Raw genomic sequence first — 56,660 nt, 5'->3', positions numbered from 1 at the left:
ATCACAAAGAGCCAGGCGAAGAATAAGTGCCAACGACGACCCGTCGCCAGATCCTGGTAGCTTGGGATCGTTGCCCAGGCGGGGAATGCGCGATCCGTCAACTGCCCATCGACCACGGACGCGCCGAGGACACCAGTGGTGGGGATTGTCAGACTGCCGATGCGCAGGGCGCCACGGATGTTGTCCCCCTCTTCGTGCGAGCCGATCTGCAGCCACGAGGGATCCGCATCGGCGCCGTACTGACCCCAGTAGAGAGACGGGTGCGCATTGAATATCTGCATGCCACTCATCAGCAAAAGGGTTAGACAGAGGACGTTCAGCCAATGGGTCAAACGCGTGACGATCGAATGGCGACGGATATAAATTTTCCCCAGCGGCGCAGGCGGCAATGCGCCGCTCTCCTCGATGGTCGTCATAGGCCGCTCCTCCTTCGATTGCCAATGGAGACTAGGCAACATCCTACCACGTGTACGGTGAAACTGCTGAGAGGTCGCAGCATCGCTCTCTTCGGAAATTTAAGACATGCAGCCGCCGGCAGGCGACTGCATGTCGATCGCTGGCAGATTACATTGGCGGGACGACGCCATTGGTGCCGACCACGACGCGGTCGGACGAAACCACCCCATCGCCGGTGCTCTCGCCATTGATGAACACGGTTGCGCCGGCCTTGATGTCAGCCTTGGTGGCAGCACCGAGTGTGACGACGGGGGTGCCGTCCGGAATAGAGATCTTCTTTTGACCGCCCTTGTAGGTCAGCGTCAAAGTCGGGCCGTTGACCGAGGTAACCGCATTGGCAACCGTCGCATTGGTCATCGAGCTGTTCGGCTTCAGATCCCATGGGCGATCGCCTTCGCCGGTTCCTTTCATCGCCGCCGGGAAGACCACGACTTCAAGGGCGCCGTTGACGCCGCTATCGGTTGGCTGCGAGGCGATGCCGACGAAATCACCTGGCTTGATGTCTGCGGCGGAGGCCTTGACCACGCCCGTAACGGCCCAGCCGGTCTTCAACACGACGGTTACATCTTTTCCATCGCGGGCTTTGACCTTCAGCGTGTCCCCGTCGATGCTTTCGACTGTCCCACGGACGCGGACCCGCTCGGCGGCATGTGCGCCCTGGCTGATGGCGAGCGTCATCATAGCACCAGTGGCAAGCGCAAACGCGCCCTTCGTGAAACGATTGCGATTCATTTGGTAGCTCCTTGATTGTTCGAACGATCAGTCGGTCCCTGGACGGACGGTAAATACCCGGAAAAGAGAGCCCGGGACCTCGCCCGGCGGGAACGCTCCGGCTCGATACAACGACCCTATCGACCGCCCGGTAGCCTAGCCAATCAAACAATGGTGAATTTAGAAAGAGCAAGGCGACTTGCTGCTCGGCTGCAAACGACTGCACACATGGTGCCAAGCTTATAAAGTCTTCATCTAATTCGGATAGGCCCTGAGCTTATTGACGTTCTAAACATGATTTTTAAAGTCGCATTCGCGTTGGGAATTGGTGTAGTGAGGAAGAGCATATTGGAATTGCTACTCCGGCATAGAAACCCGAAAGCAGAGGGCGGTCGCCGCGGCAAACATTCCCTGCAGCGCAAGTTCGTGCTTGGTATAGGTGTCGTCACGATCTGCATCGTGTTCCTGTCGATTACCGTCCTTCAACGCGTCTATAATGACTACGCCGAAGCCCGCGATAACTTCGCTGGCATTTCGAGCTACTGGCTTGTACTCGATGCGGCAAATCGGATTTCCGCTGAGCGAGGACCTGCCAACGTAGCGATGGCGAGCACGAACATCGACAATGCCGCGTCGCTTCAACGTCTTGCGGCGTCTAGGACACTAACCGACCAGTCCCAGGACCGCCTGGATATTCAGCCGCCCTCCCCGTTCGGGCCGGTTCCCGCAAGTCTGTTACGGCAGGTGCGCCAGCAACTCCTCCGCGCGAGAAATAACGTGGACCATGTGGCCGCCCTGCCACCGGCTGGCCGGCGCCCTGACGATATGAAAAGCGCGATCGCAAATATGTTCGAGGTCGTTGATCTGCTTCGGGTCTTGACCGTGTGGCGTGGAAATACGGTCATTGCTCGAGACCCAAGTTTGGCGGGCAATGTCGTCATTGCATCGTTGCTCACGGACCTGCGGGAATATGGCGGCCGCATGGGATCGCAAATCATCGTCCCGGTGACCTTCCATCAAAAGTTGTCACAGGAAGAGGGTGACGCCAAGGACCAGACACGGGCGCATCTCCTCGAGATCTGGCGGACGATAGAGAGTTTCCGCGTGCTCTTTGAAGACGACGCAAGAGTGCTCCAGGCCCATGACGAAGCGGAGCGGCTTTTCTTCGGTGAGGGCGTTGGCTACATCGACAGTGTCGTCTCGCAAGGCAAGCAGTCAGGCGACTATCTGACGACGGCCAGCGAATTGACGGAACGCTACGTGCCGACATTGAGGACGCTTGAACGCTTTCGCGTCGTCTTTCTCGATGTGCTTCTGGAGACGATGGGAGGCATCCGCGACCATGCATGGTTCAAGCTGGTCGAAATAAGCCTGGCAACGGCAGCCATCCTCCTGACGCTTGTCGGCCTCATGTTGTCGGCGCATTTCTTTCTTTTCAAACCGCTGCTTCTGGCCGGAGAAGCTGTTGTCGACCTTGCGGAAGAGCGGGAGGTCAACGTGACGGATCCAGCCGGCATTTACGGCGGAGAGATGCTTCGTCTTTTTGACGCCATAGGCGTCCTTCGAGGAAAACTCAGCGAGCGCTCTGAGCTAACCCGCCAACTGAAGAACGAAGCGGAGACGGATGGACTGACGGGCATATCCAATCGCCGCGTCCTGGATTTCGTGGGAGAGAACGGAATAGGCGAAGCGGCGGCACCCAGCGCACGTTGCCTCATTCTCTTGGATGTCGATCACTTCAAAGCCATCAATGATACGCACGGGCATGGTGTCGGCGACCTCGTCCTCAAGGAAGTTGCCAGTCTGGTGCGCTCCATCGTTCCACCGAGGGCGATCGTCGCTCGCTTCGGCGGCGAAGAGTTTGCCGTACTCATCGATGGCGCCGACCTCGGGAGGGCTGTGACGCTGGGGCGCGAAATCCGCCTTGCGCTTCAACAGCATCGAATGGTCACCGCCAAAGGCACGCAAATCAACGTCACAGCGAGCTTCGGTGTCGCCACAGGCCTTGGCGGCCTCGATGGCTGGAATCGACTGATAGAGGAAGCCGATCTTGCCCTTTATCGCGCTAAATCAGACGGCAGGAACCGAGTTCGCTTTTTCATGAACGGCGCAATGGCACAAAAAGATTGTCCAAAAACGCTCAACACCGAGCCGCGACCGTCTTAGCTCGACCTGATTCCATGAATACTTGCGCCGAACATTTCGACCATCTTGAGACTATTTTTGCCCGAAGACGCGATCGTCGACCAAATCGTTGAATCAATGGCTACAATGGGAGCCGCCCGTTTGCTGACATTGCGCAGGCCGTCAAAGAGCGCGTGCCGGGCGCATCGAAGGTCTCCCACATAGCTTGGATAGCGGAACGGGGAAGAGGTCGATACCGGCAACTCGGCGACCTCCGAAACACTGCGCTTGGCGCGACCTCACGTTGAAGGCGCCGAGATCGCGGCCTGTCTCTTGCCGGTGGAAATGATCCACCGTCTGAATTCCGGGCCAAATGGCTTCTGCAGGGATGCTCTATTCCACGCCAACAGATAAGGATCCGATAGCTTGAGGCGATGGTCAAAAGGGATAGCCAATCGGCCCGACTTCAGTTCGTCGGCAATCATCGCCAGTTGCGCCAATACGAAGCCGCGACCTGCTACCGCTGCATCGATGGCACTGCTGGACAGCGTATATGACAAACCCTTATCCGCGGGAGGTCGAGGACAGCCAATGCTGCGGGCCCAATCGGACCAACTCGGCGCCGGTGAAAAAGCGGCATCCCAGACGATGTGCAGAAGCGGAAAACTGAGAATATCGGTGATTGCCTGCGGAGGATTTGTCTCGATCAAGCGCGGGGCGCAGGCCGGCACAACCCAGTCGGTGAACAGTTCCACGAAATATTGGTGATGCGAATTCTGTCCGTAGTAGATTCGAAAATCCACATCGTCTTGCCCCATAGTCGGCTCGCGCTCTGTTCCGACAAGGTGAATCATCGCGTTTGGATACAGCGCCTGCCAGTCGAAAATCTCACGCCCGATCCATTTGTTCACGACCGAAGTCAGGGAACTAAGGGTAATTCCGCTCTCGTTGCGGGCGCGACTGAGAACGTGCTGTGCATTGGCAAGGTGATCGAAACCCTTCTTGATCTCGGCGTGATAGATGCGCCCCCATGTCGTAAGCTCCATCTTTCCGGCGCCTCTTTCCAAAAGCGTAATGCCGAGATGTGCTTCCAGTTTGTGAACTTGCTGGCTGATTGCACCGGGCGAAACACCGAGAGCATGCGCCGCAGCGGTGACGCTACCGCGCGTTCCCACTGCCTCAAACGCCTGCAACGCCTTCAAAAAAGGGATCAATACATGTCCTTGCCACCGATTGTTTCGGCGTCAACTTTAGAAAATCTAAAAATAAAAGCAACCAGATCCGATCTGCTATCAGCCGACCGTCGGACTATCCGCAAGAACCCGGAAAGCGCCTTTCCAGTAAAGCAGAGGCTCCACATCAGTACGCAACGTGACTGCCCTCACCCGGCCTATCAAGATAGCATGGGAGTGCATTTGGACCACCTCGTCGAGCTCGCAATCAACGGCGGTCAACGCCCCCTGCAGCGCGAGAGCACCGGTTTCGAGTACCGACCACTCGGCACCCTCATAGCGGTGGACGCCATTCCTGCCGCCGTAGCCGGCAAAGGCGTGGGCCACATGCTGCTGGTCATGGGCGAGGACATTGACGCAGAAGCTGCCGTGCCGCTGCAGCACGGGCCAGGAAGAGGAACCGCGGTTGAGGCTGACAATGACCGATGGCACCTCGGCCGACAGCGAAGACACCGACGTTGCCGTGAAGCCGGTCCGGTCGTCACCAACGCCGACGGTGACAACGCTGACTGCGCCGGCAAGATGACGCATCGAGGCCTTGAACGAGGCGGCGTCCACGAGATCGCTCGCCTGGTCAGCGGTTTCCAGAACTTGAACTGAAGCTTTCATCCGATAACCCTTTATTGGAGACGGCGATCCGTTTGCCGATTGGCGCGTCAATCAGTAGCCGTCGCACGCGCCGCGGTGTATCTGTTGACGGGCATGGACAGACCGAGATTTTCGCGTAGCGTCTTGCCTTCGTACTCATCCCGGAAGAGGCCGCGACGACGCAACTCCGGCAAGACCAGTTCGACGAAATCGTTCAGGCTCGCGGGCAAGGTCGGCAGCATCAGGATGAAGCCATCGGCTGCACGGGTTTCAAACCATTCCTCCATGAAGTCAGCGATTTGAACCGGCGAGCCGGTGATGCCGTTGCCGGTATGCTTCTCGGCGTAGTGACGGATGAGTTCGCCGACCGAGCGGCCGCTTTTGACGAAATCGACGAGCTCGTCGAATAGCGCGCGGGAGCCTCTAGGTGCCTCGGGAAGCCGATCCATTGGGAATGGCGCGTCGAGCGGCACGCCGGCGAGATCGACCTCGATAAATTCCTGCAGCATCAGGCGGCCAACGTCGGGATGTAGATTGTCGATCAGGAAGTCGACCTTGGCGCGGGCCTCGGCCTCGGTCGCCCCGACATTGATGACGACACCCGGCATGATCTTCAAATCGTCGGGATCGCGGCCGTATACCGGCATGCGACTTTTAACGTTCTGGTAGAATGCGCGGTTGCGCTCGATGTTCGAGGCCAGGCTGAAAACAATTTCTGCGGTCCGTGCCGCCAGATCCATGCCCGCTTCCGACCCGCCGGCCTGGGCGATTACCGGGCGCCCCTGCGGAGATCGCGCAATGTTCAGCGGGCCCCGCACCTGGAAATGCTTTCCCTTGTGATCGAGCGTGTGCAGCTTCGTCTTGTCGTGGTAAATTCCCGTTTCGCGATCGAGCAGCAGCGCATCGGCCTCGAAACTGTCCCAAAGGCCGAAAACGACGTCGACGAACTCGGTGCCGCGCTCATAGCGCAGCGCATGCGGATCGAGACCCTCCCGGTTGAAATTGTAACCCGTCTCGTTGTGATCTGACGTCACGACGTTCCAGCAGACGCGTCCGCCGCTCAGATGGTCGATGGAGGCGAATATTCGAGCGACGTTATAGGGCTCGTAGTAGCTGGTCGAGACAGTTGCCACCAGTCCGAGGTTCTCGGTGGAGACGGCGAGAGCCGACAGGAGCGACAGCGGCTCGAAGCGGTTCATCTTCGTCGGCTGGCGTGCAAGCGCGTCGGCATCGCCAATGGCAGCGGCGGGAGAATCCGGCATGAACATGAAGTCGAGCTTTGCCGCTTCCGACACTTTAGCAAGGTTCAGCAAATGACTGAAATTATTGGCGCCGTTGACGTCGCTGTCAGGATGCAGCCACGATGCGGGATGAAAGCCGAACGTGTAGACGAAAGTGCCGAGTTTTAGCTTGTCCTGCCGAGCCATGGTCCCGTCCTCTTCAGCATCCATCGCAGAAGTATCCACCAGATCGGCGACGCGGCAACCCTGTCTCACCTGCTTTGAAATTTAGTTTTTCTAAATACCGGGATTTGAGCCCTGGGGAGCAAGGCCCTTTATGGTCTACCTTGCGCCGATGAGAGGGCTGAACACCATCAGGCTCAGGATTTCGAAGAGCACCTGGGCACCAGCCTGCGCCGTGTTTGTCGTCGTATCATATTGCGGCGCCACTTCGACGACGTCGCCGCCAACGAGACTGATGCCCTTCAGGCCCCGGATCAATTCCAGCACCTCGCGGGTCGTCAGCCCGCCGATCTCGGGTGTGCCTGTGCCGGGTGCAAAGCTCGGATCGAGGCTATCGATGTCGAAGGAGAGGTAAGTCGGCCCGTCGCCGACGATCTCCCTTGCCTTGGCGATGATTGCCGGAATGCCGAGGCCGGTGACGTCTTCGGCATGGATCACCGTCATTCCCGATTCAAATGAGAATTCCCAAAGATATTCCGCCGATCCGCGAATTCCGATCTGCACGGTCCGGGTCGGATCGAGCACGCCGTCGAGCACGGCATTGCGGAAGGGGCCAGCATGATGAAATTTCGTCTGATCGAAAGCGCCGCTCGTATCGCAATGAGCATCAATATGAATCATGCCGACTGGCTGTCTCTTGCCGATCGCCTTGAGGATCGGGTGGCTGATCGAATGATCTCCGCCGACCGATAGAGGCGCGACGCCGGCATCGACGATCTGGTTGATGCGCTTTTCGATATCGGCATGGGAAAGCTCGAGCCGGTAGCGGCTCTGAAACGGTACATCGCCGATGTCAGCAACACGAAGATCGAAAACCGGGGCCGTACCGAGCACGTGATTATAGGGACCGATCCGTTCGATGGCGCGCAGAGCCCTCGGTCCGAAGCGGGAGCCAGGGCGGTTCGTGACGCCGAGATCCATCGGAATGCCGATGATCGCCACCTGCAGATTGCCGAAGTCGGGATCTTCGGCGGTGACAGGGAGGTACGGAGCGCTCAGAAAGGTCGGAACTCCGGCATAGGGGGCCAAGCGCGTTCCGTTTTTCGCGAAGATCTTGTCCCCGACCTTTCGGAATGTCTCATTGGATATCTCGCCACCCTTGGCATCGCTGAATTTCGCACGCAGTCCTTCGAGTTTCGTCCTATCCCAGCTCATTGCAGCCCCGCTTTTTGTTTGCTTCGCGCTATTACTCGACAAAGCAATTGAGAATGCAATTGCGATTGTTGTAGCAATGGGCGAAAGAGGGACCAATATGTCAGCTGCAAAACCGAATTCGCTTGTCGCCAACCTTTCGCCGCCACCCATCCCGTCGGTGCATGCCTGGGGCCGAGACTACAAAGGCGGCCACGGTCCGCTCATCGACCTTTCGCAAGCCGTCCCCGGCTATCCCGCCCACCCGGCCATGTTGCGGCTTTTGGGAGAGGCGGCCGCCTCGCCGGCGATGACAGGCTACGGGCCGATCGAGGGAGAGGCCGTTTTGCGCGATGCCTACGCGCAGCACATGTCAGAGGTTTACGGCGCCGTCGTCCATTCCGGCAATATCCACATCACAGCCGGCTGCAATCAAGCTTTCATGTGCGCAGCAATCGCCTTGGCCGGATCCGGCGATACCATTGCACTGACCAATCCGTTCTACTTCAATCACGAGACGACGCTTTCGATGCTCGGGATCAAACGGGCGCTCGTACAATGCGACGCGGCCAATGGTTTCCTGCCTGATCTCCAATCGGCAGAACAGGCACTCGCAGGCGGCGCAAGAGCGATCGCTGTCGTTACGCCGAACAACCCCACCGGCGCCGTCTATCCCCCCGCGCTGCTGCTCGAGCTCTTCAGGCTATGCCGGAATTATTCCGCTTGGCTGATCCTCGACGAGACCTATCGCGACTTTCTGCCGGAGGATCATGGACGGCCGCATGCGCTGCTGTCCGAGCCGGGTTGGGAGGAGACGCTCGTTCTGCTCTACAGCTTCTCGAAGTCGTTCTGCATTCCAGGCCACAGGCTGGGTGCGATCACCGCAGAAGCGAAGCTGGTCGACCAAATCGCCAAGATCATGGACAATATGCAGATATGCGCGCCACGCTCGCCACAAGTGGCCGTTGCAGCAGCCTTGCCTCTGCTTGCCGACTGGCGGGCCGCCAACCGTCACGAGATCGCGCTTCGTGCGCGAGCGCTGAGGAAGGTAATGTCCGATCTGCCCGGCTGGGAGATCGGAGCAATCGGCGCCTATTTCGCATTCATCCGCCATCCCTTTCCCGACAGGTCATCCTCTGCGGTGGCAGAAAGACTTGCAAGGGAGGCGGGTGTCGTCTGCATCCCCGGAAGCTATTTCGGCGAGGGTCAGGAGCGATATCTGCGACTTGCCTTTGCAAACGCCGACACGGCATCCATCGCCTTGATCGGTGACCGGGTCAATTGACCGCCGATGACTGACTTATTGCGCCGATCGATGTCTGCTCACCGCGCCACCGGCTGAAAATCGCCCGCGAACTGAAAGCGATCGCCGGGATGGGTGATCTCCACGTAGGTCACGGTGCGCCCGTTTTGCCAGGTCTGGCGGATCAGATTAAGGCACGCCTCGCCGCGGGCGGTCTGCAGCAGGCGGGCAGTGGTGGCGTCGGCCGAGACCGCGCGAATGACGTGCCTTGCCTTCGACCAGGGAACCTGCGCCAGCAGCCATTTTCCAGGCGGCGTCAGGCTGAAATGCTCATCTCTTGCCAGCGGCACGATATCGAGCATGATGATGCGACGCTCGATGGCATTCGGCGTGCCGTCAACGACATGAAGGCATTGAAGCCTTAGAATTTCAGCGCCCGCCGGCTCGGCCAACTGCTTGGCTTCGGCCAGCTCCAATCTTTCGATTCTCCGCGACAATATCTTGTAGTCATGCTTGTGCCCGGCAAGTTCCGCCTCGGTGCTGATGTCCTGAATATCCATCACCGTCCGATCGATTTGTGGCGACGCGACGAATGAGCCCGTCTTGCGCCGTCGCACGATCATGCCCCGCTCCACCAGTGCTGAAAGCGCCTTGCTGACGGTCATGCGAGAGCATCGATATGCCGCCGCCAATTCCTGCTCCGTGGGGATGCGATGACCGGGTTGCCAGTCGCCCCCGACGATCCTGGTCTCGATGTCCCTGAAAATATTCTGATGAATTGTCACCACGGCCGACCCTCGATCCAGCGCAACAACATGATGCCCTCGCTGCCGTCCGATCCAAGATCGAAGTCGTCCGGCACAAATTTTGCTTATTTAGCCTTTTCACATTGACAGTGTAGGTCAGCCTAGTTCTATTTGTATAGTCAAAAGCGGATCGCAGAATTCCGCTCGGTGGGAATAAATTTGAGAACCCAAGCTCCTCTGCCAAGGGGAGTGAAAAACTGGAGAGATGATCATGAAAACCAATTCCCTGCTCAGGGGTCTTGTCGGCGCTGCGTTCCTGTTCGGAGCAACGCTTTCCGCCCATGCAGCCGACACGCTCGCGGCTGTCAAGGCAGCCGGCACCTTGAAGGTCGGTACGGAAACGGCGTTCGCGCCTTTCGATTTTATCGATGCCGGCGAACATGCCGGGCTGAACGTCGACCTGTTCGCCGAGATCGGCAAGGAGCTCGGCGTCAAGATCGAGTGGGTGGCACTTCCCTGGGATGGCGTCTTTCCGGCCCTCGAAGCGGGCAAGTTCGACGTCGTCGCAGGCCCGGCAACGATCACCAAGAAACGCATGGAGCGCTATCGCTTCACCCCTCCGATTGCCGAAGCAACCATCGCCATCCTGAAAAAGGCCGGCGATACCACGATCAGCAAGCCGGAAGACATTGCTGGCAAGAAGATCGGTGTCGGCAAGGCGACGTCGCAACTCGACCAGCTGAAGGAATTCTCCGATACACTACCGACCAAGGTTGATATCCGCGAATATCCTGCTTTCACCGAGACCTATGCCGACCTCGCAGCCGGCCGCATCGCCGGCGTTGCAAACTCGTTGCCGAACATTGCCTTCGTTGCCAGCCAGCGCAAGGGCACCTTCGAAGTGGTGCTGCCGCCCTTTGGCAAGAAGTCCTATTTCGGCTTTATCGGTCTCAAGGATGCCGATCACGCGCCGCTGATGGATGCGATCGACGGCGCTCTGCTTAAGATCAAGGCCGACGGCCGCATGGCAGACCTGCAGAAGAAGTGGTTCGGTGCCACCTTTGACACACCGGATTCAGTCAAAGATCCTGCATTCTGATTGACCGCGACTGCCTGACCGAAGGCGCCTCCGATCGTTCCGGAGGCGCCGACCGCGACGCAGTAAGGTCCTCGACCAACAGGCGGGCGAAATCCTGATATGTCTGTCAAACTCTTCGAACTGCTTCTGCAAGCCTCGATCTACACCGTGGCGATCAGCGTCGTTTCTATTCTGATCGGCTTTATGATTGCGATGCTGCTCTCGGCCATGATGCTGTCGCGCCAAAGAATATTCGTCTGGCCCGCCCAATTATTCATCAGTTTTTTCCGCGGCGTGCCTTTGCTGGTGCAGTTGCTGCTGATCTACAATCTTCTGCCGGTCATCGGCATCAATGTGCCGAGCATTGTTGCAGCCGTCATCGGGCTTTCCCTTTCAACAGCCGCCTATCAGGCGGAAAACCTGCGCGGGGGTTTTGCCAGCGTGCCTGGCGGGCTGATCGAATGTGCCGAGATGGTCGGCCTGACGCCTGGTCAGATCTTCCGGCGGATCAAAGCCCCAATTGCGTTGCGCCTCACCTTCCCGGCCCTCGTTAATGAAGCCATACTGATCCTGAAGGCATCCTCGCTCGTTTCGGTCGTCGGCATCGTCGAGCTCACCCGCATGGCGCAGGATCTCGCCGGCAGCACCTTTCTGCCACTGCAGATTTTCGCGTCCGCCGGCCTGATCTATCTCGTGATCAATTGGGTCGTGGCACTTGCCGGCGACGTAATCGAGCGTTCGCTTCCAGGAGTGCCGCGATGACCTTCGACTACCGCGTCATCCTCGATCAATGGCCGGCGATCGTCAGCGGCGCCGGCGTCACGATCATGATTTGGATTCTGGGAACGATCGCAGCCGCAGCCTTCGGCTTCCTGGTCGCCGTGGCCAGACGTTATGGCGGCATGGTGGTCGACAAGGCATTCGGTTTTGCCGTCGCCGTGCTGCGCGGCACGCCCTTCCTCATCCAGATATTCCTGGTCTATTACGGCGGCCCTTTCATCGGGCTTTCCCTTGATCCGCTGCCGGCAGGGCTTCTCGGCATTTCGATCTATGGCGCGGCCTATTTCAGCGAGATTTTCCGCTCCGGCTTTGACGCCGTACCCAGGGGCCATATCGAGGCCGGGGAATGTGTTGGTCTCAGTCAGTGGCAGATTGTCCGCCGCATATTGCTGCCGGAGATGACCATGCTCGTCCTCCCGCCTTCATTGAACATGGCGATCATCCTGATGAAGGAAACGGCGGTGCTGTCGATCATCACCGTGCCGGAACTGACCGCGACACTCAGCGCCATCGGATCGCAGCAATATGCCTTCGTGGAGGCACTCTTCGTGCTCGCGCTGTTTTACTGGGTGCTTGTCGAGGCCACGGGCTGGCTTGGCCATCTCGCCGAAACGAAACTCACCAGATTAAGGTTCTTCAACGCATGAGTATCCCGGCGATCGCAGTCAAGAATTTAGTCAAGAAGTTCGGGGATAGCACGGTCCTACATGGCATCGATCTCGAAATTCCACAGGGCCAGGTGTCCTGCCTGATCGGCCCCTCGGGCTCCGGCAAGAGTACGCTGCTTAGATGCATGGCCTTTCTCGAGGAGGCGACCCTCGGGACGATCACCATCGATGGCGAGGTGCTTGGCTTTAGCGAAAACGCCGAGGGCCTGCGCGAGCGCCTGCCGGCGGCAACCAACCGCGCGATCCGGGGGCGGATCGGCATGGTCTTCCAGCAGTTCAATCTGTGGCCGCACATGACAGCCCTTGGCAATGTCAGCGAGGCGTTGAAGACCGTTCACAAGATGAGCCGCAAGGATGCCGAAGAACGGGCGATGGCCCAACTCGTCAAAGTCGGCCTCGAAAGCCGCGCCGGCCACTATCCGTCGCAGCTGTCCGGCGGCCAGCAACAGCGTGTCGCCATCGCCCGGGCCCTTGCCCTGAAGCCGAAGATCATGCTGTTCGACGAACCCACCTCCTCGCTTGATCCGGAACTGACCGGCGAAGTGCTGAACGTCATGCGCGATCTGGCGACCGAAGGCATGACGATGGTGGTGGTATCCCACGAGATCGGATTTGCCGCGACGGTTGGCCAGCAGATGACCTTTCTCGACCATGGCAAGGTGCTTTTCACCGGAGAGCCAAAGGACGTATTTCGCAAGCCCAGACATCCAAGGCTTGAGCAATTCCTTGACACCTATCTCGACCGCGGCGCCTCGATGCTTCTTTAGGGCAGCCTTCAGCTATTCCACGGTTCGCCCTCTGGAGCACCTCGACGAAGCTTGTCAGGAAGCAGTTCTCCATTGGGCGTGAACTCAAGCGATCCTGAATTTATGCAAAAGCGGTCTCCCGTTGGAGGAGGGCCGTCCGGAAAGACATGTCCTTGGTGGGCGCCGCAACGGGCGCAAACGATCTCCGTTCTGACCATGCCGTAGCGGGTATCGCGAATGCTGCGAAGATGGGCCTCGGCGACTGGCGCGGTGAAGCTCGGCCAGCCCGTACCGCTTTCGAACTTTGCGACGGCTTTGAACAACGGCAGTCCACACAAGCGACAGGTATACACCCCGCCCCGTTCTTCATGCAGGAAAACACCGCAGAACGGGGCCTCTTCACCATGTTCGAGCAGCAATTGCCGCTCGTCCTCGCTGAGGTCGGCCACCAGTTCCCGCATCTGTTCGCGAGTGGGAGCTGTCAAATCGAACCGCATTTCGAATATATCACGCATTGCATATCTCCTTGCCGTTCCAGCCAGCGCGGTGGCCGCGACCCTTCTCAATCATAGCAAAATTCGGTCTGTTCATTTGTAGCGTATCCTCTTTATTGGGGTACGCTTTAGATAAATCGCGGAGAAATCGATATCAATACCATTGCGATTTAATCGGATACGATTTATATAAAGCAGACAACGAAGACCTTGGAAAAGGATATGCCGATGCCCACGTCCCAGACAGCGAAGAGCCCTGTTGTGCCGCCCGCCCCTTCCCCGCAAACCGACAACGAGGGCCGGAAGCTTTCGAATTTTCTGTGCTTTGCGATTTATTCGGCAAATCTTGCTTTCGGACGTGCCTACAAGCCCATCCTGGATGGGCTGGGTCTTACCTACACCCAGTATATCGCCATGGTGGCCCTCACTGAGGAGGATGACCAGACCGTTGGGACGCTGGGCGAAAAGCTATTTCTCGAATCCAACACGCTGACACCCATCCTGAAGAAGCTCGAGTCCGTGGGCTATGTTCGACGTCAACGCGATCCTGCCGACGAACGGCAGGTTCGGGTCAGCCTGACGGCTGCCGGGCGCAGTTTGCTTGAGACGGATCCCGCCGTGTCGCTGGTTGATGCAACCGGGCTCGGAGAGGACTTTCCAGTGGTGCAGAAGTCCGTGGTGAGGCTGCGCGACAACCTCCTGCGTGCTACGCAGGCTGGGAAAGGGAAGTCGTGATCGTGTTGACCTCGCATCCGGCGGGCTGACCTTGGCCGGCACGAAGCCGGTGGGGTGCTGGTGATTTCATCTGGGCGGCCGAGCGGCGTCTCGTCCATCTGGCCGATGGCTTTCCCTGCTGCGAGCTAGTGCGATGACGCCATCGCATGCTCACTGGCCTCCAACATCTCGGCGGCCTTGGCGTAGCCACCGCCCATTCCGTCCAGGAAATGCAAATGCTGATCCGGTCTGCCGGAAGGCACGAAACAGGTCATGAGAGCGTGGGACTGCCGATGCAGTCCGAAGTTGACCTCGCCACGTGCCTTTGCCGCAACAAGGGTCGCTTCGACAGCTTCGATTTGTTCGACTGAGCAGTCCACCGTAAGACGCAATCCATCATCGTATTTGCGGAAGTCCGAATTGGAGACTATTTCCGACCACGTTTTCGGATCGAGGCACGTCTCACAGTCTTTAGGGATGGCGATGTCCTTTGGAACGGGATGCGACTGGCGTGGTCCGGCATCAAAAACCGCAAGTACGCGGCTCGCCAAGCTAGCAAAGGCCTTCGGGCTTGCATCTTCATGAGGCTCGACCAGCAGCGATAGAATCTCGCCCTGCTGGCTGGGAAAGGGGGTCCAATCACAGGTAAGCCCGGTCAAGTCCGGCTTCGTCGTGGATTTGCCCGGCTCTACCAGATAGCGTCCATTCTTGATCTGCTGCTCCGCCCATTTGAGCCCTCCCCCGGCAAACATGGCGTAGGTCGCGTTTTCGGAGGCAGCGTATTGAGCAATTCTCACGTCGCGTCCATTGGCGCGTATTTCGTCCACGGACATCAGCCCAACGCGAAGAACCAGATCAAGGCTGGTGCTTGCAAAGGTCGCGACCTGTCGCAATGCCGAAGTCGCCGTCGCCATGCCATGCGCAGGCAATGCAAATGCGGCCCCATCTCCCCGAAACACAAATGGGAAATCGAACGAACCCCAGGCGTTACCGAGAGCAGCGATTATGGATGCACCTGCGTAGTTGACGTCTTCATAGCGCCCCGATCTGATCGCGGAAGTCGAGCTGACAACGTCAGTTACCCCAATGAGCCAGTCATCGGGCAACGGCTCATAGCTGGCGGGGTCCAGCACCAGCGAAAACTCATGATATGCTTGGTTCGGCTGCGCGTGGGTCGTGGCCATTGAGGTTCTCCAGATCGGTGCACCCGGCAAATCGGGGTTCGTGCCTTGCCGGTGGTGAGCGGGATCCAAGGCGTCTTGTCAAAAGACGGCGAGCCTGGCCGATCAGAGCGCAGGCCCGGCCGCTCGGTTTCAAAGCAGGTTGGTCTGAACGTCAATGTTGCCATGCGTCGCTTTGGAGTAGGGGCAGATGCCGTGTGCCGCGTCCAGCAGCTCACGTGCAACCTCACGGTCGAGGCCCGGTACGGTGACGTTGAGGCGTGCCCGCAGAAAGTAGGAGCCGTCATCTACGTTCAGATCGATCTCGGCATCGACCGCGACGCCCTCTGGAAACTTGATGCCTCTTTGTGAGGCGGCGACCTCGATCGCTCCGATGTAGCAGGCCGACCATGCGGCGCCAAAGAGCTGCTCGACTGCCGGGTGCGGTTGCGGCAGCTTGATATCCAACTTGCCGTCGCTGCTGCGTGCGGCGCCGTCGCGGCCGCCGGTGATGTGGGTCTTTCCGGTGAATACAAGCTTCTCAGTCATAGCGAAATCCTTTTTGCTCGCCTTAACACGTATCCGATTACCTCGGACGCGATGTAAATAAATGGCGATAGGTGCGATGTCAATATCCTTACGATTTAATCGGATACGATTTATACAAATCCGAGACTTCTTTGCCGCCGAAAGCCCTGAACGGCAGCATCCACCGCTTTGACGAGCCGATCATGCCAGGTATCGTTTGAACCAAGCTAGCGTCCTATCCCAGGCCAGCTTGGCGGCGGCCTCGTCATAGCGGGGCGTCGAGTCGTTGTGGAAACCGTGATTGACACCGGGATAGATGTAGGCTTCGAAGATTTTGCCGTTGGCCTTCAGCGCCGCTTCATAGGCTGGCCAGCCCTCGTTGATGCCAGAATCGAGACCGGCGTAGTGCAGCAACAGCGGTGCGTTGATACTGGGCACCTCCTCCGGCCGCGGTTGTCTCCCATAAAACGGCACTGCCGTACCCAGCTCCGGATAGGCGACAGCTGCAGCGTTCGAAACGCCACCGCCGTAGCAAAAGCCGGTAATGCCAACCTTTCCTGTCGTCACCTCATTCTTCATAAGGAAATCGATCGCGGCAAAGAAGTCGTTCATCAATTGCTGCGGGTCGACCTGCTGCTGCAGTAGCCGGCCTTTCTCGTCATTGCCGGGATAGCCTCCGACGGAACTTAGTCCATCGGGTGCCAGCGCCACAAACCCCGCTTTTGCCAGGCGTCTTGCTACGTCCTCGATATAGGGATTGAGCCCTCGGTTCTCGTGCACCACAACGATCCCAGGCGCTTTTCCCGCGGAAGCCGGGCGGACGCAATAGGCGCGAACATTTCCGTGCCCCTTCGGCGATGGATAGGTGATGTACTCCGGCACGATATCGGGATCGGTGAACTCGACCTGCTGTGCAAGCGCGTAGTTCGGGCTCATGAGACCTAAAATTGCAGCCGCCGTCAGGCCGCCGGCAGCGAACTTGCCGGCTCGCTCGAGGAACTCGCGTTTCGAGATCTTTCCATGCGCGTAGTAGTCGTAGAGCTCAAGCAGCTCCGGGTGAAAATCCTTTGCCGTAAGACGCGTCATGGGGAACTCCTCTCTCGTCTGCATAGTTCAGACTACCGATCTCGTTCTGTTCTTGAACTCACTTTTACGCGACTACTTCAGCGCCGGTGCACCACCCGAAAGTCATCAATCTCCCCTGGCCTCAGCCCAGTCACATCGGAAGGCCAGAACCGGCTTTGAAAAGCCCTTCAGTTTGCGGCGCGTTGCGTGGGCGAAAGGATCAGCGGCGCCATATTCCCGAAGAATGTTTTCCGAAACAAGGATCTGGTCGCTGGCTGCGGCGGCGCCCAATCGTGCAGCAAGTTGCATTGTGGAGCCGAACAGGTCGTTGCTGTCCTCGACGGGCTCCCCCCTATCAAGCCCGATACGAAAATGTATAGGCTCAGGATTTGCCCGGTTGTAACGTTCAAATTCCCCCTGGATCATCCTTGCGCAATCAACGGCTGCGCATGTCGAGGCGAACGTGGCCATGATCCCGTCGCCGGTATGCATTACCTCCCGGCCCGAGCATTGGCCTAGGCACCTGCGCACCACGGCATCATGCGCCCTGATCAGGTCGGTCGCCATCCGGTCGCCGAGACGCGATGTCATCTCGGTCGAGCCGACGATATCGGTGAAGAGGATTGGGCGATGGAGCTTCAGCAGGCAAAGACGGTGCGTGATCCGACGGGCAATTGCACGGAATGTCATACATTGACGACCCAGGCCACAGGACAGAGCTTCGCGCCGGATGCCATTGGCCAGGAGCCGTCTGTTTCTGATCCCCTGGGCTCAGCTTCTTCAAGTCCGTGCCGAGCGGCTGAAATTGAACGAAATATACTCGCACCGGACGAATTGGACGCAGCGCTCGGGACCCGGCAAGTCCACCCCTGGATGCTTCCCGTGGATGGCAATGATCTGTCGGCTTTGCCAGCTATCCCGCCATCGCGTGCTGCGCCTTTGCAGAGCGACGACCCAAATCAGGGCGAGGCAACGGACAAGAATTTCACCGTGATCGATGGCAAGGTCGGAGCCTCGGGCACCGCCGTACTCATCCGGAATGTCACGTATTTTGGACATTCAAAGTTCACCGAGCCGGCGCCCTCGACTGATTTGCGTGAGTTCAGCGTCGACCTGCCAGCCACATGCAACAGGCGATACCTAGCCCGCATTCTTCCGGAGGGGTTCTGCTTTGACCATAGCTGCATTGCATATGCGGAAAAAGGCGAGCTCCTTTACGCCGACGTTTTGTGCAATTGACAGCAGGCATCTCGGTGAAACCGTAAGACACGCCCAAATGACTTGGGCAACAACACTCGGAGATGCTATTTTCGTTCGAGGATACCCGCAAAGAAAAGTGCTCGAAATACACACTGTTTCACTGGGGAATTCGATGGATGCCGTTGGCAAATGGCTAGGTCAACTCGGGCTCGATCACCTTGGCGAGGTGTTCGCCCAATGCCAGGTCGACCTCGACAGCCTCCGTCTCCTTTCGGACAAGGATCTGCAGGAGATGCAGATCCCGCTGGGTCCACGCCGAAAAATTCTGGCCGGCATCAGGCGATTGAACGAGGAAGAGACCAGCAAAATGCCCTCGACCTCAGTCGAGCGCCGTCAATTGACAATCCTGTTCTGCGACCTGGTCGGCTCGACCGAATATGCGGTTCGGCTGGATCCGGAAGACTTCAGCAAACTGACGCGAACTTTTCTGGCGCGTTGCGCCAACGCCGTGAGAAGTCACAACGGGATCGCGGCGAACTATATCGGCGATGCTTTCCAAGCCCTGTTTGGCTACCCCATCGCGGAGGAGGATGACGCGGAACGAGCCATCGAGCTCGCGCTGGATATCATCGGAGTCGTGCCGAAGATCGCGGTGCCCGAGGGGCCGCCGCTGCGGGTTCGCATCGGAATTGCCAGCGGATTGGTCGTCGTGGGGGACTTTCTCGGCGCACCCGCGGGCGTCTCCACGGTCGCCCTGGGGTCCATCCCCAATCTTGCGCAAAGGCTCCAGGCCCTCGCCGATCCGCAAACCATACTGACAGATCAAAAGACCCGCGAAAGTGCCGCCGGCACATTTGAATTTACCGACCTCGGAGCACGATCGCTCAAGGGATTCCCGCATGAGGTGCAGGTTTGGCGGGTCGAGAAGGCGCGCGTTCTCGAAAATCGGTTTGCAAAGCGAACGCGCTTGACCGACCTGGTCGGTCGCCGCTCTGAGATGTCGCAGGCGCTCGATCTCTGGAACAAAGTGGTTGCCGTCCATCGTGGTGAGGCCGTGTTGATCTCCGGTGAGCCCGGGATTGGAAAGTCTCGGTTGATTTTCGAAATCCGCCGCCGCATCCCGCAATGTACCTATCTGACGCTCCAGTGCTCAAGCGCATATTCCAACAGCGCCTTGTTCCCATTCCTTGCGCTCCTCAAACGCTACGCCGGCATAAGCGGCAACGAGCCGGCGCAAGCAAGTCTGGAGAAGCTCGCAGCTATACTCGCGCTCAGCGATGTTCCCCTGTCCGACTCCGTGCCGATATTTGCAGGATTGCTATCGATCGATCAGTCACGCTACCCGCCGTCTGAGCTTACGTCCGTGCGCCAGCGCGGCGTTTCACACAGGATCCTGATTGACTGGTTGCACTCTGTTTCTCGGACCAATCCGGTGCTGCTGTCGATCGAGGATGAGCAATGGATTGACCCGTCTTCGAGCGCTGTTCTGGCGACGCTGATCGGAGAAGCGACATCTGTCCCCATGCTGATCCTGATCACCACCCGCGAAAAACAGCTGCGGACTCCGCCCGAAACCGGAACCGTGCACGAGATCAGGCTGGCGCGCCTGAGTGACGAAGAGGCCAACATACTTGTTTCCAGAATTGCTAAAGGCAAGGGCTTGCCAGATGAAACCAGCGTTTCGGTACTGAACAAGGCTGAGGGCGTGCCGCTCTACGTCGAGGAACTAGCGCGTGCCGCGCTGGAGACAGGGCTTTCTCTCGATCGTGTGGAGCCAGCTTCGCCGGAGCTCGCAGTCGGCGTTCCGAGCTCGCTGCAATCTTCTCTTCTCTCGCGACTGGATAAATTGGGCTCTGGTAAGATCATCGCACAAATTGCAGCCGTCATCGGACGCGAATTTGATCAGGAGTTGCTCGCCCATCTTTGCGGTCTTTCGTCTGCCGCGCTGAATTCCTCGCTACGGCGTCTTGTGGCAGCTGGACTGATTGCAACACAACTGGTGACCGGCAGGCAATGCTACACCTTCACGCATGTGCTGCTGCAAGAGGCTGCGCGCGATACCCTCTTGCGGGAACGCTACCGGGAACTCCACGAAAATGTTGCCCAGGCCATCACGCTCATCCATCCAAAGTTGGCCGCAGAACACCCTGAAGTGCTCGCCCAACACTTTGCCGAGGCGGCGCTGTTTGAGCAATCGGCCGACTATTGGCTGGAGGCTGGGCTCAATATCGGCAAGACATGGGCCAAGGTGGAAGCGGCGAACATGTTTGCCAACGGTCTACAATGCCTTGCCAGGGTGCCCGCTTCGCCTGAACGCGATCAAAGAGCACTGCGTCTTGAGCTGGAACGCGGCGATGTGCTCTACGCCACTTTCGGTTATGTCACCGAGGAGGCGAGCGCTGCCTATAGAAACGTGCTGCGGCTCAGCGAAAAGCTGGAGGATTCCGATGCTCCGATCCGCGCTCTCGATGGGCTGTTCGGCACAGCTTTCAATTCAGCCCGCTTTGCCGACGCAGAGTGGGCAAGCGACCAGCTGCTCGACATCGGCAGGAATCGCGACAATCTCAAAGCACTCGTTCTGGGGCTGCAATTCAAGGGGATGAGCCTTTTCGCGCAGGGTCATCTGGAACAAGCGCGCGACTATCTTGAACAATCACTTCGTTATGAAACCCGGGCGGATGAGATCGGCAGCGACTTCCCGAGCATGACGATGCTTTATCTGTCTTGGACGCTACAACTGATCGGCTCTGATCAGAGAGCACTGGATCTGTACCGCGCTGCGGAACGCAACGCTCGTCAGCATTCCGCCTACAGGCTTGCTGCCTGCCTTGGCAACGGCTGTATTCTGCGGGCCCTTCGAAACGAAATCACGCCCCTTCGAGACATGATTGACGAGTTGATCCCGCTGGCGGAGGAGAATGGATTTCGCATGTGGTTGAACATGGCCTCATTCTTTCACGGCCTGGTGATGGTCCGCAGAGATGGCGATGCAAATGGCCTCGAGAAGATGCGGAAGACCTGTGACAATCTTGGCGAACAGGAGATCGACAAGTCCTGTTATCTGGGTCTGCTTGCGGACTGCTATCTGGAAACGGGCGATATCGCGAGTGCCGCGGCCACGATAGACCAGGCGTTGGAGCTGGTTGGCAATACGGGCGAAAATTACTTCACAGCTGAATTGCTGAGGCTCGATGCCGAAGTGCACCTGCGCGCCAATCCGGCCGCGGAAGATATCGAGGAGCATTTTCGCAAAGCGATCGAGTTTGCCCGCCATCAAGGCGCAGGAATGTGGGAGCAAAAGACGATCGACAGGCTCGCAAATCTATCACGGCCTAAAGGTTGAGACCGTAGCCGGGGCCATTCTCAATCCGGGCTCCAACCAGTCCGGATGTCCTTGCAACTCATGCATTGGGGACCCGATCCGGCGTCAAAGGCGTTTGCCGGTGGCCTTGTCGAAGAGATGAACCGAGGACCGGTCAACCGTGATGACGATATTGTCGCCGTGGCGGATATTGAGCCGATCGCGAAACAGGCACGAAACCGGCTGACCCGCGCAGTCGATCCGGGCGTAAATCTCAGATCCCGTTCCCTCGGCGATGTCGACCTTTCCCTGCATGCCATCGCCGCCGGCGCGAATATGCTCCGGACGAATACCATAGACCAGATCGCGACCGCCAATGTCAGAGGTTGACACGCCGTCCGGCAGCGGCAGGGAGAGACCAGCCGACGAGCGGAAAACGCCCTCTTCGACGTGCCCATCGATCAAATTCATGGCGGGCGAGCCGATGAAGCCGGCAACGAAGAGATTGACCGGTCGATCGTAGAGATCAAGCGGCGTGCCGATCTGCTCGACCAGCCCATCATGCATCACGACGATCTTGTCGGCCATCGTCATGGCCTCAATCTGATCATGCGTCACGTAAATCGTCGTCGTGCCGATCCGCTGATGCATGGCCTTGATCTCGCCACGCATCTGTACCCGGAGCTTGGCGTCCAGATTGGAGAGCGGTTCGTCGAACAGGAAGACCTGCGGATCGCGCACCAGCGCCCGGCCCATGGCGACGCGCTGACGCTGACCTCCGGAAAGCTGGCGAGGATAGCGATCGAGCAGCTTCTCAAGGCCGAGAATGGCCGCTGCCTTCCCGACCCGGCCGGCCGTGTCGCTTGGATCGACCTTCTTCAGCTTCAACGCAAAACCCATGTTATCGGCAACCGTCATGTGCGGATAAAGTGCGTAGTTCTGGAACACCATGGCAATGTTGCGATCTCGGGCCGGCAGATTGCTGACCTCGCGGGCACCGATGCGGATTTCCCCGTCACTCACCTCCTCGAGACCGGCGATCATCCGCAACAAGGTGGACTTGCCGCAGCCGGATGGACCGACGAGGACCACGAACTCGCCATCGGCGATTTCCACGCTGATATCGTGGATGACCTTGATCGCGCCGAAGCGTTTCTGGACGTTCTGTATATTGACCGGTGCCATTGTTGTTCCCTGCCCTGAATGAAGATTAGCCGCCCTTGACTGCACCCGCCGTCAATCCGGCGACAATCTGCTTTTGCGCGAACATGGTCAGCACCAGCACGGGCAAGGTCACAATGAGCGCGGCGGCGGCCAACGGTCCCCAGCTGACCTGTTCGAAGGAAAGCATGTTGTAGACCGCGACCGGGAGCGTTCTTGTCTCGCGGCTCGCCAGGACGATACCGAAGACGAAGTTGTTCCACGAGAAAATGACGGAAAGGATGAAGGCGACGACGATACCGGGCCTGGCGATCGGCAGCGCCACGAGACGGAAAACCTGCCATGGCGTCGCCCCGTCAATACTGGCCGCCTCCTCCAGCTCCATCGGCGTCGTTTCGAAATAGCCGATCATGATCCAGACCACGATCGGCACTGTGACGACGAGATGAATGATGATTTGCGGCCAGAGCGTGCCGAGAAGACCCAACCACTGAAACAGAAGAAAGAGTGGAATGAGGAATGAAAGCCCCGGCGTCATCCGGGCAATCATGATGATCGCCGCGGACTTTTCCGCCTTTAGCCGCGCGATGCCGTAGCCGGCCGGGACGCCGATCAAAAGAGCGAGCAAGGTGGCGCCGCCAGTGACCAGCACCGAATTCCAGAGGTAGAGGAAGAAGCTGTTTTCCTGGAAGACCTTGAGGTAGTTCGACCAGGCTATTCTGTCCGGAATGAAGATGGGAGGATAGGCACCGTTGTCGATCTCATATTTGAGCGAAAGGGAAATCATCCAGAGGAAAAATAGGACTGCAGGCGACACCATTACCAGCGCCACGAAGAAAATCCCGATGCGGTCCAGGGTCTTGCGCTTCATGTCAATGTCCCTCCGCATCCGACCATTTCGCCCGCTGCCGCACCATCAGAAGAACGAAGGAGAGCGCCACGATAAAGATGAAGAACACAACGGCCATGGCCGAGCCGTAGCCGATGTCGTAGTAGGAGAAGGCGGTGTTATAGAGATAGATGTTGATCGTTTCCGAGGCCGTCCCCGGCCCGCCCTGCGTCATCGCATAAATGATGTCGAAGCTCTTGACGGCATCGATGCTGCGGATGATCACCGCGATCATTAAAAACGGAGCGATCATCGGCAGTGTCAGGTAGCGGAATTTTTGCCACGCGTTGGCGCCGTCGATCTCCGCACTTTCATAGGGCTCACGCGGCACCGCCGCCAGACCGCCCAACACAATCAACATCACCAGCGGCGTCCACTGCCAGGTCTCGACGAGAACCAGCGAAGGGATGACGCTGAACTGATTGTAAATCCACTCCTGAGGGCCGATTCCGACGATGGAGAGCAAATAGTTCAGGACACCGAGCTGTGGGTGGAACATCATCGTCCAGACCAGCGCGATGGCAACCGGCGTCGCCATCATTGGCATGACGAAGATGGCGCGCAGAAAGCCGCGCAGTGGAAGTTCCGCATCGAATATCAGGGCGGCCAGGGTGCCGAGAAACAGAGGCGCGATGACGGATAGCGACGTGTAAAGCACTGTGTGCCAAAGCGAACCCCAGAAGCGGGCGTCTACCGCAAGACGCAGATAGTTGTCCCACCCGACGAAGCTTTGTGACTGGCCGAGCGTCCACCGATTAACGCTCATCCACAAGGTGAAAATCCATGGAAAGACGATGACGGCAGCAATCACGACCAAGGCTGGAATGACGAAAGGCCAATAATTGGGAGCAAGCCGTCTGGGCTTGCTCCTGTTTGCTCGCGTATCAGCGGCTGAGGCGTCGTCGATGCTCACCGAGGCCATTATCCCTGCTCGCTCCGCGCCAAGACGGGTTCGAATTGCGCGGTCGCGGTCTTCAGTTCCGCTGCCGGGTCGGCGCCGCCGATCATGTTGGTCAGGCTGACACCGTAGATGTCGCGGAACTCCGTTACCGGGATGATCACCGGCAAAGCGAGCTGCGAGACCTTGCCGGATCCGACCACCGCATCCAGCCATGCGCTTGGCATGGTGACACCCTGGCGGACTTTTTGGTCCTCAAGAACCGACTGGCGGAAGGGCACGCCGGCGCCTGCCTGCAACAGGCGCGCGCCCATCTCGTGCGAGATCACCCATTGGCAGAAGAGATAGGCTGCCTCCTTGTTCTGACTTGCAGAAGTGACGCCGATGCCGTCGCCTGTCGTGGCAGCCGCCTGCGCCTTGGGGCCCTTAGGCATGATGCCATAGCCGACCTGGCCGACGACGCGCGACTTGTCCGGGTTCTCGATCGGCGGCGCGAAGCCGACGCCGTCAAGCCACATGCCGACCTTGCCCTGCAGGAAGGCCGACTGCGCTTCGGCCCAGTTGAAGCCGGAAACGCCCGGAGGTGCGGACTTGGTCATCAGACGTCGATAGAGCGCGGCGGCATCCACCGCTTCCGGTGATGTTGTTCGCAGTTTTCCGTCCGGCCCGATCGGCGTCATGCCGTAGCCGAGCATAAGAGTTGTCCAGACAGGCGTATTGGCGTTCTTGATGCCTCGGGCTGCAAAGCCGTATGTCTTGGCCGAGGGGTCGGTCAGGGCTTCTGCTGCCGTGACCATCTCGTCGAATGTCGTCGGGTAGGCCAGCCCCTTTTTCTCGAAGAGTGCCTTGTTCCAGTAGATGATCCAGTAGTCGACCGAGAAGGGGAGCGAACGCAGGACACCTTGCGGATCCTTGGCGAACTGCATGCCGGCGTCGGCAAAGTCGCTTTCGGTCAGCGACGGATCGGTCAGCGACGGGTCCTTGAGAAAGCCGCTGATGTCGGCAAGCCAGCCACCCTTTTCGAACTGGCGTTTCTGCACGTGATAGCTCAGATGAACGACATCGAAACTTGGTTTTCCGGAGCTGAGCTCTATCGTGGTCTTTTGGCGTTGTTGTTGTTCAGGTGTCGCTTCGGCGTTGACCTTGATGCCGGTCATACCCTCAAATTCACTCAGATATTTGAGGATCGTTTCGCTTCGCGGACTTTTGATCAGGTTGACTTCCAGCGTCGTGCCGGAAAATCGCTTCCAGTCAACGGCAGCCGACGCCGGTCGTATGCCGAGCAGGCCTGCGGCGCCCACGGCTGCGGAAGTGGCAAGAAATGTTCGTCGTGTCGGATTGAACAGAGATGTTGACATGATACTCCTCCTCCTTTTGCGGCCGAAATCTCCTCACCTCGGCCTGTTTATGCAGTGTTCACAATGCCAGCGCGCGGTCCCTTGCGTGATTGATATGCTCGACCAGGCGACTGACGGCATCTTCAACCGAACGTCTCTCGATCGCCTCAAGCACTCTCAGGTGCTCACCCATAACAGGGCCGACGTGCCCGCTGATGCGAAAGCGGTCCTGGCTGATCAAACGCATCTTGATCGAATTGACGCGATAGGCATTCGAAATGATGGTGTTGCCGAGCGCATCAATGAACGCGTCATGCATGCCCCAGTCGACGGCCTGCGCGTGAACCTCCAATTCATGCGAGCCATCGCCGGAGCGTATGGCATCGGCAATATCGCGATGCTGCTTCAAAAGTCCTGCGATGGTTTCGTCGGATGCTGAGTGGGTGAAGAGCGCAACGGCCTCCTTCTCCAAAAAGGCGCGCAACTGAAATGCTTCACGGATGAGCTTTAGATCGATATGGGCAATCTGAAGTCCACGCTGTGGTACGGTCTTTATTAAACCCTCGGCTTCCAACCGCGGGATAAGCTCGCGGATGGCACCGAGGGTCAACCCTGTCAACTCGACCAGCCGTCTCTGCGAAATGAACTGTCCCGGGCGAACATCCCGTGCAAGGAGGTGACGCGTGAAGCTCTCATACGCCTTTTCCCGGAGAGTTGTCTGTTCGCCTGTGCCGTCCATCATATCCCTGCCATCCTGCCGTTTGATCAGGCCGCTTTCGCTCGAAAAAGAGCGTCGAACGCGGCAGCAAGCTTCTCACATCCTTCGCCGGATATCGGAACGAGTGGCGGGCGAACGGCGAGCCAGACATCATCGCCCGTCATACGTGCGATCATGACCTTGACGGCAGGCGTAACCGGATAGTTCAAAAGTTCGCCGACGAAATCTTCGATACGCCCATCGTCGTGACCCTCCTCTGCCATGGCTCTGACCTCGAGCGGCAAGAAGTTGGCAACGCCGGAAATTGCACCCTGGCCGCCGAGCCGGACGCCACGGGCGAGATGGCGCTCGTCACCGATGAGAATGATAAGATCGCCATGCGCCCCTAGCAGCGATTCCGTGTAGGGCCAGTCGCCGGAGGAATCCTTCACGCCGACTACGATTTCCGGAAAGGTCGACCGCAGTCTTCCGATCAGCGAAACCGAAAGGGGCACCATGGTCACGGAGGGAATATTATAGACGATAATATCCCGTGCGCGTGTCCCGAGCAGGGTGAATACCGCCGAGAACCATTTGAAGAGGCCCTCATCGGTGACGTTCTTGAAGTAGGATGGGGGGGCTAGAAGAATGTTGCAAGCGCCCCTTTCCAATGCGTGTCCGGCTTGTGCTGCCGCATCTTCGGCCGCATCGACAAGAACACCGACCACGATTTGATCTGCAGCAATGCCGGCCTCGAGAAATGCCGCAAGCACCCGCTCCCTTTCCTGCGTGCCGACAGAACAGCCTTCGCCGGTTGTGCCGAACAGCGTCACGCTCGAACACCCGGCATCGAGACAACGCCGCGCCTGGACGATCATCGCCTCAAGGGCAATTTTGCCGCCGTCTTCGACAGCGGTGGCAAGCGCCACCGAGAGACCAAACCGCCTGCTCACAAAACATCCTCCATATCCACCATGTCAGATGTAAACCGGTAACATGTTAGTTGTAAATGACCAAATGACAGTTGTTGGTAAAAAACCTCGGGCAGATGCGGACAGTGTCCGTCGCGAGTTGATCTTGGTTTCGGCATACCATAATATAGCACGTGTCATGAGCGTATCGGCAGCTGTTTGGATCCGACGGTGCATGCGGGTACCTGCGGCGTAGTGACTAGGTAACGTGTGCTCCTCGCGGCGTTTTCGCCGTCAATTGAAGATCCGTTGCCTTGCCGGCCCGCCGCGCGACAGCAGTAAAGGACAAGAAATACATGAGCCTATCCGCCCAGCCGATGAAGGTTGCCCGCCCAGAGAAGACGCTTCGCGAACTTGCGCTTGAGAAAATGCGGGAAGCCATCGTCAACACCCATTTCAAAGCAGGCGAGCGGCTGGTGGAACGCGACCTCTGCGACCAACTGGGGGTCAGTCGGACGATTGTTCGCGAAGTGCTGCGCCATCTGGAATCCGAGGGCCTTGTCGCCATCTTGCCAAATCGTGGCCCCATCGTCGCCGAGACCACCCCGCAGGAGGCGCGGCAGATCTATGAAATTCGAGGCGTTCTGGAGGGTATTGCCGCGAAGGCCTGCGCCGAGAGGGCCGACCCAACGGTCTTTCCAGTGCTCGAAGGCGTTCTTGCTCGTATTCGAGCGAGTTATGCACGCAAGAACCTTCCTGACGTTCTAACGGCCACGACCGAATTCTACCAAGTCTTGTTCGAGCACTCCGGTCGTCTCGTCGCGTGGGGTATCGTCAAGTCGATCACAGGCAGGATCAACCATCTGCGGTCACTGACCATCAATACCCCGGGCCGCGACAAGGAAGGCCCTGAACAGATGCAGCGCATCATCGACGCAATCAGGGCCGCCGATGGCGAGGCCGCCTACAGGGCGGCCAATTCCCATGTCGCCAGCGCTTCCGCGATCGCTCAGGAACTGCTCGCCGATACCAAAGGCTGAGGGCTGGCAAAAAGGCTCGGCATCCGTCATCTCAGCAGAAGACGTGTGCGGATGTCGGATCAAAGCCAAGCCACACGGTATCCCCGCGGCCGAGACTGGAGATCGCCTCATGGCCAAAGGGAAGCCGTACCGCGAGTGCATCGCCCTTGTCGGTGCGGGTTGCGACATGCACGTTGTTGCCCAGGAACGTGATGTCGCTGACCGTGACGGCGAGAGCGCCGCTGGCAACGGGCGCCGATCTCATCAGCTGCATCCGCTCCGGTCGCAACATCAGCGCGGCCTTGCCGCCGACAACCGCGTTGCCGTGAACCGGGACGTTGGGTATGATGGTCGTTCCTCCGAGCGAAATGTCAGCCTTTCCATTCGCAGCGGCGAGCATGTTGCAGGGGAGGAAGTCGCTGTCGCCGATGAACTCGGCCACGAAGCGCGTTGCCGGATTGGCATAAAGTTCGGGTCCAGTGCCAATCTGGTCGATGACGCCCTTCGAAAACACAGCAATCCGGTCGGAAAGGCGCAGCGCCTCCTCCTGATCGTGGGTGACATAAAGGATCGTCACCTCGGTTTGCTGATGGATGCGGCGGATTTCGTGTTGTATCTCTTCCCGAAGCTTCTTATCGAGCGCCGAGAGCGGCTCGTCCATCAACAGCACCGGAGGATCGTAGGCCAATGCGCGGGCCAGCGCGACGCGCTGCTGCTGGCCTCCTGACATCTGTGCCGGCTTGCGATCCTCGAAGCCCTCGAGGCGCACGAGCTTCAGCATTTCCTTGACCTTGGCATCGACGTCCGCTTTCGGCCAGCGCCGCACCTTGAGAGGAAATGCGATGTTCTCGCCGACGGACAGATGTGGAAACAGTGTATAGCGTTGGAATACCATGCCGATCTGGCGCTTGTGCGACGGGGTCGACAGCAATGTCTTGCCGCCGAGCAAGATATCTCCGTGCGTCGGCTCCTCGAAACCGGCAAGGATGTAGAGGGTCGTGCTCTTTCCGGAACCGGACGGCCCGAGAAAGGTCAAGAATTCACCTTGCGCCACGTCGAGATTGATGTCGTGCACAGCCGTCACGGGACCGTAGTCCTTTCTAATCGCTTGAATTTGCAGAAAGCGCTTCGTCATGATTTCAATCCTTTGCGAACAACCGCCCCAAGCAGCATCAACAAGACGGTCAGCAGGATAAGAAGGGTCGAGGCGGCGGCGACGACGGGCGTCAGATCCTGCCTCAGCGTTGACCAGACTTTCACGGGGAGGGTCTGGAGGGTCGGACTGGACATGAAGATGGCAACGACGACTTCATCCCAGGATGTCAGGAAAGAAAAGATGGCGGCCGAGAAGAGGCCGTGGCTTATGGCTGGCAGCGTCACCCTGATCTTGGCCTCCAGCGGTGAGGCGCCGCAAAGCACGGCGGCGTCCTCGATGGACTTGTCGAAGCCTTCCAGCGCATTGGTAATCGACAAAATCGACAGCGGAAGCGCAAGAACCAGGTGAGCGATGACGAAGCCTGTCAGCGTGCCGTTGAGGCCGATCTCAAGGAAGAAGGCGTAGAGGGCGACGGCAAGGACGACGACGGGCAAGATCATCGGTGTCAGGAACAGGGCTTTTAGCGCTTCGCGAAAGAAAAAGCGCCCGCGCGTCAGTCCAAAGGATGTCACGAGACCGAGAAGCACGGAGAGCACGGTGACGATCGCTGCGATGCGGAAGCTCGTCCACGCCGATTCCAGCCAGCGCGGATCGGCGAAAAGCTCCTGGTACCATTTGAGCGTCCATCCCGGCGGTGGAAATATCAGCCATTGCGAAGACCCGAAGGAAAGTGCGGCGATGAACAGGATTGGCAGAAGTAAAAACGCCGCCGTCAAGGCAGTGGTGCCCATCAGAACCAGCCTCCACCAGCCAAGCCGATTGTAGTTCAGGAGCACGTCAGCGCCCTCCAAGCCGATTGGAACCGAAGAAGCGAAGCTGGACGGCATAGAGAACCAGCGTCACCACCAGGAGCACCAGCGCGGCGGCTCCGCCCATGCCCCAATTGACCAGGGATTGAACAAACTGGGCGATGAGCTCGGCAAGCATCATGTTCGCAGTCCCACCGAGCAGCGCAGGGGTGACGAAATAGCCGAGCGACATGACAAAGACCATCAAAGCGCCCGCCGCCATGCCTGGAAGCGCAAGCGGCAATAGGACCCGAACAAGACATTGCCAACGGCCGGCGCCGCAAAGAGCTGCCGCCTGCAAGATCGCCGGATCGATTTTTCTGATGACGCCGTAGAGCGGCAGGATGATGAAGGGCAGCATGATATAGGTCATGCCGATCGTGACGCCGGTCAGATTGTTGACGAGCGCAAGCGGTTTGTCGATCAGATGCAGGCCGATCAGGATCTTGTTGATGACCCCTGTTCGTTGCAGAAGCACCATCCACGCGTAGGTCCGCGCCAGAAGGTTCGTCCACATCGACAACAGCAGAATTGCAAAGACCACCGAGGCGATCCAGCCCGGCATGATTACCAGTGCCCAGGCGACGGGAAATCCGATGATCAGCGAGATCACCGTCACCACACCAGCGACGAGGAAGGTGTTCAAGAATATCTTGAGGTAGGTCATGGAACCCAAGAGCGCGACGTAGTTGCCGAAGCCGAGCGAAGGGTCGGTCACGCTGCGTGTCAAGAGAATGACCACGGGCAGGACAAAGAACAGCAACAGCAGCACAAGCGCCGGCAGGGTCAACTTGATATCGTTCGGTCTTTGGACACGCACAACCCTGGATGCGCCCAACGTCTCGGAATCGATCAGCAATGACATAGCTGTCCTTTCTGGAAACAAGTGGCGGCTCTCTGAACGAACGTGGTCGGCGCGCGCCCTGAGAACCCCTGCGAGCCGCCGGGCGTCGGCCCTTTCTGGCCGACGCCCCCTTGCACGGCTGCTACTTTGCCTGCCAGGCGTACCAACGCTCGCCGATCGTGTCGCGATTGGCGGCCCAGTAGTTCATGTCGGCGTTGACCTGGCTCGCGGTCTGCTGGTCAGGCAGAGTCTTGGCCACGGCCGCGTCCATCAGTTTGGGAGAATCGATGTTGACCGGCGCATAGCCTGTCGCTTTTGCCAGATCCGCCTGGGCTGCCGCTGACGTCGCAAGTGCAATAAACTGCATGGCCGCGGCCTTGTTCTTGGCGCCCTTCGGCACGACGAGCGCATCCGCCGCGGTGATGTTCTGCTCCCACGAGGTCTCCACGTTGACGCCGGTCTGGGCAAGAGCGGTCATGCGGCCGTTCCAGACGCTGCCAAATGGCGCCTCGGCGGAGGCCAGGAGCTGCTGCGACTGAGCACCGCCTGACCACCAGACGATATCGGACTTGATCGTATCAAGCTTCTTGAAGGCCCGATCGAGATCAAGCGGGTAGAGCTTGTCGGCAGGCACGCCGTCGGCCAGTAGCGCCGCTTCAATCACGCCGGGAGCAGACCACTTGTAGAACGTGCGCTTGCCGGGAAATTTTGCGGTGTCAAACAAATCCGCCCAGGTCTTCGGGCAGGCTGCAACGGCATCCTTGTTGCACCCGATCACGAAGGAATAATAGAAGCTTCCAACCGAGTAGTCGGTGACGAAACGCGGGTCGAGCTTGGATTTGTCGATGACCGAGAAATCGAGTTTTTCCAGAAGGTCTTTCTGGCCTGCGCGCGCTGCGTAGTCGCCTTCGACGTCGACGACATCCCAAGTCACACCGGCGGCCTCGACCATCGCTTTGATCTTGCCATAGTCGGTCGGACCGTCCTGTAGCACATTGATCCCGGTCTTTGCGGTAAACTTCTCAGCCCAGGCAGCCTTTTGGGCATCCTGTGTCGTTCCGCCCCAGCTCGAAAAGACCAGATCCGCTGCATTGGCGGCAAGCGAGGTACCAACCATCGCAACGATTACCGCCGTCAAACCAATTATCTTCTTCATGTTCCCACACTCCTTTGTTTTTCATGAGTTTATGCTTCGTGACGACTCACCCCTTGGCGATCGCCTCCCAAAGGCGAAAACCTTGCCGGCTTCATGATCTTGTTTTCCGCAAGGTCTATGAGGTCGCGAATTTTGGGCAGGAAGGCCTGCCATGCCGGATCGGCCATCAAGGCAACCCGACGTCTGTCGCGTTCGTCCAGGCTCGCAAACGCCCAGATATGAACGATCTCGTTTACGGGTCCGATCTCGGAGAAGAAATAGCCGACCAGTTCCCCCAGATGTTTCTTCTGGACCGCAATGCCCTCCGCCTCCACCACCTTGAGGTAGGCTGGAACGGCGCCGTTCCTCAGCCGATATGTGCGGATCTCGTAGTACATCATCGTCATCGCATCACGAATGGATCGGGGATCGGATCGTCCGAGGTCCTCAGCCAGATGGTCTTGGTCTTGGTGTAGTCGAGCGCGGCAGCCATGCCGCCTTCGCGCCCTTGGCCAGAAAGCCCGAAGCCACCGAACGGCGCGATCGGCGATACGGCACGATAGGTGTTGACCCAGACGATACCGGCGCGAATCCCTTTCATCAGGCGGTGGGCACGGGTCAGGTTTTGGGTAAAGACGCCGGCAGCAAGGCCGTATCCCGTATCGTTGGCAAGTGTCAGCGCCTCTTCCTCCGTCTTGAAGGACAGGACCGACAGAACGGGACCGAAGAATTCATTGTCGAGAGATGGCGAGGCGATGCCGTCGCAATCGAGAATGGTCGGTGGGTAGTAGAAGCCATCACGGTCCGGGGAGGCCCCGCCGGCAATCAGCCGCGCCCCTGCCTCGATCGAGCTGGCCACCAGCGCTTCGACGCGGTCGCGCTGACGCCTTGTCGCCAGCGGTCCGACTTCGGTTGCCACGTCAAGCGGACTACCGATGCGGATCTTCTCGGCCTTTTGCTTCAAGAGGGCGACGAAGCGATCCTTGATGGCCTCCTCGACGATCAGGCGCGAACCCGCCACGCAGCTTTGACCGGTTGCGGCAAAAATGCCAGCGACCTGTGCATTGGCGGCGCTTTCGAGGTCAGCGTCGGCAAAAACAATGAAAGGGGATTTGCCGCCGAGTTCCAGCGAGATCGAGGCAAGATTTTCCGCCGAGTTGCGCACCACCTGGCGCGCGGTTTCCGGCCCACCGGTAAAGGCGATATGGGCGATCTTCGGATGGCGGCTAAGCGCTGCGCCGCAGGAAGGGCCGAAGCCGGTGATCACGTTGACGACGCCGGGTGGAAAGCCGGCCTCGTCGACGAGCCGTGCAAGCTCCAAAAGCGGAGCAGGTCCGTCTTCTGAAGCCTTGACGACCATGGTGCAACCAGCCGCAAGCGCCGGGCCGATCTTGACGGCCGACAGGAACAGCTGGCTGTTCCAGGGCACCACCATGGCAATCACGCCGATCGGTTCGCGGCGGAGCCAGACATCCATGTCCAGCTTGTCGATCGGCAGATAGGACCCTTCGATCTTGTCTGCGATACCTGCGTAGTAGCGGTAATAGTCCGCGACATAGGCAATCTGCGCGGAGGTCTCGCGGATGATCTTGCCGGTATCGCGCGTTTCCAGCTCGGCGAGCTTACCTGCATGGGCCGCGACCAAATCCGCCAAACGGTAGAGCAACTTGCCCCGCTGGGTCGCTGTCGTCCTTGCCCAGGGACCGTTGTAGAGCGCTTCATGCGCGGCCTTGACGGCGCGGTCGACATCGGCTTCCCGTGCTTCCGGCATCTCTGCCCAGGCGCGCCCCGAGGCAGGGTCAATGCTTTCGAAACAGGCCTCGCCGTCGCTGAATTTTCCGTCGATGTAGCATTGGAACCGCCGCATAGCCCTACTCCGAAAACGCTGGCATGACATGGGCGATGAAGCGCTCAAGCGAAGCCTTCTTGCGCTCGAAGCTCATGCCGGTATCGATCCAGAAGGAATATTCGTCATAGCCCATGGCCTCGTAGCGCTTCAGGCGCGCGATGACCTCGTCGGCCGTACCGACGGCCAGGTTCCGACGCATGATGTCAGGGGAGACGGCTGAATTTGCGGCCATCTCATCTGGGCTCAGCGCCTCGATGAGACCCTGATGGATCGGGCGCTCGTTCTTGAACCAGGCGAAGAAGTAGTTGTAGTAGACACTCATCTCCCGAGCAGCCTGCTCAAGGTCCGTCTCACCGTCGCCAACATAGGTATGCAGCAGCAGCATGATCTTCGGCCGGTCCAAGGACGGGCTCTTGGCACAGGCTGTCTCGAAGCGCTCCATGAGGCTTTCGATTTCGCTGTCGCCGTTCCAAAGCGGCGTAACCTGCACATTGCAGCCATTCGCGACAGCAAATTCGTGGCTGTTGGGATCGCGCGCCGCCACCCAGATTGGCGGATGCGGTTTCTGTAGCGGCTTGGGCGCAGAGGTGGTTGATGGAAACTTGAAGAATTCCCCGTCATGCGCATAGTCACCTTCCCAGATGCCCTTGATCGCCGGGATGAGCTCGCGCATGCGCTGGCCTGCGCCCCAGGCGTCGAGGCCGGGAAGCAGCCGCTCGTATTCGAAGCCATAGGCGCCGCGCGCAATGCCGATGTCGAGCCTGCCTCCGGAGATGATATCGGTCATGGCCGCTTCGCCGGCCAGCTTTATCGGATGCCAGAAGGGCGCGATGATGGTGCCCGTGCCGAGCCGGGCTTGTTTCGTGCGACGCGCGAGGTCGGCAAGATTGATGAACGGGTTGGGAGCAATGGTGAAACTCATGCCGTGGTGCTCGCCCGTCCAAATGGCTGAAAAACCGGCTCTATCGGCAATTTCGCAAAGCTGGGCGAACTCCTCATAAAGTTGCTCGTCGGTCTGACCGGGGTTCAGTCGCTCCATGTGCACAAACAGCGAAAACTTCATGGTCCTACGCCTTTCTGGCAAGCGGATGAATGGTGCCCTGCTTTTCATCGCCGACATAAACGCCGAAGTTGCCAAGCGCGCTTTCCGAGGCGAACCGCTTGAGAAGATCCACCGTTGCCTGGTTGTCCAGCGCATCGAACGGCAGATCGGCTATGGACACGAAGCGACCGGCGCTGGGCTTGGTCTCGCCCGCAGCCGTTCCACGATAGACGATGTGTTGGCGTCGCGAGGACTTGTTCTCGTAGACCGAATAGAGAAAGCCGATCTCGATATTCGGGCTCACGGTTGTCGCAAGATAGTCCTGCAGCGCGGCGATCGGCTCATTGCCCTCGAGTGCGATCTGCGGCAGGCGCCAGCGCTTATCATCCCCGGCGATCAACAGGATTTCGCCGTTGCGTTCGATAACGGCGGAAAGCAGCGGATGGCCATCGGCAGCCGCCGCTACAGCCTCGCGGGCAAGCGCTGGCGTGACGTAACTGCCGCGCGCATAGCCTAGTCCGCTGATAGCACTGTTCTCGAAAGCCTCAACACGGCCGAGCAGGATGACGTGATCACCGGCATCAATGAGGTTCGCCATGGAACAGTCGAACCACGCCGCAACTCCCGAAAGGATTGGCCCGCCATTCGGCCCAATTCTCCACTCGACCGACGCAAAACGATCCTCGACCGGCTTTGCGAATGTGTTGGAGATGGCCATTTGCGTTTCGGCGAGGATGTTGACGGCAAATCCCTTTGCCGTCGACATGGCCGCAAAATTGCGAGAGGTCTTCGCCAGACAGACCAGCAGCAGGGGAGGATCGAGCGAAACGGAGGCAAAGGAATTGGCCGTGAAGCCGATGGGATTTCCGGCAGCATTGCATGCGGTCACGACGGTGACCCCTGTTAGAAATGCTCCAAAGCTATCTCGTAGAGCGCGCGGGTCGAAGGATGCGTTGGTCATTCCGGTTTCTCCTCCCGTGCCAGCCAGTCCTCAACTATAGCGTTCACGGCGTCCGGCGCCGTCAGATTGACCATGTGACGATGCCCATCGATGATGCGGGCCCATCCCTTCGGCGTTGCGTCTGCCATCGCATTTGTCATGTCCGGCGTCGAGTTTGGATCGTGCGAGCCCGTCAGGAAGAGGGCCGGGCAATTCACCTCGCCCCAACGTCCGGCATAGGTTTCATCACCATGAGCGAAGGCGTAGTAGGCCGTGGCATAGCTGTCGGGATCGACAGCCGACAGCCATCCATGGGTCAGGCGGTAAATCGGAGACATTTGACTGCCCTCGCCGAACCAGCGCTGCAACGGCCCATCGACATCGACACTTCCCGCTCGGATCGTTTGAGCACGGGCAATCACTGCCGCCTTGGCGACCGGATTTCGCAGATGAACGCCGTTGAGGAGCGCGACGCGGGCAATGCGACTGCCCAGGGTCACGGCCGCGCCTCCCGAAATCAGCGCGCCCATCGAGTGGCCGGCAAGACTGACGCCATCCAGTGCCAGATCATCTAGAAAGATCTCGAGCCAGTCGACGAAATTCTCAAGGTGCGAACCGGGCGCTAATTTCTCGCTCGCGCCGTGACCGGGCATATCAACGGCGATGACCCGTCTGACTGCGGACAATGCAGCGATTTGTGGAGCCCAAGCCTCCAGCCGCATGCCAACACCGTGGATCAGCACCAGCGGTTCGCCGGCACCCACGGCCGCGTAGGCGGTGCCGTGAGCCGTTCGCGATCGCTCGAAGCGAAGGTCGTTTGGCTGTGTCTGTGTTTCCTGCAGCATCTACTCTTCCCAGAAACAGTCGGTGGAGCTTCAAACGTCAGCCGGATTGGCAACGTCATGCCCAAGATCCTTCAGATCCTGATAGCGATCGCCGATGCGGTGATGTGGGCGCCCGCCGACCGAGGCCCCGAGCGCGATTGCGATTTCGTCCGCGGCAGGCGCATCGGGGACGGCGGTTTGAATCGTCAGGTAGTGCGAACGCCGGCCTTCGTCATTTTTGTCCATCAGGGGGATCATGATTGGTGCATTGGCCGGACCGCGGGTGTTGCAGAAGGCGAGATATGATTTTGCGCCGACCGCCTGACGATAGTGATTGCCGAAACGAAGCGTGTGGATCAAGGCGGAGGCATGCTCGATCTCGCCGTCAAGACCGACCACCGCGGCCTTGCCGTAAGCTTGCACGGCTTCACCCGATCCCACGGCGTCGATGATCATCTTTGTCAACAATTCGCCGAGAACCGGCGCACAAGCGTGGATCTCCGGCTTGAGATCTTCGACATAACCCCTGCCAGCCCATGGGTTCTTAACGACGGCGATCGCCGAATAAAGCTTCAGTGGAAGCAGAGCAGCCTTGCCGCCTTCAATCAGCGTCGTTTCCACTTGCAAAAGCGTTTTGCGAATTTCAATCGGCATAGGATGCTCCACAGCGTTTATTACGTACTATGGTATGCCATAATATTGATGTGTCAAGAACGTTTGATTTCGCATCCGATCGATGGCAGACCGTAGGATGAATCCGCTCGAAGAACGGAGCCACATTCAGACGAAGACCTGATTGGCTGATACGGGCTCAAGAAACATCCCCTGGCCTTATTAAGGGCCCCGAGAGACAGATGGCATCGAAGACAACGCTGAACGCAAAAAACCTTGAAGTGCTCGGCGTAGAGAAACTGGCGCGGCTCCTGATCGAAATCAGCATGGGCAGCGCCGCAAACAAGCGACGCTTGCGCCTAGAACTCGCCGGAACGCTAGGTGCCGCCGACGTTGCCAGGGAAGTCACAAAGAGGCTCGCCTCCATAGACCGATCTCGCACGCGCATCGATTGGCGCAAGATCAAGGGCCTGAAGCGGGATCTCGAGATGCAGCGATCGATCATCATCGATACGATCGCCGATATCGATCCCGATGAGGCTTTGGATGTCATGTGGCGTTTCGTTGGTCTTGCCAACTCGGTCTTGGATCGCGCCGACGACAGCAATGGAATTCTGATCTCCACCTTCCACGCCGGATGCGCCAATCTCGGCGCAATTGCACAGATGGCGAAGACCGATAGCAGATCGCTTTCCGATCGTGCGTTCAGCGCGCTCCAAGACAACGGATATGGGCAATACGACACATTGATCGAATCCCTGGCGCCTGCCTTGGGATCGAAGGGACTGGAACGGCTGAAGACGTTGTTCACGGACCGGTCGAAAGCACCGATAGAGAAGCCAGCGGACGAGGATAAGATCCCCGGCAGCCATCGCGATCTGACGGTTCGCACGTCACTCGAACAAATCGCCGACGCGCTGGGTGACGTGGATGCATTCATCGCCCAGCAGAGCGAGGCGGCGCAATCGTTGCCCATGATCGCAGCTCGCATTGCGCGGCGGCTGCTGGGCGCCGGCCGAAACCAGGAAGCCTGGGGCGCGATAGAGAAAGTCGACACGCGAGGACTATTGTCCATTCCTTTTGAGTGGGAGCAGGCAAAGACGAACGTCTTAGACGCACTCGGTCTCCACGGGGAAGCTCAAAATTTTCGATGGCACTGCTTCGAGCGATCCTTGAACGGCGACCATCTCAAGGCCTATCTGAAACGACTGCCGGATTTCGATGATATGGAGGCTGAGGACAAGGCGCTTGCCTATGTGCGCGCCTTTCCCGACGTTCACCAGTCGCTATCCTTCCTGGCAAATTGGCCGGCAATCGGTGAGGCTGCAAAACTGGTTGTCGAACGAAGACGAGAACTCAACGGCGATCTCTACGAGCTGCTGACACCCACTGCGGAGTTGCTGCAGGAAAAGCACCCCTTAGCAGCGACCCTCTTGCTGCGAGCCATGATCGATTTCGCCCTCGATCAGGCTCGCGCAACGCGCTATCGCCACGCCGCCCGTCATCTGGTCGAGTGCGAAAGCCTTGCGAGGCAGATCGAGGATTTCGGTGGAGAACCGTCAAGCGAAATCTATATCGCCGATCTCCGACGCCGGCATGGCAAGAAGCACGGGTTCTGGGGAATGCTGCCAAGCAACTTTGGCGGCTTGTAGCTTGCAAGACCGATCATTGTTTGCGGCCATACCGGAGCGGATGCAAAGAGCTTGTGCTCATAGCCCACCTACGATTTGGACATCGCATCACGCAATTGCTCCAGCCGCTCCAGCTCGGCCTCCTGGTCGCTGATGCGCTGCGAGGCCAGCTCTTCGTCGGCCGCACCCGAATATGCGGCGGCTTGCTCGACGAGTTGACGCAGGTTTTCCCTCACCGTGGCAATACGCTCGTTGATGTCCTCGATGGTCTGCGAACCGTTCGTCATTTTGCTCTCCCTGCTGCGCTAAGGCACCTTGGACGGCAATCCTGGATGGGCTCGAAAACACACATCCATTGCCGATCATGACTTCTATACCGCTGGATCACGTTCGGAAATGGCTCAACCATCTGGGCGACCGCATTTCGAGCGGGATTCGTCAGTTCAGAGCGACAAGCCGCTTTCCCTGTCGAAGACATAGACCTGATCGGCGTTGACGGCGACTTTGAGAGGCGCTCCATATTTCATCGGCAGTTCGCCGTCAACGACCGCCGTTACCTGCTCTCCTGCAAGTTCGAACAGGACATGCGTCTGGGCGCCGGTCGGCTCCACCAGCATCGTCTGGCCCGTCAGCGGCGAGCCAGTGCCGGACGGATCGAGATGTTCCGGTCTGAGGCCGATGGTGACGGCCTGCCCCGATGTCACCCGCCGCTCCATGCGAATCTGCACCAGCGTCCCGTCCTTCAGCCTGACCGCCGGGCTGCCGTCCACGCCTTCCACCGTACCCTTGAGGAAATTCATCGCCGGAGAGCCGATGAAGCCAGCCACGAACAGATTGGCTGGCTGGCGATAGAGTTCGAGCGGCGTGCCCTGCTGCTCGATGCGGCCCTGGTTCAAAACGACGATCCGGTCGGCAAGCGTCATCGCCTCGATCTGGTCGTGGGTGACATAGACAGATGTTGTCTGAACTTTCTGGTGTAACGCCTTGATTTCGGAGCGCATCTGGACGCGCAGCTTTGCGTCGAGGTTGGACAGCGGCTCATCGAACAGGAAGACGGCGGGATTGCGCACCACGGCGCGGCCCATGGCGACGCGTTGGCGCTGGCCACCCGAGAGCTGTGCGGGCTTTCGGTCGAGCAGAGTTGTCAGATCGAGCATCCTTGCCGCCTCTCCGACGCGCTGCTCGATCACCGGCCTCGGCTCGCCGGAGAGCTTCAGGTTGAAACCCATGTTTTGGGCGACTGTCATGTGTGGATAGAGCGCATAGGACTGAAAAACCATGGCGATGTTGCGCTCGCGTGGTGTCAGGCCGTTGACGACCTCCCCGCCAATCAGCACGTCACCGTCCGTGATCTCCTCAAGCCCTGCGATCATCCGCAACAATGTCGACTTTCCGCAGCCGGACGGGCCGACAAGCGCGATGAACTCGCCATCCTCGATGGATAGCGAGACGTCATGGATGACGTTGAGCGCGCCATAGGCCTTTCGGATATTCTGCAGTTCGACGGATGCCATTGATGTGCTCCTATTGCACCGCGCTCAGGATTTTACCGCGCCGGCGGTCAGGCCGGCGATGATATGCTTCTGCGCGAGGAAAAAGACGATGATGGTCGGCAGGATGGTGAGCGTGATGAAGGCCAGCACCAGCTGCCATTGGGTTCCGAATTCGCCGCGATAGACCATGATGCCGAGCGGCCAGGGATAAATCGATTCCGAGTTCAGCATGATCAACGGCAGGATGTAGCTGTTCCAGCTGCCGACGAAGGAAATGATGCTAACAGTGGCGACGATCGGCCGTGACAACGGTAGGGATATGTACCAAAAAAAACGAATGTAGCCGCAGCCGTCGACAAAGGCCGCCTGGAACAGCTCTTCCGGCAGGTTTTTGAAATAATTGCGGAAAAGCAGGATGCTCATACCCAGGCCGAAAGCGACCTGCGGCAGCACGACCCCCCAGTAGCTGTTGAGCAGCCCGAGATCACGGATTCGAATGAACAGCGGCAGGATGGCGGTCGCGGCTGGAAACATCAGCCCGATCAGGAAGTAGTTAAGCAGGAAGTTCGAGCCGAAGAATTTGACATGGGCGAAGGTGAAGGCGGCCATGGCCGATACGGTCACCGTCAGGAACACGGTCAGCACGGCGATGACCAGCGAATTCATCATCTGCCGCCAGTATCGGTCGCCGGTCAGGATGTCGGTGTAGTTTTCGAAATGCCATTCTACCGGCAGGCCGAAGGGATTGGTGCGCAGGTCACCCAGCGACTTGAAGCCGCCGAGCGCCGTCGTCACCAGCGGCACCAATACGATTGCGGCGATGATGGTGAGCGACACGTAGAGATAGATCCTGGTGCCAGTGCTCACACGAATGGATGTAGCCCTATCAGTCATTGCGCATGAATATCCGTTTATAGCCGAAGGCCAGGGTGACGCAGATCACGAACAGCACGACGCCGACCGCGCTACCGAGCCCGACCTGCATGCGGGTGACACCGAAATTATAGAGGAAGGTCACCATCGTCTGCGTCGAGTTGAACGGTCCGCCGCCCGTGAGTGGCATGATCAGATCGAAAAGCTGCAGCGAGCCGACGACGGCGAAGAACACCGACAGGCGCACCGTCGAGGCGAGCAGCGGCAGCGTTACGTAGCGGAATTTCTGCCAACCTGTCGCGCCGTCGATCTCGGCTGCTTCGAGGATGCTCTTGTCGAGCGACTGCAGCCCGGCAATGAACAGCATCATGTGGAAGCCGAAATATTTCCAGACGATCACCGCAAGCACCGCGTACATCGCAAGGTCCTTGTCGGCGAGCACATAGGGTGTCGCCACGTCGAAGAGATGCGCCAGCGACGCGAACAATCCGTAATCGCCGTCATAGACGAAGCGCCAGATCAGGCCGGCTGCGACCTCCGCCAGCACGTAGGGCAGGAAGAAGATCAACCGGAAAAGCACGACGCCGGCGATCTTATTGGCCAGCATCGTCGACAGCCAGATGGCAAGCGGGATCTGCACGATAATCGAGACGGCGATGATCAGCGCATTGTTCTTAAGCGACGTCAGAAACGCGCCGTTCTTGAAGAGAACTTCGAAATTGCGCAGACCGACGAATTCCGTCGGCGGTCCATAGCCGCTCCACTTGTAGAAGCTGTACCAGCCCGCCTCGCCCATCGGCAGGATGACGAAGATGGTGAAGAGCAGCAGGGCTGGCGGCAGAAAGAAAATGAGCACGGGCAAGCGGCCACTGGCAGCAGGGCTTTTGCGCCGCGCTGTTAGCCTGGCCCCAGCGGCCGGCCGGATGGCGGTCGTTGCGCTGATATTCATCATGATGATCCTGACTTTCGCAATTCAGGGAAGAACGCCGGCCTCGCAAGGATGTGCGAGGCCGGCGCCCGATGATCAAAGCTGATCCTGCTCGAATGCGTCCTGGATCTGCGCGGCACCGTCTTTCGGCGTCATCTGGCCGGAGACGATCGCGACCGAGACGTCGTTGACCACACGGCCGACGGAGGGACCGAGATCCTGGTCAAAGAAGTTCTGATGCCACGTCGTGTGCGCCAGCTGCTCTGCCGAGGCGTGCATCAGCGGGTTGACCACGCCATCCTCGGCACCGACGGCGACCGGGATGATCATGCCGGCCTTTGCCATGATCCGCTCGTTTTCAGCGTTGGTCAGATAAGCCAGGAAATCAAGCGTCTCGGGAGGCGCCTTCTTGGTCACGGCCCAGGCATTGAGGCCCCCGAGCGTATCGGTGACCGCGCCGGCACCACCGGTAACCGCCGGGAAGGAGAAGTGGCCGATATTGTCGCTCGCAAGACCCTTGCCGTCGCCGGCGTTGGTGCGCTGATTGGCCTCCGTGTTCTCGAAGCCGAGGATCATCGCCGCCTTGCCGTCGCCGAAAACACCCAGCGTCTGCGGCCAGGTTGAGCCGAGATAGCCAGGCTGGAACGGATCGAGCTTGCCGAGCTCGGCCAGCTGCTCGCCGGCCTTGATGACGGCCGGATCGTTGAAGCCATCGCCCTGCCCGTTTTTGGCCGCATCAAAGACCTTCTGGCCGCCGTCACGCATCACCAGATAGCTCCAGTAGAAATGGATTGGCCATTTCTCACCACCGCCGCCTGCGATCGGGACAATGCCCGCTGCCTTGATCTTTTTCACCGCGGCCAGATAATCGTCCCAGGTCTTGATGTCAGTTGCGTTGACACCCGCCTTGGCGAACAGCGCCTTGTTGTAAAAGAAGGAGACCGTACCGAGCTTGAACGGCACAGCGCTGATCTTGTTGTCGAAGGTCAATCCCTCGACCGAGGCGGGATTGTAGCTCTTCAGCCAGGAGCCGTCCTTGGCCTTCATCGCTGTGGTCAAATCCATCAGCGAACCGGTTGCCATCTGCTGCTTCAGCACACCGCCGCCCCAGCTGTAGAAGAAGTCTGGCGCATCGCTCGACTGAAGCAATGTCGGTAGCTTGGCTTTGAAGGCCTCGTTTTCGAGGAACTGCATCTGGACTTTCACGCCCGGATGTTTCGCCTCGTAGCTATCGGCGATCTTGCGCCAGATCGCGACATAATTCGGATCGAGTTCGAGATGCAGCCACTTGATCGTCGTATCGGCTGCAGCGCTGCCGGCGCCGATCAGTATGGCCAGGCCGGTGGCTGCTGCAAATGCGGCGATGCGTTTGCCGCCAAGGACTTGCGCCCCAATGATATGAAACATGATTTTCTCCTCCGAAGGGAACGAACAGTCCTCACCAATTTTTCCCTTATGCGGATTAATTCAACGGAGGTTTGCCCGATTGTCAACCAGCTACCCCATTTTTTGTGCAAATTAACTTGACAAGAGGGGCGGTCGGCGCGGTATTTAATTCGTGATCCGTCCGAAATACCCCTTGGTCGGCATTGAAATTCAATTCGGTCATGCCACAATGAAAACTGCCGATCCCGAGCTAATGCGGGCTATAAACCGCTTCAACGTACTGGATACGATCAGACGGGCGGTCTCGATTTCGCGTGTCGAGATCAGCGAGAGGACGCAGCTTTCGACCACCACGGTTTCGGCTATCACCGCATCTCTTCTGGACGACGGGCTGATCCTGGCGCGGCATGAGGGCGACCTGCGCAATGCCGCCGCTCGCGGCAGGCCGCGCGTAGCACTGGAGCTGAACCCGGATGCCGCCCGCGTCGTCGGCGCCAAGATCGCGGCTAACCGCATGGTCTTTGTCGTCACCGATTTTCGCGGCGAGGTGCTGTCGACGCAGACGCTGGCATTGCGCGTCGACCGCCAGCCGATCAGTGTCATTGCCGACCTCATCGAAGATGGTGTCCGGCGCTGCGTCGTCGATGCGAACCTCTCGATCGACGAGATCGACCTCGTCTGCCTCGGCCTGCCCGGGGTCATCGAGCATCGCACCGGCCATGTGCGCACCAGCCCGATCTTTCGCGAGACCGGCGTCGATTTCGCACGCGAGATGTCGGAGCGCCTCGGCATCGTCACGATTGTCGAGAGCGACGCCCATGCGATTACGCTTGCTCATCACTGGTTCGGCAAAGCCCGCGATATCGACGACATGGTGCTGGTGTCACTGGAGCAGACGCTTGGCCTCGGCGTGCTGCACGGCGGCCAGCTGTTTCGCGGCGCAGGCGGTCTCAGCCATAACCTCGGCGATCTCGTGCTTGGCACCGGGCCGCAGGGCACGATCAGACTGTCGAGCCAAGCAGGCGAGAGTGCGATTCTCGGCGACCAGCCGAGCGGTGGCCGCTTCGCCGAAGCGATCCGGCTCGGCCGCGGCATGGCCCATGCCCAGACCCTGATCGCCGCCGAGGACGAGACACTGATCGCCGCGGCCATCCGCGCGGGCGAGGCCTGCGGCATGGCGCTTGCCAATATCGTCACGCTCTTTGCGCCACCACGCGTCATCCTCGTCGGCTCCAGCCTCGCGCTTGGCCAGCCTTTCCTCGACAGCCTGCGCGACGCCTATGCCATGGCCATCCCCCAGTCGATCGAAGGGGTCGCGGAGTTGGTTTTCGACCAGTCGACGGATGAAACCTGGGCCCAGGGAGCCGCCGTCGTGGCACTGCGCGAACTCTATGAATCACCTTGGAGCACGACGGGTCCTGCGCCCGCGCACTGAGGCAATCACGTATTCAAAAATCCATTCCGGGAGGAAGCCTTATGGAAAAAGTAGGTATCGGCATTATCGGCTGCGGCAACATCTCAAGTGCCTATCTCACGGCGATGAAATCATTCCCCATCCTCGACATCCGCGGCGTCGCGGACCTGAACCGCGAGCTGGCCGAAGCCAGGGCTGGCGAATTCGGCCTGACGGCTGTCGGTATCGACGCCCTACTCGCCGATCCGACGGTTGAGATCATCGTCAACCTGACGGTACCCAAGGCGCATGTCGCGGTTGCCCTGCAGGCACTCGACGCCGGCAAGCACACCTATTCCGAAAAGCCGCTCGGGATCAATTTCGTCGAGGGCAAGAAGCTCGCGGATGCCGCATCGACCAAGGGCCTGCGGATCGGCGCGGCCCCGGATACCTTTCTCGGCGGCGGGCACCAGGCGGCGCGCGCCATCATCGACGCCGGCGCAATCGGCCAGCCGGTCGGCGGCACGGCCACCTTCATGTGCCCCGGCCACGAGCGCTGGCACCCGAACCCGGCCTTTTACTACGAAGTCGGCGGCGGACCGATGCTGGATATGGGTCCCTACTATATTACCGATCTCGTCAATCTGCTCGGCCCCGTATCGCAGGTGGCGGGTTTTGCCGTTGCTCCGCGCAAGGAGCGCATCATCACCAGCGAGCCGCGCAATGGCGAGCGCATCCCCGTCGATGTGGCCACCCACGTCGCCGGCGTCATGGCCTTTGCCAATGGCGCAGTCGTACAGATCGGCATGAGCTTCGACGTGGCGGGCCACAGGCATGTGCCCATCGAAGTCTACGGCACCGAAGGCACGCTGATCGTGCCCGACCCCAACCGCTTCGGCGGACCGGTCGAATTTCTGAAGAAGGGCGGCGAGTTCGAGACCCGCGAGGTGACGGAACCCTATGCCGACGGCAACTACCGTTCGCTCGGTGTCGCCGACATGGCCCACGCCATCCGCTCGAACCGGCCGCACCGTGCCAATGGCAGCTTGGCGCTGCATGTGCTCGAGGTCATGGAAGCCTTCCAGACAGCGTCCGACGGCGGCCGCACGGTCACGATCACCACACAAACGGAACGACCCGCACCGCTGTCTCAGTCCCTCGTGGACGGATTCATCGGGCGATAGGATCAAGAGGAGAAGAATATGCGCGAAGCACTTATCGTCTGGGGCGGCTGGAGCGGCCACGAGCCGCAGGAATGCGCCAAGATCATCGAGGAAATGCTGCAGGAGGACGGCTTCAAGGTCTATGTCGAAAACAGCACCGAAGCCTTCGCCGATCCGTCGATCCACGATCTCAGCCTGATCGTGCCGATCGTCACCATGTCGAAGATCGAGAAGGAGGAGGTGACGAATCTTGCCGCCGCGATCGAAAGCGGCGTCGGCATTGCCGGCTATCACGGCGGCGCCGGCGATTCGTTCCGTGACAGCGTCGATTATCAGTTCATCATCGGCGGCCAGTGGGTCGCCCATCCCGGCAATATCATCAACTACTCCGTCAACGTCACCCGCCCGGACGATGCCGTGATGGAGGGGATCGAGGATTTCCCCTACACGTCGGAACAATATTACATGCACGTCGACCCCTCGAACGAGGTGCTGGCGACAACAACATTTACCGGCGACCATGCCTACTGGATCAACGGCGTGGTGATGCCGGTCGTCTGGAAGCGGCACTATGGCAAGGGCCGCGTGTTCTATTCCTCGCTCGGCCACCAGGCCAAGGAGTTCGATGTGCCGCAGATGAAAACGATCTTCCGGCGCGGCGCCAGCTGGGCAGCGCGATAGGGTCAAGGCCTTTGATTTTGGTGGGGTCGAATTTCCGGCCCCACCGTCGCTGAGCTCTTATCGAAGCACGTTCGACGCTGCCAGATCGATAACTTCGTCGCCTCGCCCGCTCAAAACCGCCTTCGCGAGCCAGAGGCTGAAGCCGGAAATCTGGTCGACATTGATTGTCGGTGGCATCACCAGCTCGTTGCGATTGGTAACGACGTCGACAAGCGCAGGTCCATCATGGAGAAAGGCGCTGCGAAGGGCCTCCTCCAGTTCCCCTGCTTTCTCCACGCGAATTCCAAGAACGCCGGCCGCTTTCGCCATCTCGGCAAAATTCGGATTCTTGAGCGTCGTGTTGCTCTCAAGCAGGCCCGCGGCCTTCATCTCCATGTCGACAAACCCAAGGACGCCATTGTTGACGATCACGACCTTGACCGGGAGCTTCTCCTGGATGAGCGTCAGAAAGTCCCCCATCAACATGGCAAAGCCACCGTCCCCGGCAAGGGCGATCGTCTGCCTTCCTGGAAACGCGGCCTGGGCACCGATTGCTTGAACCATTGCGTTTGCCATCGATCCATGGACGAAGGAACCCAACAGACGCCGCTTTCCGTTCATCTTCAGATAGCGGGCCGCCCATACCGTCGGGGTGCCGACGTCGCATGTGAAAACCGCGTCCTCCGATGCAACCTCGCTGACCAGTCTTGCAAGATATTGCGGGTGGATCGCCGATCCGGGCCGACCTGAGGTCGCAAGCTCGTCCAGTCCGTTTCGCGCTTTCCCGTAGTGCTCGATCGAGCGGTCAAGATGGCCAGTGTCAACCTTCTGTGAAATCATCGGAACCAATGCCTCGATCGATGTCTTGACGTCGCCGACCAGTCCGAGCGCGAGCGGCGTCCGTCGCCCGAGGCGGGTGGCATCGATATCGATCTGGATGATCTTTGCGCCTTCCGGATAGAATTGCCGATAGGGAAAGTCAGTTCCCAGCATCAGCAGCGTGCTGCAGTTTTTCATCGCATGATAGCCCGAGGAAAAGCCGATCAGTCCGGTCATCCCGACATCGTACGGGTTTTCCCATTCGACATGTTCCTTGCCACGCAAGGCGTGGACGATAGGCGCCTTCAAGAGCGCAGCCAGTTTGACAAGTTCGTCATGGGCGCCTGCGCAGCCGGCTCCCGCCAGAATGGTCACCTTATCCGCACCGTTCAAAAGGCCCGCAGCGGCGGCAAGCTCTGCATCTTGTGGCCGCGAGAACGGCGCCTGGGGCAATATCCACCTGCTAGGCGATGGCGGTTCGAGCTGCTGCATCGCCACGTCGCCGGGAATGACCAATACGGAAACGCCGCGCTTGCCGACCGACTGGCGGATCGCGATATCGAGAAGTCGCGGCATGACGCTCGCGTTCGAGACCAGTTCGGTATAATGGCTGCATTCGGAGAAGAGCTTTTCGGGGTGGGTTTCCTGAAAATAGCCGCTGCCAATTTCAGCGCTTGGAATGTGCGCGGCTATCGCCAGCACTGGGGCGCCGCTTCGATGGCAATCGTAGAGCCCGTTGATGAGGTGGAGATTTCCCGGACCGCAGCTTCCGGCACAGACGGCAAGCTTGCCCGTCAACTGGGCTTCCGCGCCGGCGGCGAAGGCTGCGGCCTCCTCATGGCGCATGTGCACCCATTCGATGGTGCCCTTGCGACGAAGAGCATCGCTCAGTCCGTTCAAGCTGTCGCCAGTGACGCCATAGATTCTCTTCACGCCCGCCGCAGTGAGCGTATCCACGATAAGTTCGGCAACCGTCTGCTTGGTCATTTTGAAACCTTCCACACTGGCGTACGCTTCGACGCGGCGCTTCGGTAGATATGCAAGGCATGGTGCTAAACAAGATTGCGTCGGCCGTGGCTGCTAAGGCTGTGACCGCTTGATGGGACGGTATTACGCTTCAAAGAGAGGCGCCGCCCATCCAAAATAAGCACGACGCAACTCGATGAGTGCGTCGCGCTTTTTCCAGCTGCTAGATCGAAAGGAACTCAGATGGTGCGATCTGAAGAGCGGCGGCGATACGTCGGATTTTGGAAGGATCAGTATCCGCTCCGATCTCGACATCCGAGATTTCACGATTTGTAAGGCCGCAGGTGACCGCGAGATCGTCGAGACTGTAACCGTACGACTCGCGAGCGGTGCGAACGGCGTTTCCGACGTCGATCTGCGATAGTTGAGACACATTGGACGCATCTACATTTTGGATTGATATGGACATGAAAAACTCCTTCCAAAGTCCGGCGACGAGACAGCTCATCGGGTGAAGGTGACTACGAAAGCCAGTCATGCGTCGGATCAAAATACAGTAGCCGACGCAGCGCTAATATAAACAGAGATTGCTCGCAGGCAAGCATTTAGGCTCCTTCTGCGTGGTCTGCGCTGTCGAGGTCGGCCGTTGCGCCTATCGTCGGGGCTCAAACGGACAGAAAATGCCGCCAAATTCAGTCTGGCAACGAGGAGATGAAAGACCGTGCGCTATTCGGAAGCGTCGTCGTCGAGCAGGTTCTGCGCCAGTTCGCTGATCGCAACCTCGGCCTCTTCCAAAGACCAGCCCGCACTCACGGCTCGCTTTGCCAAGGCCAACATCACTGGCGACAGCTTGCCACCTGCGGCATCGACCACGCTTGCAGCGTGGATGCCGGCCACTTCAAGGAACGCCTTCTGAAGCGCCTCCTGGCAATCGATGTCCCGATCAACGTATTTACCGTCTCGCTGAGGTTTTTTGAGCAAGTCCATGTTTTATCCGATGTTGTTGCCATCGGCGAGACCGTCTAATCCAATCTCGCACCAGGTCAAACTCAAATAACGAGCGCCCGGTCGGACCAAAGGCGAAATCCACCTTTAAAGGCAAGTGTGTTGTCGCCACGCCGGCAATTCTCAGGCAGTTCGCCGAGTTCATCCACGTTTCCACCGCCGATGACGATATAATCAGGCTGTAGTGCCGCTTTCACGCGCGCTACGACGTCAGAGACCGACTGTCGCCATTTCTTCTTGCCGCGTCTCTTGAGCCCCGCCTCCCCGACATATTCCTCGAAGCTCAAGCCCTTCTTGTACGGCAGATGGGCAAGCTCCATCGGCAGCGCAACATTCTCGATGACCATGGCCGAGCCAAGGCCGGTTCCCAGACCGAGGAACAGCATGCGTCCGCCATCGTAGCTACCGATTGCCTGCATCAGGGCGTCATTGACCATCTTCACGGGCTTGCCGAAGCTTTTTGCAAAGTCCACGTTGACCCATCCAGGGCCGAGGTTCATGGGATCCTTGAGTGGTCTGTTTTGCCGCACCGGACCTGGATACCCGATCGAAACGACGTCGAAGGTCAGGCCCTCGGCAAGTGTCTTCGCCGCGGCGATCATGTCCTTTCCCGTCATTTTCGGGCCGGATACGACGCGGCGCTCGGTGCCGCCGTCGCTGGTGAGAACTTTGACATGGGAACCGCCAACGTCGATCGAAAGAACGATCGGCTGCCTGTCGCCTTCACCTTGTGATGCTTTTCCTGTCACGGTTCATCCTTCTACGTGTTCGCCATTGCATCGGATAGTCGCGCGTTGGCGCCACCGTCCCGTTCCGACGATCTAAGTTTGCAATGGAAGGCGTTGGCAAGCAATCCTGGAATTTCGATCCGACAGCGCATTGGTTCTATTCGAGCAGGGCCCTCGACGGGCAAATAGGCTTGGTAGCCGCTTCGGCATCCCTTATACTTTCGACGAGCCATCGAAGCAGCCGTTGATCGCAACCAGCTCGCCAGCCTATCGGGTCCGCAGCAGCACGATCCTCCAGCAAAGAGAAAACAGTGACCAACGATCACAGCCCTCATGACCACGATCACGACGATGATCATCACCATCATGCCGACCACTGGCGCGACAACGGCGTGAAGGTCATTCCAGGCAATTCCCTCGATCCGAACACTGCCCAGACGCCCGGCATGAACCGCGCGACTGCGATCAGCAAGGCACGAGCCGGCGCCGAGAAGATCTGGGCCGGAACGGTAACGATCCACGCCAATGCCAAGACCGGGGCTCATCACCACGGCGATCTTGAAAGCATCATTTATGTGGTGAAGGGCAAGGCGCGGATGCGCTGGGGCGAGAAACTGGAGTTTGTTGCCGAAGCCGGCCCTGGGGATTTCATTTTCGTGCCACCCTACGTTCCTCATCAGGAAATCAATGCCAGCCGCGACGAGACGCTCGAATGCGTTCTCGTCCGGTCCGGTCAGGAGCCGGTGGTGGTCAATCTGGACATCGAGCCGATCGAGAAGCCGGAAGAGGTTCTCTGGATCGACCCTATCCATAGATAAACTGTCGGTGCGCCGGTTAGATTACGTCTTCACGTCCGCCGGCACCAAAATTTGCGGAGCATCAACACCGCTCGGGCGGTTGGCCGCCGTCATCGAACCTTTGACAGAGAGAAACATGCCCCTTAAGCGAGGAGAACTTCACGAGTTATCGATCTTTCTCGTGATCGTCCAATATCGAAGCTTCCGCAAGGCCGCTGATCACCTGGAACTGACCGCTTCCGCGCTCAGCCACAGCATGAGGGCGCTCGAGGCGAGACTGGGTGTGCGGCTTCTTAACCGCACGAGCCGCAGTGTCGCACCCACCGCTGCCGGCAAGGCCCTTGCGGAGAAGATTTCCGCAGGGCTGGATCTTATCAATTCCGGTCTGGACGAGCTGAATGGTCATCACCGGGGTGCTGCAGGGAGTGTCCGCATCAATGTCCTGCGGGATGCCGCCAGCCTGCTCCTGAAGCCCGTTTTACCTGTATTCCTGCAGCGCTTCCCGAACATCGAACTTGAGATTGCCGTCGACGATCATTTCGTCGATGTAACCGCGGAAGGGTTCGATGCCGGGCTTAGATATGGTGGAACGATCCCTGAAGATATGATCGCCGTTCCCCTGACGCCGCCGCTCAAATGGGTGGCGGTTGCCTCGCCCGAATACCTTCATCGTCACGGTCGTCCGGAATTGCCCAAGGATCTGCATTCCCATGACTGCATTCGGATCCGCACCGGCAGGGGGCAGATTTACAAATGGGAATTTGAACGCGGAGACGAATGGAGCGAGATCGATGTTCCAGGTGCGCTTATTTCCGGCGAGTCTGATCTGGCGCTCAGTGCGGCGATCGGCGGAGCCGGATTATCCTATTGTTTGGAGCAGCTGGCCCGCCCCCATCTGGCCGCCGGTCGTTTGGAAGTTGTGCTGTCCGACTGGGCTTCTTTCGGCCCGCCACTGTCGATCTACTATTCCAGTCGACGACAGCTCCCCTTCGGCGTTGATGCCCTTATTCAGGTCATACGCGAGCTTAGTCCGCTGGGATGATGGGATTAGGCGATCTGATGTATGAATCAGACTCATCGATCCGGTGACCGCTACGCTATTGATTCATCCTTTTGCGCCGCCTAACGATAAGGCTTGGCGGGATGAGAGGATAAATCCATGAACAAGCGCATTATCTTTACCGGTGGCAGCGGCAAGGCCGGCCGTCACTCGGTGCCCTATCTGGTGGACAAGGGCTACGCAGTTCGCAATCTCGATCTCGTTCCTTTGGATTGCCCCGGCGTCAACACCCTGATCACCGATCTCACGGACAGCGGAGAAACCTTCAACGCACTGTCGATGCATTTCGGTGCCGAAGGCCTGAACACAGGTGCTGGTCCCGCTCCTGTCGACGCCGTGGTTCATTTCGCGGCAATCCCCAGTCTGCTGATGAAGCCGGACAACAAGACATTCCAGGTGAATGCCATCTCGACCTACAATGTCCTGGAGGCGGCACTGAAGCTCGGCATTCGCAAGGTCATCATCGCGTCCAGCGAAACGACGTATGGCGTCTGCTTTGCCGAAGGCGACAAGGATTTTCATTCCTTCCCGCTCGAAGAGGACTACGACATCGACCCGATGGACAGCTACGGTCTGTCGAAGGTCGTCAACGAGAAGACCGCCCGCGCCTTTCAGATGCGCACCGGCGCCGACGTCTATGCCCTGCGCATCGGCAATGTCATCGAACCGCATGAATACGACCGTTTTCCGGGTTTCCTGGCCGATCCGCCGTCCCGCAAGCGCAATGCCTGGAGCTACATCGACGCCCGCGACCTCGGCCAGATCGTCCATCTCTGCATTGAGAAGGACGGCTTGGGCTTCCAGGTGTTCAACGCCGTCAACGATACGATCACGGCAAACGAGCCCACCCGTGACTTCCTAAAGCGCTGGGCACCGAACACGCCGATCCATCGCGAGCTCGGCGAATTCGAGGCGCCGCTTTCCAACCGGAAGATACGCGAAATCCTGGGCTTCAAGGAAGAGCACAACTGGCGCAAATACGTTCCAAAATCATGATGCGGGACGCCCGATTAAAATGACGGCTCTCGATCATCGCGTAAAGGACCAAGAAATGACGACTGAACCGACGGTCGCGGGCATCCCGCAGATGGGCTACGGCACCTGGAATCGCCCCGCGGACGAAGCCTATCAGGGTGTCGCCTGGGCTTTGGAGGCAGGATGCCGCCACATAGACACGGCGCAGGGCTACAATAACGAGCAGGATGTTGCCCGCGGCATCAAGGATGCAGGCATAGCTCGCGGCGAAATCTTCATCACGACGAAGGTAAAGCCGGACAATTACGGCCCGGGAGAGGTCATGCCGTCGATCAGGGAAAGCCTCGATAAGCTCGAGGTCGACCAGGTCGACCTGCTTTTGCTGCACTGGCCCTCACCGCATAACAAATACGCGCTGCAGGACTACGTCAGCCAGTTTGTGGAAGCGCTCGATACCGGTCTTGCCAAGCGCATCGGCGTTTCAAACTTCACCAAGGCGCTGATTGACGAGACGATCCGCTTATTCGGCGATCGCAAGATCACCACCAATCAGGTCGAATGCCACGTCTACATGCAAAACAGGCCGATCATCGACCATTGCGAAAAACGGGGCATTCCGGTGACCGCCTATTCGCCGCTCGCCCGCGGCGCGGTCGTGGGCGACACACTGCTTGAAGAGATCGGAAAGTCCCACGGCGCCAGCGGCGAGCAAATTGCCCTCGCCTTCCTCATGGCCAAGGGTCTGATCGTCATCCCGTCCTCAGCCAAAAAGGATCGCATCGCTTCGAACTTCGAGGCGCGCAAGATCACCTTGACGCCAGCCGAGGTCAAGCGGATCGAAAGCCTGGAAAAGGGTATGCGTCTGGTGAATGGCGATTGGTGCCCGGTCTGGGATCGCTAGGACACAGACGTCGGAATAACGAAATCCACTTGGCGGATGACGGCACTGTTGACGCCCGCATGACATGAGGAAAAAGAAATGGATTATCGCAAGCTCGGCCCCAGCGGCACCATCGTCACTGCATATTGCCTTGGCACCATGACATTCGGCGCCGAGGCCGATGAAACGGCATCGCATAGGCTGCTCGACGACTATTTCGCGTGGGGAGGCAACTTCATCGACACTGCCGATGTCTATAGCGCCGGTCTGTCGGAGGAGATTATCGGGCGCTGGCTGAAGGCGCGGCCGAGCGAGGCGCGGCAGGCTGTTATTGCCACGAAAGGTCGATTCCCGATGGGGAACGGTCCGAACGATATTGGTTTGTCACGGCGGCATCTGGGCCAGGCACTCAACGATTCGCTCAGCCGCCTCGGCGTCGAACAGATCGATCTCTACCAAATGCATGCCTGGGACGCGTTGACGCCGATCGAGGAAACGCTGCGCTTCCTCGATGATGCGGTGACGGCTGGAAAAATCGGCTATTACGGCTTCTCCAATTATGTCGGCTGGCACATCGCCAAAGCTGTCGAGATCGCCAAGGCAAACGGATACAGTCGCCCGGTGACGTTGCAGCCGCAATACAGCCTGCTGGTCCGCGACATCGAGCTCGAGATCGTCGCTGCCTGCCAGGACGCTGGCATGGGCTTGCTTCCCTGGTCGCCGCTGGGCGGCGGATGGCTCACCGGCAAATACAAGCGCGACCAGATGCCGACCGGCGCCACGCGGCTTGGAGAGAACCCCAACCGCGGCAGCGAATCCTATGCGCAGCGCAATGCCCAGGACCGTGTCTGGGCGATCATTTCGGCCGTAGAGGAGATCGCCAAAGCGCGCGGTGTCAGCATGGCGCAGGTGGCGCTCGCCTGGACGGCAACGCGGCCGGCCGTCACGTCAGTCATCCTCGGCGCGCGCACGCCCGAACAACTCGCCGACAATCTCGGTGCGGCAAAGCTCACGCTCTCGGAGGAGGAAACGACGCGGTTGAGCGACGTCAGCGCACCCCAGCCTTCGGACTATCCCTATGGCAAGGCGGGCACCGACCAACGCCACCGCAAGATGGAAGGCGGCCGCTAAATCAGGAGGCGGCTCTAAAGGCCGCCTTCATATCGCTTGATGCGGACTTCGCGCGAGGCGCCATCAGGACTCTGGTGGCACGGCCCATCGGCCAGCTACAGCCAGTTGATGCGTCTCAGCACCCAAAGCGTCGCGATCGACGTGATCGTGACGAAGGCCACGATAATGATGAAAGCCCAGGTATCGTTGACGCCGGGAACGCCTCCGACATTCATGCCGAAAAGGCCAGCGACCACGCTTGGCGGCAACAGCAGGGCCGCAAGGGCGGCGAGACGGTTGGAATTGCGGGCAATGCGCTCGCTGATCACTGTTGATAGGTCGTCATGCAGGATGCTGGTGCGATCGCGTATAGCATCTAGATATTCGATGAAGCGCATCAACTTGTCGATTACCTCGCGCATGCGCAGCTTGTCTCGTTCGGCGAGCCACGGTGCGTCGTCATGTTCTATGCGATTGAGTGCGTCGCGCTGGGGTGCCAAGTAGCGGCGAAGTTGCACCGCCCGTCTCCGCAACTGCTTGAGGCGCTCGCGCACCTGGCTTGCGTCGCCATGAAAGATCATCTCGTCGAGCTCGTCTACCTCCTCGTCCATGGCGTCGAGGACGGGCTCGAGATCGCGCACCAGCTTGTCGCCGATGAGGGCAAGCAGGTCGCCCGTACGCTGAGGCCCCTTCCCTTTCTCCAGCGACAAACGGATGTCACGCAGCGCCGTTATGTAGTGACCGCTGTCGCGCAGCGAGACAATGCGGTCGGCATCGACCCATAGATGGAGGGGCACGAGGTCTATGTCGACGGGTTTCTCGGCCACTTCCTCCGGCGCGGTTGCGCACACCCCCCGCAGGATGATCAACAGTCCGTCGTCGACAGGTTCGACACGCGGACGGGACTCCTCCTCCAGAAGCGCCTCTGCCACAACAGGGTCGAAGCGGCTTTTCCGGAGCACCCATTCGGCGGCGGCGGGATGATCACGCTCGAGATGAAGCCAGATCGCGCCATCTTCCGGCTTCCAGGAACCTAGCTGCGCCATGGTCAGCTGTGTGCAGCAGCCATGGCCGTCGAGCAACAGTGCGAAACGCAATCCCGGCTCGGCGCCATAGCTGACAACAGATGTTTTCAGTGCTTCCATTGCGCCTCGATATATTCCAGTGGGACCGACCAAAAACGCAAACAACACAAAAGCTTGCGATGTCTTCTGTCCACCTTACCAGTTCGGACCAAACTCGCAATACAAGCGATTGCAGCTT

55 protein-coding genes and 1 pseudogene (1 of these 56 only partly in view) are annotated in these 56,660 nt (G+C 59.1%); 18 read left to right on the top strand and 38 right to left on the bottom strand.

Features of this window, described 5'->3' with window-relative positions; all coding sequences use genetic code 11:
* Together CPY51_RS28160 and CPY51_RS28155 are read right to left on the bottom strand one after the other, a co-directional pair.
* On the bottom strand, window positions 1-416 hold the 5' portion of the coding sequence (locus CPY51_RS28160) for a cytochrome b/b6 domain-containing protein (protein ID WP_111163518.1). Its footprint begins 445 nt before the window's first position; only the first 416 of its 861 coding nucleotides appear in the window; it begins with the start codon at window positions 414-416; its stop codon lies beyond the left edge, outside the window.
* A 148-nt stretch (window positions 417-564) separates the two neighbouring features.
* Window positions 565-1,188 carry a single stranded DNA-binding domain-containing protein gene (locus tag CPY51_RS28155; RefSeq protein ID WP_111163517.1) on the bottom strand — a complete coding sequence of 208 codons (624 nt, stop codon included), beginning with the start codon at window positions 1,186-1,188 and terminating at the stop codon, window positions 565-567.
* A gap of 327 nt (window positions 1,189-1,515) precedes the next feature.
* Here CPY51_RS28155 and CPY51_RS28150 point away from each other — a divergent pair, with 327 nt between their 5' ends.
* Window positions 1,516-3,333, top strand: coding sequence for a GGDEF domain-containing protein (locus CPY51_RS28150; protein ID WP_195909642.1), 1,818 nt, complete (start codon window positions 1,516-1,518; stop codon window positions 3,331-3,333).
* A gap of 257 nt (window positions 3,334-3,590) precedes the next feature.
* On the opposite strand, the gene CPY51_RS28140 is transcribed toward CPY51_RS28150, so the two are convergent.
* The 4 genes from CPY51_RS28140 to speB all read right to left on the bottom strand — a co-directional run bounded on the left by CPY51_RS28140 (window position 3,591) and on the right by speB (window position 7,729).
* Window positions 3,591-4,505 carry a LysR family transcriptional regulator gene (locus tag CPY51_RS28140; protein ID WP_111163514.1) on the bottom strand — a complete coding sequence of 305 codons (915 nt, stop codon included), beginning with the start codon at window positions 4,503-4,505 and terminating at the stop codon, window positions 3,591-3,593.
* A 78-nt stretch (window positions 4,506-4,583) separates the two neighbouring features.
* Window positions 4,584-5,132 (bottom strand): flavin reductase family protein, encoded by a 549-nt coding sequence (locus tag CPY51_RS28135; RefSeq protein ID WP_111163513.1) that lies wholly within the window; start codon window positions 5,130-5,132, stop codon window positions 4,584-4,586.
* Between the two features lie 47 nt (window positions 5,133-5,179).
* Window positions 5,180-6,538, bottom strand: coding sequence for an LLM class flavin-dependent oxidoreductase (locus CPY51_RS28130; protein ID WP_111163556.1), 1,359 nt, complete (start codon window positions 6,536-6,538; stop codon window positions 5,180-5,182).
* A 135-nt stretch (window positions 6,539-6,673) separates the two neighbouring features.
* On the bottom strand, window positions 6,674-7,729 hold the full coding sequence (gene speB, locus CPY51_RS28125; protein WP_111163512.1) for an agmatinase: 1,056 nt from the start codon (window positions 7,727-7,729) through the stop codon (window positions 6,674-6,676).
* A gap of 97 nt (window positions 7,730-7,826) precedes the next feature.
* Between speB and CPY51_RS28120 the strand changes: the two genes are divergently transcribed.
* The gene (locus CPY51_RS28120; RefSeq protein ID WP_111163555.1) at window positions 7,827-8,990 is read left to right on the top strand and encodes an aminotransferase; all 1,164 of its coding nucleotides are present in this window, start codon (window positions 7,827-7,829) and stop codon (window positions 8,988-8,990) included.
* A 38-nt stretch (window positions 8,991-9,028) separates the two neighbouring features.
* Here CPY51_RS28120 and CPY51_RS28115 read toward each other — a convergent pair whose 3' ends face one another.
* Window positions 9,029-9,736, bottom strand: a complete 708-nt coding sequence (locus tag CPY51_RS28115; RefSeq protein ID WP_111163511.1) for a UTRA domain-containing protein — start codon at window positions 9,734-9,736, stop codon at window positions 9,029-9,031.
* Window positions 9,737-9,965: 229 nt separating this feature from the next.
* Between CPY51_RS28115 and CPY51_RS28110 the strand changes: the two genes are divergently transcribed.
* The 4 genes from CPY51_RS28110 (at window position 9,966) to CPY51_RS28095 (ending at window position 12,987) form a co-directional block, all read left to right on the top strand.
* Window positions 9,966-10,793: a transporter substrate-binding domain-containing protein gene (locus CPY51_RS28110; protein WP_111163554.1), complete on the top strand. Its 828-nt coding sequence runs from the start codon at window positions 9,966-9,968 to the stop codon at window positions 10,791-10,793.
* Between the two features lie 99 nt (window positions 10,794-10,892).
* Complete coding sequence (locus tag CPY51_RS28105; protein ID WP_111163510.1) at window positions 10,893-11,534, top strand: amino acid ABC transporter permease; 642 nt, start codon at window positions 10,893-10,895, stop codon at window positions 11,532-11,534.
* Window positions 11,531-12,199 carry an amino acid ABC transporter permease gene (locus CPY51_RS28100; RefSeq protein WP_111163509.1) on the top strand — a complete coding sequence of 223 codons (669 nt, stop codon included), beginning with the start codon at window positions 11,531-11,533 and terminating at the stop codon, window positions 12,197-12,199. Before CPY51_RS28105 ends, CPY51_RS28100 begins: the two co-directional genes overlap by 4 nt.
* Window positions 12,196-12,987: an amino acid ABC transporter ATP-binding protein gene (locus CPY51_RS28095; protein WP_111163508.1), complete on the top strand. Its 792-nt coding sequence runs from the start codon at window positions 12,196-12,198 to the stop codon at window positions 12,985-12,987. Before CPY51_RS28100 ends, CPY51_RS28095 begins: the two co-directional genes overlap by 4 nt.
* An 8-nt stretch (window positions 12,988-12,995) precedes the next feature.
* Here CPY51_RS28095 and msrB read toward each other — a convergent pair whose 3' ends face one another.
* Window positions 12,996-13,481 (bottom strand): peptide-methionine (R)-S-oxide reductase MsrB, encoded by a 486-nt coding sequence (gene msrB, locus CPY51_RS28090; protein WP_111163507.1) that lies wholly within the window; start codon window positions 13,479-13,481, stop codon window positions 12,996-12,998.
* 207 nt (window positions 13,482-13,688) lie between these two features.
* Between msrB and CPY51_RS28085 the strand changes: the two genes are divergently transcribed.
* The gene (locus tag CPY51_RS28085; RefSeq protein WP_111163553.1) at window positions 13,689-14,195 is read left to right on the top strand and encodes a MarR family winged helix-turn-helix transcriptional regulator; all 507 of its coding nucleotides are present in this window, start codon (window positions 13,689-13,691) and stop codon (window positions 14,193-14,195) included.
* 125 nt (window positions 14,196-14,320) lie between these two features.
* Here CPY51_RS28085 and CPY51_RS28080 read toward each other — a convergent pair whose 3' ends face one another.
* From CPY51_RS28080 to CPY51_RS28065, 4 genes and pseudogenes are all read right to left on the bottom strand, one after another.
* Window positions 14,321-15,358, bottom strand: a complete 1,038-nt coding sequence (locus CPY51_RS28080) for a DUF3095 family protein (protein WP_111163506.1) — start codon at window positions 15,356-15,358, stop codon at window positions 14,321-14,323.
* 129 nt (window positions 15,359-15,487) lie between these two features.
* Window positions 15,488-15,883 (bottom strand): Ohr family peroxiredoxin, encoded by a 396-nt coding sequence (locus CPY51_RS28075; protein ID WP_111163505.1) that lies wholly within the window; start codon window positions 15,881-15,883, stop codon window positions 15,488-15,490.
* A 180-nt stretch (window positions 15,884-16,063) separates the two neighbouring features.
* Window positions 16,064-16,948, bottom strand: coding sequence for a YghX family hydrolase (yghX, locus tag CPY51_RS28070; protein ID WP_111163504.1), 885 nt, complete (start codon window positions 16,946-16,948; stop codon window positions 16,064-16,066).
* Between the two features lie 105 nt (window positions 16,949-17,053).
* A pseudogene (locus CPY51_RS28065) lies at window positions 17,054-17,560 on the bottom strand (adenylate/guanylate cyclase domain-containing protein); the annotation flags it as partial.
* A 739-nt stretch (window positions 17,561-18,299) separates the two neighbouring features.
* Here CPY51_RS28065 and CPY51_RS28055 point away from each other — a divergent pair.
* Window positions 18,300-21,470 (top strand): adenylate/guanylate cyclase domain-containing protein, encoded by a 3,171-nt coding sequence (locus CPY51_RS28055; protein WP_111163502.1) that lies wholly within the window; start codon window positions 18,300-18,302, stop codon window positions 21,468-21,470.
* Between the two features lie 84 nt (window positions 21,471-21,554).
* On the opposite strand, the gene CPY51_RS28050 is transcribed toward CPY51_RS28055, so the two are convergent.
* Genes CPY51_RS28050 through CPY51_RS28025 form a run of 6 tightly spaced genes read right to left on the bottom strand, consistent with a single transcriptional unit; the run spans window position 21,555 to window position 27,363 of the window.
* Window positions 21,555-22,613, bottom strand: coding sequence for an ABC transporter ATP-binding protein (locus CPY51_RS28050; RefSeq protein WP_111163501.1), 1,059 nt, complete (start codon window positions 22,611-22,613; stop codon window positions 21,555-21,557).
* Between the two features lie 25 nt (window positions 22,614-22,638).
* On the bottom strand, window positions 22,639-23,460 hold the full coding sequence (locus CPY51_RS28045) for a carbohydrate ABC transporter permease (protein WP_111163500.1): 822 nt from the start codon (window positions 23,458-23,460) through the stop codon (window positions 22,639-22,641).
* Window position 23,461: 1 nt separating this feature from the next.
* A complete protein-coding gene (locus CPY51_RS28040; RefSeq protein WP_111163499.1) occupies window positions 23,462-24,400 on the bottom strand; it encodes a carbohydrate ABC transporter permease in 939 nt (312 codons plus the stop codon).
* The gene (locus CPY51_RS28035) at window positions 24,400-25,734 is read right to left on the bottom strand and encodes an ABC transporter substrate-binding protein (protein ID WP_111163498.1); all 1,335 of its coding nucleotides are present in this window, start codon (window positions 25,732-25,734) and stop codon (window positions 24,400-24,402) included. The genes CPY51_RS28040 and CPY51_RS28035 overlap by 1 nt, the downstream gene beginning before the upstream one ends.
* A 58-nt stretch (window positions 25,735-25,792) precedes the next feature.
* Window positions 25,793-26,452, bottom strand: a complete 660-nt coding sequence (locus CPY51_RS28030) for a GntR family transcriptional regulator (protein WP_111163552.1) — start codon at window positions 26,450-26,452, stop codon at window positions 25,793-25,795.
* Between the two features lie 26 nt (window positions 26,453-26,478).
* Window positions 26,479-27,363, bottom strand: a complete 885-nt coding sequence (locus CPY51_RS28025; RefSeq protein WP_111163497.1) for a dihydrodipicolinate synthase family protein — start codon at window positions 27,361-27,363, stop codon at window positions 26,479-26,481.
* Window positions 27,364-27,677: 314 nt separating this feature from the next.
* Here CPY51_RS28025 and CPY51_RS28020 point away from each other — a divergent pair, with 314 nt between their 5' ends.
* Window positions 27,678-28,361 (top strand): GntR family transcriptional regulator, encoded by a 684-nt coding sequence (locus CPY51_RS28020; protein ID WP_111163496.1) that lies wholly within the window; start codon window positions 27,678-27,680, stop codon window positions 28,359-28,361.
* 31 nt (window positions 28,362-28,392) lie between these two features.
* Here CPY51_RS28020 and CPY51_RS28015 read toward each other — a convergent pair whose 3' ends face one another.
* The 10 genes from CPY51_RS28015 to CPY51_RS27970 form a co-directional block, all read right to left on the bottom strand.
* Complete coding sequence (locus CPY51_RS28015) at window positions 28,393-29,475, bottom strand: ABC transporter ATP-binding protein (protein WP_111163495.1); 1,083 nt, start codon at window positions 29,473-29,475, stop codon at window positions 28,393-28,395.
* Complete coding sequence (locus tag CPY51_RS28010) at window positions 29,472-30,272, bottom strand: ABC transporter permease (protein WP_111163494.1); 801 nt, start codon at window positions 30,270-30,272, stop codon at window positions 29,472-29,474. The genes CPY51_RS28015 and CPY51_RS28010 overlap by 4 nt, the downstream gene beginning before the upstream one ends.
* A gap of 1 nt (window position 30,273) precedes the next feature.
* Complete coding sequence (locus tag CPY51_RS28005) at window positions 30,274-31,149, bottom strand: ABC transporter permease (RefSeq protein WP_111163493.1); 876 nt, start codon at window positions 31,147-31,149, stop codon at window positions 30,274-30,276.
* Window positions 31,150-31,270: 121 nt separating this feature from the next.
* Window positions 31,271-32,284 carry an ABC transporter substrate-binding protein gene (locus tag CPY51_RS28000; RefSeq protein WP_111163492.1) on the bottom strand — a complete coding sequence of 338 codons (1,014 nt, stop codon included), beginning with the start codon at window positions 32,282-32,284 and terminating at the stop codon, window positions 31,271-31,273.
* Window positions 32,285-32,313: 29 nt separating this feature from the next.
* Complete coding sequence (locus tag CPY51_RS27995; RefSeq protein WP_111163551.1) at window positions 32,314-32,661, bottom strand: NIPSNAP family protein; 348 nt, start codon at window positions 32,659-32,661, stop codon at window positions 32,314-32,316.
* A 5-nt stretch (window positions 32,662-32,666) separates the two neighbouring features.
* Window positions 32,667-34,130, bottom strand: coding sequence for an aldehyde dehydrogenase (locus CPY51_RS27990; protein ID WP_111163491.1), 1,464 nt, complete (start codon window positions 34,128-34,130; stop codon window positions 32,667-32,669).
* Between the two features lie 4 nt (window positions 34,131-34,134).
* A complete protein-coding gene (locus CPY51_RS27985; RefSeq protein WP_111163490.1) occupies window positions 34,135-35,175 on the bottom strand; it encodes an LLM class flavin-dependent oxidoreductase in 1,041 nt (346 codons plus the stop codon).
* A 4-nt stretch (window positions 35,176-35,179) separates the two neighbouring features.
* The gene (locus tag CPY51_RS27980; protein ID WP_111163489.1) at window positions 35,180-36,115 is read right to left on the bottom strand and encodes a flavin reductase family protein; all 936 of its coding nucleotides are present in this window, start codon (window positions 36,113-36,115) and stop codon (window positions 35,180-35,182) included.
* Entirely contained in the window at window positions 36,112-36,939 is an 828-nt protein-coding gene (locus tag CPY51_RS27975) for an alpha/beta fold hydrolase (protein ID WP_111163488.1), read from the bottom strand. Before CPY51_RS27975 ends, CPY51_RS27980 begins: the two co-directional genes overlap by 4 nt.
* A 30-nt stretch (window positions 36,940-36,969) precedes the next feature.
* Window positions 36,970-37,572 carry an amino acid synthesis family protein gene (locus tag CPY51_RS27970; protein WP_111163487.1) on the bottom strand — a complete coding sequence of 201 codons (603 nt, stop codon included), beginning with the start codon at window positions 37,570-37,572 and terminating at the stop codon, window positions 36,970-36,972.
* A 200-nt stretch (window positions 37,573-37,772) separates the two neighbouring features.
* Between CPY51_RS27970 and CPY51_RS27965 the strand changes: the two genes are divergently transcribed.
* Complete coding sequence (locus tag CPY51_RS27965; RefSeq protein WP_111163486.1) at window positions 37,773-39,182, top strand: DUF6880 family protein; 1,410 nt, start codon at window positions 37,773-37,775, stop codon at window positions 39,180-39,182.
* A 68-nt stretch (window positions 39,183-39,250) separates the two neighbouring features.
* Here the strand turns inward: CPY51_RS27965 and CPY51_RS27960 are convergent, their stop codons facing one another.
* The 5 genes from CPY51_RS27960 to CPY51_RS27940 form a co-directional block, all read right to left on the bottom strand.
* Window positions 39,251-39,448, bottom strand: coding sequence for a hypothetical protein (locus tag CPY51_RS27960; protein ID WP_111163485.1), 198 nt, complete (start codon window positions 39,446-39,448; stop codon window positions 39,251-39,253).
* 156 nt (window positions 39,449-39,604) lie between these two features.
* Window positions 39,605-40,675: an ABC transporter ATP-binding protein gene (locus tag CPY51_RS27955; protein WP_111163484.1), complete on the bottom strand. Its 1,071-nt coding sequence runs from the start codon at window positions 40,673-40,675 to the stop codon at window positions 39,605-39,607.
* 24 nt (window positions 40,676-40,699) lie between these two features.
* A complete protein-coding gene (locus CPY51_RS27950) occupies window positions 40,700-41,548 on the bottom strand; it encodes a carbohydrate ABC transporter permease (RefSeq protein WP_111163483.1) in 849 nt (282 codons plus the stop codon).
* The gene (locus CPY51_RS27945; protein ID WP_111163482.1) at window positions 41,541-42,479 is read right to left on the bottom strand and encodes a carbohydrate ABC transporter permease; all 939 of its coding nucleotides are present in this window, start codon (window positions 42,477-42,479) and stop codon (window positions 41,541-41,543) included. The genes CPY51_RS27950 and CPY51_RS27945 overlap by 8 nt, the downstream gene beginning before the upstream one ends.
* Before the next feature lie 72 nt (window positions 42,480-42,551).
* Window positions 42,552-43,862, bottom strand: a complete 1,311-nt coding sequence (locus CPY51_RS27940) for an ABC transporter substrate-binding protein (protein WP_111163481.1) — start codon at window positions 43,860-43,862, stop codon at window positions 42,552-42,554.
* 208 nt (window positions 43,863-44,070) lie between these two features.
* Here CPY51_RS27940 and CPY51_RS27935 point away from each other — a divergent pair, with 208 nt between their 5' ends.
* From CPY51_RS27935 to CPY51_RS27925, 3 genes are read left to right on the top strand one after another with little or no spacing between them, the layout of a single operon-like run.
* Window positions 44,071-45,276 (top strand): ROK family transcriptional regulator, encoded by a 1,206-nt coding sequence (locus CPY51_RS27935; RefSeq protein WP_111163550.1) that lies wholly within the window; start codon window positions 44,071-44,073, stop codon window positions 45,274-45,276.
* A gap of 41 nt (window positions 45,277-45,317) precedes the next feature.
* The gene (locus tag CPY51_RS27930) at window positions 45,318-46,418 is read left to right on the top strand and encodes a Gfo/Idh/MocA family protein (RefSeq protein ID WP_111163480.1); all 1,101 of its coding nucleotides are present in this window, start codon (window positions 45,318-45,320) and stop codon (window positions 46,416-46,418) included.
* Between the two features lie 18 nt (window positions 46,419-46,436).
* Entirely contained in the window at window positions 46,437-47,078 is a 642-nt protein-coding gene (locus tag CPY51_RS27925; protein WP_111163479.1) for a ThuA domain-containing protein, read from the top strand.
* A 57-nt stretch (window positions 47,079-47,135) separates the two neighbouring features.
* Here the strand turns inward: CPY51_RS27925 and poxB are convergent, their stop codons facing one another.
* From poxB to CPY51_RS27905, 4 genes are all read right to left on the bottom strand, one after another.
* Window positions 47,136-48,863: a ubiquinone-dependent pyruvate dehydrogenase gene (gene poxB, locus CPY51_RS27920; protein WP_111163478.1), complete on the bottom strand. Its 1,728-nt coding sequence runs from the start codon at window positions 48,861-48,863 to the stop codon at window positions 47,136-47,138.
* A 202-nt stretch (window positions 48,864-49,065) separates the two neighbouring features.
* Window positions 49,066-49,311, bottom strand: coding sequence for a helix-turn-helix domain-containing protein (locus CPY51_RS27915; protein WP_111163477.1), 246 nt, complete (start codon window positions 49,309-49,311; stop codon window positions 49,066-49,068).
* Between the two features lie 257 nt (window positions 49,312-49,568).
* Window positions 49,569-49,829, bottom strand: a complete 261-nt coding sequence (locus tag CPY51_RS27910) for a hypothetical protein (RefSeq protein ID WP_111163476.1) — start codon at window positions 49,827-49,829, stop codon at window positions 49,569-49,571.
* Between the two features lie 62 nt (window positions 49,830-49,891).
* Complete coding sequence (locus CPY51_RS27905; RefSeq protein ID WP_111163475.1) at window positions 49,892-50,596, bottom strand: ROK family protein; 705 nt, start codon at window positions 50,594-50,596, stop codon at window positions 49,892-49,894.
* A 290-nt stretch (window positions 50,597-50,886) separates the two neighbouring features.
* Here CPY51_RS27905 and CPY51_RS27900 point away from each other — a divergent pair, with 290 nt between their 5' ends.
* From CPY51_RS27900 to CPY51_RS27880, 5 genes are all read left to right on the top strand, one after another.
* Window positions 50,887-51,393, top strand: coding sequence for a cupin domain-containing protein (locus CPY51_RS27900; protein ID WP_420820751.1), 507 nt, complete (start codon window positions 50,887-50,889; stop codon window positions 51,391-51,393).
* A gap of 115 nt (window positions 51,394-51,508) precedes the next feature.
* A complete protein-coding gene (locus CPY51_RS27895; protein WP_111163548.1) occupies window positions 51,509-52,414 on the top strand; it encodes a LysR family transcriptional regulator in 906 nt (301 codons plus the stop codon).
* A 117-nt stretch (window positions 52,415-52,531) separates the two neighbouring features.
* A complete protein-coding gene (locus CPY51_RS27890) occupies window positions 52,532-53,428 on the top strand; it encodes an NAD-dependent epimerase/dehydratase family protein (protein ID WP_111163474.1) in 897 nt (298 codons plus the stop codon).
* 55 nt (window positions 53,429-53,483) lie between these two features.
* Entirely contained in the window at window positions 53,484-54,308 is an 825-nt protein-coding gene (locus CPY51_RS27885; protein WP_111163547.1) for an aldo/keto reductase, read from the top strand.
* Window positions 54,309-54,386: 78 nt separating this feature from the next.
* Entirely contained in the window at window positions 54,387-55,418 is a 1,032-nt protein-coding gene (locus CPY51_RS27880; RefSeq protein WP_111163473.1) for an aldo/keto reductase, read from the top strand.
* A 95-nt stretch (window positions 55,419-55,513) separates the two neighbouring features.
* On the opposite strand, the gene CPY51_RS27875 is transcribed toward CPY51_RS27880, so the two are convergent.
* Window positions 55,514-56,542 carry a zinc transporter ZntB gene (locus CPY51_RS27875; RefSeq protein WP_111163472.1) on the bottom strand — a complete coding sequence of 343 codons (1,029 nt, stop codon included), beginning with the start codon at window positions 56,540-56,542 and terminating at the stop codon, window positions 55,514-55,516.
* Window positions 56,543-56,660: the final 118 nt, after the last annotated feature.

The organism is Arminella tubonensis, from assembly GCF_003240585.1.
In the GTDB taxonomy this organism is placed as follows: Bacteria; Pseudomonadota; Alphaproteobacteria; order Rhizobiales; family Rhizobiaceae; genus Rhizobium; species Rhizobium tubonense.
Note: the sequence above shows the minus strand (reverse complement) of the source record. Positions and strands in the feature narration are given on the sequence as shown.

Coding starts and splice junctions, on each gene's coding strand:
- CPY51_RS28095 (WP_111163508.1), top strand. CDS start 12,196: ATGAGTATCCCGGCGATCGCAGTCAAGAATTTAGTCAAGAAGTTCGGG.
- CPY51_RS28020 (WP_111163496.1), top strand. CDS start 27,678: ATGAGCCTATCCGCCCAGCCGATGAAGGTTGCCCGCCCAGAGAAGACG.
- CPY51_RS27955 (WP_111163484.1), bottom strand. CDS start 40,675: ATGGCATCCGTCGAACTGCAGAATATCCGAAAGGCCTATGGCGCGCTC.
- CPY51_RS28085 (WP_111163553.1), top strand. CDS start 13,689: ATGCCCACGTCCCAGACAGCGAAGAGCCCTGTTGTGCCGCCCGCCCCT.
- CPY51_RS27990 (WP_111163491.1), bottom strand. CDS start 34,130: ATGCGGCGGTTCCAATGCTACATCGACGGAAAATTCAGCGACGGCGAG.
- CPY51_RS27875 (WP_111163472.1), bottom strand. CDS start 56,542: ATGGAAGCACTGAAAACATCTGTTGTCAGCTATGGCGCCGAGCCGGGA.
- CPY51_RS28030 (WP_111163552.1), bottom strand. CDS start 26,452: ATGGACGGCACAGGCGAACAGACAACTCTCCGGGAAAAGGCGTATGAG.
- CPY51_RS27975 (WP_111163488.1), bottom strand. CDS start 36,939: ATGCTGCAGGAAACACAGACACAGCCAAACGACCTTCGCTTCGAGCGA.
- yghX (WP_111163504.1), bottom strand. CDS start 16,948: ATGACGCGTCTTACGGCAAAGGATTTTCACCCGGAGCTGCTTGAGCTC.
- CPY51_RS28000 (WP_111163492.1), bottom strand. CDS start 32,284: ATGAAGAAGATAATTGGTTTGACGGCGGTAATCGTTGCGATGGTTGGT.
- CPY51_RS27885 (WP_111163547.1), top strand. CDS start 53,484: ATGACGACTGAACCGACGGTCGCGGGCATCCCGCAGATGGGCTACGGC.
- CPY51_RS28120 (WP_111163555.1), top strand. CDS start 7,827: ATGTCAGCTGCAAAACCGAATTCGCTTGTCGCCAACCTTTCGCCGCCA.
- CPY51_RS27985 (WP_111163490.1), bottom strand. CDS start 35,175: ATGAAGTTTTCGCTGTTTGTGCACATGGAGCGACTGAACCCCGGTCAG.
- CPY51_RS28155 (WP_111163517.1), bottom strand. CDS start 1,188: ATGAATCGCAATCGTTTCACGAAGGGCGCGTTTGCGCTTGCCACTGGT.
- CPY51_RS27960 (WP_111163485.1), bottom strand. CDS start 39,448: ATGACGAACGGTTCGCAGACCATCGAGGACATCAACGAGCGTATTGCC.
- CPY51_RS28050 (WP_111163501.1), bottom strand. CDS start 22,613: ATGGCACCGGTCAATATACAGAACGTCCAGAAACGCTTCGGCGCGATC.
- poxB (WP_111163478.1), bottom strand. CDS start 48,863: ATGACCAAGCAGACGGTTGCCGAACTTATCGTGGATACGCTCACTGCG.
- CPY51_RS28055 (WP_111163502.1), top strand. CDS start 18,300: ATGGATGCCGTTGGCAAATGGCTAGGTCAACTCGGGCTCGATCACCTT.
- CPY51_RS28045 (WP_111163500.1), bottom strand. CDS start 23,460: ATGAAGCGCAAGACCCTGGACCGCATCGGGATTTTCTTCGTGGCGCTG.
- CPY51_RS28110 (WP_111163554.1), top strand. CDS start 9,966: ATGAAAACCAATTCCCTGCTCAGGGGTCTTGTCGGCGCTGCGTTCCTG.
- CPY51_RS28040 (WP_111163499.1), bottom strand. CDS start 24,400: ATGGCCTCGGTGAGCATCGACGACGCCTCAGCCGCTGATACGCGAGCA.
- CPY51_RS27965 (WP_111163486.1), top strand. CDS start 37,773: ATGGCATCGAAGACAACGCTGAACGCAAAAAACCTTGAAGTGCTCGGC.
- CPY51_RS27915 (WP_111163477.1), bottom strand. CDS start 49,311: ATGTCCATATCAATCCAAAATGTAGATGCGTCCAATGTGTCTCAACTA.
- CPY51_RS28075 (WP_111163505.1), bottom strand. CDS start 15,883: ATGACTGAGAAGCTTGTATTCACCGGAAAGACCCACATCACCGGCGGC.
- CPY51_RS28035 (WP_111163498.1), bottom strand. CDS start 25,734: ATGTCAACATCTCTGTTCAATCCGACACGACGAACATTTCTTGCCACT.
- CPY51_RS27980 (WP_111163489.1), bottom strand. CDS start 36,115: ATGACCAACGCATCCTTCGACCCGCGCGCTCTACGAGATAGCTTTGGA.
- CPY51_RS28080 (WP_111163506.1), bottom strand. CDS start 15,358: ATGGCCACGACCCACGCGCAGCCGAACCAAGCATATCATGAGTTTTCG.
- CPY51_RS27945 (WP_111163482.1), bottom strand. CDS start 42,479: ATGATGAATATCAGCGCAACGACCGCCATCCGGCCGGCCGCTGGGGCC.
- speB (WP_111163512.1), bottom strand. CDS start 7,729: ATGAGCTGGGATAGGACGAAACTCGAAGGACTGCGTGCGAAATTCAGC.
- CPY51_RS28100 (WP_111163509.1), top strand. CDS start 11,531: ATGACCTTCGACTACCGCGTCATCCTCGATCAATGGCCGGCGATCGTC.
- CPY51_RS27925 (WP_111163479.1), top strand. CDS start 46,437: ATGCGCGAAGCACTTATCGTCTGGGGCGGCTGGAGCGGCCACGAGCCG.
- CPY51_RS28005 (WP_111163493.1), bottom strand. CDS start 31,149: ATGTCATTGCTGATCGATTCCGAGACGTTGGGCGCATCCAGGGTTGTG.
- CPY51_RS28105 (WP_111163510.1), top strand. CDS start 10,893: ATGTCTGTCAAACTCTTCGAACTGCTTCTGCAAGCCTCGATCTACACC.
- CPY51_RS27930 (WP_111163480.1), top strand. CDS start 45,318: ATGGAAAAAGTAGGTATCGGCATTATCGGCTGCGGCAACATCTCAAGT.
- CPY51_RS27895 (WP_111163548.1), top strand. CDS start 51,509: ATGCCCCTTAAGCGAGGAGAACTTCACGAGTTATCGATCTTTCTCGTG.
- CPY51_RS27935 (WP_111163550.1), top strand. CDS start 44,071: ATGAAAACTGCCGATCCCGAGCTAATGCGGGCTATAAACCGCTTCAAC.
- CPY51_RS28015 (WP_111163495.1), bottom strand. CDS start 29,475: ATGACGAAGCGCTTTCTGCAAATTCAAGCGATTAGAAAGGACTACGGT.
- CPY51_RS28130 (WP_111163556.1), bottom strand. CDS start 6,538: ATGGCTCGGCAGGACAAGCTAAAACTCGGCACTTTCGTCTACACGTTC.
- CPY51_RS27910 (WP_111163476.1), bottom strand. CDS start 49,829: ATGGACTTGCTCAAAAAACCTCAGCGAGACGGTAAATACGTTGATCGG.
- CPY51_RS27890 (WP_111163474.1), top strand. CDS start 52,532: ATGAACAAGCGCATTATCTTTACCGGTGGCAGCGGCAAGGCCGGCCGT.
- CPY51_RS27940 (WP_111163481.1), bottom strand. CDS start 43,862: ATGTTTCATATCATTGGGGCGCAAGTCCTTGGCGGCAAACGCATCGCC.
- CPY51_RS27950 (WP_111163483.1), bottom strand. CDS start 41,548: ATGACTGATAGGGCTACATCCATTCGTGTGAGCACTGGCACCAGGATC.
- CPY51_RS27995 (WP_111163551.1), bottom strand. CDS start 32,661: ATGTACTACGAGATCCGCACATATCGGCTGAGGAACGGCGCCGTTCCA.
- CPY51_RS27970 (WP_111163487.1), bottom strand. CDS start 37,572: ATGCCGATTGAAATTCGCAAAACGCTTTTGCAAGTGGAAACGACGCTG.
- CPY51_RS27880 (WP_111163473.1), top strand. CDS start 54,387: ATGGATTATCGCAAGCTCGGCCCCAGCGGCACCATCGTCACTGCATAT.
- msrB (WP_111163507.1), bottom strand. CDS start 13,481: ATGCGTGATATATTCGAAATGCGGTTCGATTTGACAGCTCCCACTCGC.
- CPY51_RS28135 (WP_111163513.1), bottom strand. CDS start 5,132: ATGAAAGCTTCAGTTCAAGTTCTGGAAACCGCTGACCAGGCGAGCGAT.